We start from the raw sequence: 57,092 nt of genomic DNA on the forward strand, positions 1-57,092 counted from the left end.
TGTCGGCGCCCACGGGCTCGCCGTCCTCGTACTGCGTGAACGGCGGCAGTTCGGGAACGGACACGGTGAGCGTCCCGTCCGTGATGGTCTCGAACTCTGCTGCCGGCGTGCAGTCGGCTGCGACCTCGGTGTCCCCTCCGGAACCCTCACAGCCGCTGAGCACGAGCGCTGCGACGCCGACGGCGCCGGCGCAGGACATGAGCTTCTTCATCGTTCTCTCCTCGTCATTGAGAATCGTGATGTGTACTGCGTCACGTGTTATCGATAACCTTAGACTGAAATTCGGCTGACCCACAATACGACGCACGCAGGAATCCGGGTCCGGCGCGGGGCGGAACGGGACGAGGAGAACATGGTGACGAGCAGAGCAGTCCGACTTCAGGTGCCGAAGACGCTGCGGCAATCGACGTTCGACCTGGTGAAGCGCTCCATGCTGGACGGCGAGTACCTCTCCGGACAGATCCTGTCCGCGAACTCACTCGCGGCGGAGCTCGGGATCTCGAACTCCCCCGTGCGCGAGGCGCTCATGGACCTCACGTCCCTAGGGCTCGTCGAAGTCGTGCGGAACCGCGGCTTCCGCGTGCGGCAGATGACCGACCAGGATCGACACGAGGTGCTCGAGATGCGCCGGATCGTCGAGGTCTCGACGATGGAGCGACTCGCCGAACGCGGCGTGTCCGAGGACGAGCTCGCGATCGCAGACGGACTGGCCCACGACTTCGTCTCGCTCCTGCACCAGGAGCGCGTGCGCGATCATCTGGACGCCGATCATCGCTTCCACATGTATCTGATCGGCCTGCTGGGGAACTCCCGCATCTCGCAGACCGTGGGGAACCTCCGCGATCAGACGCGGATCTGCGGAGCATTCGTCGACATCCCGCTCGGCACGCTGCAGACGTGCGCCGATGAGCATCTCGACCTCATCGACGCCCTGCGATCGCGGGATCGTCTGCTCGTCAGATCCCTCATGGAGCGGCAGCTCGAGTTCGCGGCGGCTCGCGGCGCGCTGACGCGCGGCGGCGGTGACGCCGCGATGCCGACCGCGGGGCCGCGTCGGGCGGACGCCGCGACGCTTCCGCGATGACCACCGCTCCGCCTCAGTCGATCGTGCGCTTCCTGCTCCGCAGGTCGTCGGGGAAGCGATCGCGGGCGTAGGTGATCGAGTCGTACCCGTGCGGCTTGGGCTGTCCGTCCTCGCCGAGGCCGACGAACACGATCCTGTCGATCGAGAGGATCGTGTCACCGGTGATGATGTTCCGCACTTCGCAGCGCATCGTGAGCGAGGTGCGTCCGAAGTGCACGGCCTGCAGCCCGATCTCGAGGATGTCTCCCAGCGTCGCAGAGGACACGAACTCGATCTCGGAGATGTACTTGGTGACGATCCGCTGATTGCCCAGCTGGATCATCGCGTAGACGACTGCTTCATCGTCGATCCACCGCAGGAGGCTGCCCCCGAACAGCGTGCCGTTCGCATTGAGGTCCTCCGGTCGCACCCACTTGCGGGTGTGGAAGTTCATCGCGTCGAAGAGGTCTTCTCCGTGCGGACCCTGGTGAGGCTGTGCGTCGGCCATCGTGGACCGACCTCCTTTCAGCATGCGCGGACGGGGACTAGGCGAGGTCGCGGCGCAGATCCTCGGCGATCGTGAGAGCTGTGGCGGTCTGCGCGGCCGTCGCTCCGTACTCGGGCAGGCAGTCGGTGAGCAGGACCACCACCTGATCGGCGAGGACGCGGTCTTCCAGCACCGGCACCCGGCGTCCGCCCGCGCGCAGGTCCGACAGGTGGGCGAGTGCCTCACGGATGCGCGTGCGACGGCCCCCGTCCAGCTGCGGCGTCGACAGGCCCATCACGCGAAGACGAAGGCGGCGGACCTCCTCCAGGAGTGCCGCCGCCGTCATGTCCGTCGTCATCGTCTGCCTGTGGAACCTGTCAGTTCGACCGGAAGTAGGACAGCAGTCGCAGGATCTCGATGTACAGCCAGACGAGGGTCACCATGAGCGAGAACGCGCAGACCCACGAGTACTTCTCCGGGATCTTGTGCCGCACGCCCTCTTCGATCATGTGGAAGTCCGCGACCAGTGTGAGCGCGGCGAGGATGACCGCCACACCGGAGATGACGACGCCCAACGGCATTGACATGCCCAGGATCGTGATCTCCATCGTGCGGGCGTTCATCTCGCCGCCTGAAGCCATCGCGAAGCCGAAGTTCACCAGGGAGAACACTGCATAGCCGCCCACTGCGAGCATGAGGAACTTCATGAAGCCGGGGCTCATGCGGACGATCTTGAACTTGAACAGTGCGAACATCACGAGGAAGACGCTGAGTGTGCCCAGCACCGCCTGCATGACGATCCCGTCGTAGGCGTTCTCGAACATGCTCGAGATGCCGCCGAGGAAGACGCCCTCGATCGCCGCGTAGGTCAGGATGAGGCCCTTGCTGGGCTCCTTCTTGAATGCGACGATCAGGCCGATCACCAGCGCCACGATCGCGGCCGGCATCGCCAGCATCGGGACGATCCATCCGACGACCGCACCCGCAAGCAGGACGGCGAAGCAGATGCCGGTCTTCATGAGGACGTCGTCGTAGGTCATCGCCCGTTCGGCCACAGGCCGGGACTGGTGCGCCGGAGCGTCGTACATCTGCTGCAGCTGCTGGTCGGAGGGGGCCGGGATGCGGTTCTGCTCCTGCCCCGCCCGAATTCCGTCGTTGAGGCCGCGGCGCACGAGCGGATTGCTCATCGGGATCCTTCCCATCGAAGATCTGGTCTCGTCAGACCCATTCTAAGGACGAACCCTGTACCACTTCACAGAATTCCCACCCCTCGGACTGATCGTGACGGCGATGTGATCGCACGGGTCAGCAGGTGACGCTCGTATCCGGCCCGAAGGGGGTCCTGAGCGCCCACCACCCGACGAAGAGAACCCTCCAGCCCCGCCACAGGGTGATTCTCGGAGGAGTCAGGGCCCCGCGTTGACGGCCTGGAAGGCCTGCACGCCCGGTGAGGAACAGCACGCATACGTCTGACGACGCACGACGCCCTGCAGCGCACGCGCGAACGTGCCCTGCAGGGCGTCGGATCAGTCCGCGTGGAGCGGACAGGTCAGCTCAGTGAGCGGACAGGTCAGCTCACGAGTCGATCTCGCCTCGGATGAAGGCTTCTATCGCAGCATGCGCCGCGTCGTCGTCCTGCTGCTGCGGGGGCGACTTCATGAAGTACGAGGACGCGCTGATGAGCGCTCCGCCGACGCCGCGGTCCAGACCGATCTTCGCGGCTCGCACGGCATCGATGATGACACCGGCGCTGTTGGGCGAGTCCCACACTTCGAGCTTGTACTCGATCGAGACGGGGGCATCACCGAAGTTGCGTCCCTCGAGCCGCACGAATGCCCACTTGCGGTCGTCCAGCCACTCGACGTAGTCGGAGGGACCGATGTGGACGTCGCGCTCCGCAAGGTCGACGCTGGTGTTCGAGGTGACGGCCTGGGTCTTCGAGATCTTCTTCGATTCGAGCCGCGTGCGCTCGAGCATGTTCTTGAAGTCCATGTTCCCGCCGACGTTCAGCTGGTACGTGCGGTCCAGGACGACGCCCCGGTCCTCGAACAGCTTCGCCATGACCCGGTGGGTGATGGTCGCGCCGATCTGACTCTTGATGTCGTCGCCGACGATCGGGACCCCCGCCGCCTTGAACTTGTCGTCCCACGACTTGGTGCCTGCGATGAACACCGGCAGCGCGTTCACGAAGGCGACCTTCGCTTCGAGCGCGGCCTGCGCGTAGAACTCCGTCGCCTCCTGCGAGCCGACGGGCAGGTAGCAGACGAGGACGTCGGCACGGGCGTCCCGCAGGGACTGCGCCACATCGACGGGCTCATCATCGGCCTCGATGATGGTGTCGCGGTAGTACTGCCCCATCCCGTCGAGCGTCGGACCGCGCTGCACGGCCACACCCGTCGGAGGGACGTCCGCAAGCTTGATCGTGTTGTTCTCGCTCACGTGGATCGCCTCTGCGATGTCCTGGCCGACCTTCTTGCCGTCGACGTCGAACGCCGCGACGAACTCGAGGTCGCTCACGTGGTAATCGCCGAACTGCACATGCATCAGCCCGGGGACCTTCTGGCCGGGAACCGCATCGCGATAGTATTCCACGCCCTGGATCAGGGAACTCGCGCAGTTGCCCAGGCCGGCAATGGCGACCCGAATCGGATTCTCAGCCACAGTCTCGTACTCTCCTCAACGTCTTCAGAATGCCCGAGGGGTGCGAGCACACGCGATCGATCGCGGTGCAGAGCGGATGTCCGTCCGGGCGCCAGCCCATCTTAGTCCTCTGTTCACCTGCTGAGCGAACCAGGATCCGCTCGACTGTTCCTCAGCTCACGACGAGCGGCTCCAGCACGACATCAGGGTGAGCGCGTTCGACGCCCTGCAGCCGCCATCGGTCGGAGAACAGCGCGAGCAGCTCGCCGTCCGAGCGGGACAGCACCTCGACGTTCCGCTCGCGCGACAGGGTCGGCACCGAGGCGGGCTCGGTGCGCCGCGCGATCGAGAAGTTCAGCCGCTCCAGTTCGCAGGGCGCGTTGAACTCGTTCACCATGCGGTCCTCGGCGACTTCGAACTGCATCGGGCCGACTGCGCCCAGCACCGGCGCCTGGTCGCCGCGCAGGTCGCTGCGCAGCACCTGGATGACGCCCTCGTGGTCGAGCTGCTGGATGCCCTTGCGGAACTGCTTGTACTTCGAGGAGTCCTTCGCGCGGATCACCATGAAGTGCTCCGGCGAGAACGTCGGGATGCCCGGGAACACGACCTTGCGGTCCAGGTACAGCGAGTCGCCCACCCCCAGCGCGGAGGCGTTCACGAGACCGACGACGTCACCGGGGAACGCCTCGTCGACCGCCTCCCGGTCCCGTCCGAAGACCTGCTGCGCGTACTTCGTGGCGAAGGGCTTGCCGGTGTTGGCGTGGGTGACGACCATGCCGCGCTCGAAGACGCCCGAGCACACCCGCACGTACGCCAACCGGTCGCGGTGGTTGCTGTCCATGCCCGCCTGCACCTTGAAGACGAATCCGGCGAACGGCGCGTCCACGACGCGCGGCTCATCGTTCACGTCGGGCCGGGGTTCGGCCGCCGGAGCGATGGCGACCAGAGTGTCCAGAAGCTTGTGCACGCCGAAGTTCAGGACGGCGGAGGCGAACAGCACGGGGGTGGTCCGCCCGGCGAGGTACGCCTGCTGATCGTGGTCCTGCTGCTCGAGCTCGAGCAGCTCCGCCTCATCGACCGCAGTCGTCCACGTCTCCCCTTCGAGCCGCTCTGCCGCGTCCGGCGCGAACGTCTCCTCGGCGGCGATGCTGGCACCGCCGCTGTCACGCGTGTATTTGGTGTACTCGCCGGTGAGCCGGTCGAGCACTCCACGGAAGTCGCCGGACTGCCCGACCGGCCACGTGAGCGGCGTCGGCAGCATCCCGGTGCGCTCGTGGATCTCGTCCATGAGCGCGAGCGGCTCGTGGCCCGCACGGTCCCACTTGTTGATGACGGTGACGATGGGGATGCCGCGGTGCTTGCACACCTCGAACAGCTTCATCGTCTGGACCTCGAGCCCCTTGGCCGCGTCCACGAGCATGACCGCGCTGTCGACGGCGGACAGCACGCGGTAGGTGTCCTCGGAGAAGTCCGCGTGACCGGGGGTGTCGAGCAGGTTGAAGACGACGTCGTCGTACTCGAACTGGAGGGCCGCCGACGTGATGGAGATGCCGCGCTCCTGCTCCATCGACATCCAGTCGGACACAGTGGAGCGGCGGCCCGCCTTGCCGTGGGTCGCACCGGCAGTGCCGATGGCGCGGGCGTGGAGGGCGAGCGCCTCCGTGAGCGTTGATTTGCCCGAGTCGGGGTGCGAGATGACGGCGAAGGTGCGTCGCCGCTTCGCCTGCCCGCGCACGTCAGCGGGTGTGTGGGATGAGGATGAGGGGCCGGAGTTCACCGCACCAGTGTAGGCAGGTGGTGTCCAGCCGGAACATCTAGGCTGGTCACCGTGAGCACAGAGCCCGGACCTCCTCAGCCCCCTGACGACCACGCAGACGACGAACTCACGGTCGTCGCGCGGGATCCCCACCGGCGGGCCCGCCTGCTCAGATACCTCCCGCTGGTGCTCGCCGCCATCCTGAGCGTCCCGCTCCTCTGGCTGTCCATCGCGTTCTCGCTCGAAGTCTCCATGATCGCGGTCTACATCCTGCAGCTGGGCGCCGGCGGCTGGGCCGTCTTCGGAGTGGCGCTCATGAGCCTGGGCGGCTTCATCTGCCTCGTGGGAGCGCTCGTCTGCCTGTTCGTCGGATGGCGTCGCGACGCCTGGCGCTGGCGGTGGATCTGGGCCGGAGCGACAGTGCTGACGGCGGGCTTCATGCCGCTGCTGGGCGTCGTCACCGGAACCTTCTGGGAGTGAGGCCCGCCCTCACATCCCGGTGAGCGGCTCACATCCCGGTGAGCGCCTTGGCGATCCTCTGCTCCGACACCTTGCCCATGGCTCCCAGCGCCGGGGCGAAGAGGCTGAGTCTCAGCTCCTCCTGCTGGAACAGGATCGCGTGCCATCCCTCGCCCGGTCCGCCGGCGGGCCTGCCCGGTCCGCTCGCCGCCGCGCCTGCGTCCACGACGGCACCCAGTCGTGCGGCACGCCCCAGACCGGCGACAACCGGCCACACCACCTGCAGCTTCTTCGACACCCCCGCCTCGGACCCGAGCACCCGGTCCATCAGCTGACGGTCTCGCGGCGGCTGGTCGACCATCGCGTCGACGCGCACGTTCGCCGCCTCGACCCACCGCGGCAGTCGCAGCAGCGCGGCCTCACTGAGCCCGGCGATCGCGGAAGCCGTCCCCATCGCGTCGCGCCAGTCCTTCACGTCCGCCAGATTCGCGAGGATCACCAGGGACGACGCCTTCGACACCTTCTTGTCCAGGGTCGTCATCCCCGTGAGCGCTGCGATGAGCGCGGGCACCAGCTGCTCCAGCCGCGTCGTGAGCCCGCCCTGTGCAGAGCGGACGAGCGCCTCGGGGTCGGGCACGGTCTCCGATCCGCCCGCCGAGGCGGACGCCCGCGCCGGACCGTTCGCACCGACCGGATGGGCATACGTGCCGTCGGCTCCGATGCCGGTCGCCGCGACCTCTCCGCGCACGGCGACGCGCAGGACCGCTTCCAGCAGCGCATCCGATGACGTCTGATGCCCCGCGAGCACCAGCTTCTCCTGTGTGCTCAGGTGCTCCTTCGCATACGCCAGCACCGCCGAGGCTCCGTCCCGGACCCGATCCACCAGCTGTTCCCGCGTGGGCACCGGCTCCCGGGCCGCCCGCATCGAGCGTGCGGCTCCGCGCGACGACGCCGAGGCCCCCGCATCCGGGGTCCCCTGCCCGGCGGATCCGGCTGCGACCTCGGCCGGACCTCGACCGCTCCGGCCGCCCGACCGACCGCCTGCTGCGGCGGACTCCCGGGCGAGGGCCTTCCCCGCCTTCGCAGCCTCGCGCTTCCGCTGATCGGCCTGGAGCGCGGCCAGGTCGAAGCCTTCGGCGAGCACGCGGCGGCCGCGCTGCAGGCGGAAGCGGAGGCGGAGGTGTGCCGGCACGCGCGACCAGTCGAATTCGGCCGGGACCACGGTGATGGGGTTGCGGTCCTCGAGTCGACCTCCGCCGCCGCGGGCGGTGAGCTCTGCTGCGAGGACCTCGGGCAGGCTTCCCGATCCCTCCTCACCGGCGGCGCGCACATGCGCGAGGATCTCGCGGGCGACATCCGGGGCGGGGACGAAGTAGGTCCGCTTCGCCTTGGGCAGGGACCGGATGAGCGCGGCGACGAAGTCGATCCGCAGCCCCGGCACGTGCCACGAGAACGCATGGGGGTCGGCACGGTCGAGGTCGTTGAGCTGGATCTCCGCCGTCACTCCGTCGCCTTCGGTGCCCGGTTCGAAGGAGTACCTCAGCTCGGCGCGGGCGTCCTCCTCCGTGTCGTCGCGGGCGGGCAGCACCCAGTGCGTCGGATAGTCGCGGGCGAGGTCCGCGGTGCGATCCGCGGCGTCCTCCGCCAGGAGCGTCTCGAGCGGCACGTCGAGGTGGGTGGGATCCTCACGCCGCTTCCTGCGCCACCACCCGGTGAAGTCGGAGGCGGTGTGGACGTCGTCCGGCACGCGGGCGTCGTAGAAGGCGTAGAGGTCGTCGTCGCCCGCCAGCACGCGACGGTCGCGGGTGCGGGAAGCGAGCTCGTCGGCTTCTGCGAGCGTGCGCGCGTTCGTCGTCAGGAACTCGTGCGACTCCCTCCAGTCGCCCTCCACCAGCGCGTGCCGGATGAACAGTTCGCGCGCGACGACCGGGTCGATCCGCGCGTAGGAGACCGGGCGCGAGGCGTAGAGGGTCACCCCATAGAGCGTCGCCTTCTCATCCGCGACCGCGTGACCGCTCTTCGCGGACCAGCGCGGCTCCGCATGGGTCCGCTTCACGAGGTCGCCGGCCACGTCGAGGATCCAGTCCGGGTCCGCCCACGCGACGGTGCGCGCCCACAGGCGGGACGTCTCGACGAGCTCCGCGCTCATGACGAAGTCCGGGCCCTTCTTGAAGAGTCCGGAGCCCGGGAAGATCTGGAAGCGGGAACCGCGGGCACCCTGGTACTCACGCCCGTCCGGCAGCTTCTGCCCGATCATCGACAGCAGGCCGGTGAGCAGGGAGGTGTGGATCGCGACGGCCTGCGCGTCGAACGGACCGGATCCGGCAGCGGCGCCGCGGGATCCTCCGCGCGTGCGCTGTCCGGTCGCAGCAGTGCCCTGCTCCTCGTCGCCGTCCGCGTCCGTCTTCCAGGTCACCTCACCCCACTGGAGGCCGGCCGAGCCGGCGATCGACTGCAGCTGCCCGACGAGGTCCTGCCATTCGCGGATGCGGACGTAGTTGAGGAACTCCCCGCGGATCGTTCGACGGAACTTCGAGCTCGACAGCGTCTGCGACTGCTCGCGGACGTAGTTCCACAGCGCGAGGAAGGACAGGAAGTCGCTGCGCGTGTGGGTGAAGCGCGCATGCAGCGCATCCGCCTCGCCCCGCTGCTCGGCGGGACGCTCACGCGGGTCCTGCGTGGACAGCGCTGCGACGATGACGGCGACTTCTGCTCCGCACCCGTTCTGCGCACCGGCGATCAGCATGCGCGCCAGGCGCGGATCGATGGGGAGCGCGGCGATCTTCCGCCCCGTCTCCGTCACGGTCAGTGCGCCGTCCTGCGCGACCCTCAGCCCGCCCAGCTCCGCCAGCAGCGCGCGTCCGTCGCGGACCGCGCGCGGGTCCGGCGGCGTGAGGAACGGGAAGTCCGTCACGTCCTTCTCCGTGCGCACGAATCCGAGCGTGACCATCTGCAGGATGACGCTCGCCAGGTTCGTCCGCAGGATCTCGGGGTCGGTGAATTCCGGGCGCGCTTCGAAGTCCGCCTCGGAGAACAGGCGGATGCAGATCCCGTCGCTGGTGCGGCCCGAACGTCCCTTGCGCTGGTTCGCGCTCGCCTGGCTGATGTTCTCGATCGGCAGGCGCTGGACCTTCGTCCGGTTCGAGTAGCGCGAGATGCGGGCCACTCCGGTGTCGATGACGTATCTGATCCCCGGCACCGTCAGCGATGTCTCCGCCACGTTCGTCGCCAGCACTACGCGCGGTCTGCCATGGGGCCGGAAGACGCGCTGCTGCTCCTGCGAGGACAGTCGGGCGTACAGGGGCACGATCTCCCAGTCGGCGCCGCGGCTGCGCGGCCCCTTCCGCGTCGCTCGCTGCACATGATCGGTCAGCGCATCCGCCGCGTCGCGGATCTCCCGCTCGCCGGACAGGAAGACGAGGATGTCACCGGGGGCCTCCGCGGTGAGTTCGTCGAACGCGTCGATGATGCCCTCGACCTGGTCCTTCGGCGTCCTCGCGGCGGCACCCCCTCGCGTGAGGGATCGCTCCTCGTCGTCGTCTGCGTCGAAATCGGTGTCTGTATCTGTGGCGGGGTCCAACGGACGATAGCGGACCTCGACCGGGTACGTCCGGCCGGACACGGAGATGATCGGGGCGCCGTCGAAGTGCTCGCTGAACGCCTCCGGGTTGATCGTCGCGGAGGTGATGATCACCTTGAGGTCCGGCCGCTCCTTCAGCAGGCGGGTGAGCAGGCCGATGATGAAGTCGATGTTGAGGCTGCGTTCGTGCGCTTCGTCGATGATGAGGACCTCGTAGTCCCGCAGCAGTCGATCATGGCGCAGCTCGGACAGCAGGATGCCGTCGGTCATCACCTTCACCCGGGTGTGATCCGCCACCTGCGACGTGAAGCGCACCTGGTAGCCGACCGTGTCGCCCAGGTCCTCCCCCATCTCGTCCGCCAACCGGGCCGCCACGGAGCGCGCTGCGATGCGACGGGGCTGGGTGTGGCCGATCATGCCCGTCACGCCCAGGCCCAGCTCCAGGCAGATCTTCGGGATCTGCGTGGTCTTGCCCGACCCCGTCTCACCCGCGATGACGACGACCTGATGATCGCGGATCGCCTCTGCGATCTCCTCGCGATGCTCGACGACGGGGAGCTCTGCCGGGTACTCGAGCAGCGGCGCGCGGCGCGCGCGGGCCGCCCGCTGGCGCTCCCGTCGGGCTTCGTGCTGCTCCCGACGGGACCCGCCCTCCGGACGGCGACGGTCACCCGAGCGCTTCCGGCGGGGGCGGCCTCGGCCGCGGGTCCGGCCACCCTCTGCCGACTGGCGCGCCCCGCTGCGGGCGGGCACAGGTGTGTCGCGGCTGGCGTCGGGCTTCTCAGGAATGTCGTCTCTCATGGCGAACACCAGGCTACCGGCGTTCGCCCCGGCGTAAGGTTGCCCGGTGAGAGGGGGCGCGAGTGCTCGGAGTGTTCGAAGGGTTCGGCGTCATCGCCGTCGTCGTCCTCGCCGGCTTCGTGCTGGGACGCACCGGAGTGCTCGGACCCCATGCGCAGCAGGTCATCGCCGGTGTCGTGTTCTACATCGCGACGCCCGCCCTGCTCTTCACGATGATCGCCACGACGGACCTCACGTTCATCTTCTCCACCCAGCTCATCGCCACCGGCGGGTCAGCCGTGCTCTGCGCCGTCGCGCTCTTCGTGCTCACCCGATGGGTCAGGAAGCGATCCACAGGCGAGGCGATGTTCTCCGCATGGGCCGTGAGCTACGTGAACATCGGGAACCTCGGCATCCCCATCGCGATCTACGTCCTGGGCGACATCGCCTACGTCGCGCCGGTGCTGCTCTTCCAGCTGCTCCTGCTGGCCCCCATCGGCATGGCGGTGCTCGACACGATCCGGCAGGGGAAGGTCGACCACTGGTGGTCGCCGATCTGGACGATCGCCAAGAACCCGATCGTCCTCGGCGCCGTCGCGGGCATCACCGTGTCCGGCACCGGCGTCGACGTGCCCGCCGTGCTCTTCGACCCGCTCAGCATGGTCGGCGACATGTCCGTGCCCGGTGCGCTCCTGGCGTTCGGCCTGAGCTTCAAGGACGGGTGGCAGCTGCCTCTCAAGGGCACGCGCTCGCAGCTGACGGTCATCACGTCGACCAAGCTCGTCGTCCAGCCGGTGCTCGCGTGGGTGATCGGCGGACCGATCCTGGGGTGGACCGGCGTGGATCTCATGGCGATCGTCGTGACGTCCGCACTGCCCACGGCGCAGAACGTCTACATCTATTCGATGCGGTACCGGCAGTCGGAGACGCTCGTGCGCGACAGCGTGTTCATCACGACCGTGCTGTCCGTGCCCGCGATCCTCGTCTGCTCGGCACTGCTGGGGTAGGGGACGCGGGATCGAGTAGGCGCTGGACTACCCGTCGCCGCGCCAGTAGACGAGAGCCTCCTCGACGTCGGCCCAGTACGGGTGGTCTGTGTTGAGGCGCTCCAGCGCTGCGACCACGGGACTCGTGCCGCGGTCCGCCCCGTCCGCCTCGCAGACCAGGAGCACCGGAGCCGCACCGGCTCCTGCGAACACCGCCCGGACCTCAGAGGAATCCATCGACTCGATGATGAGGTCGACGAGGATGCGCCGCACCTCGGTCCACGAGGTCGCCTCGACGTGGGTGGAGTCGGAGATCCACGCTTCCAGGTCGCCCAGCAGGTCTGCGGTCTGCGGTGAGTTCCGCGCCCCGGGCGTGCTCCATTCCTCCGGCGACCAGCGCAGTCGACGCGCGCGGGCGTCCTCACCGGACTCGCCCTCATGGGGCGCGGCATCCTCTGGGTCGGTCTCCTCCGAAAGGACGCCGGGGACATTCACCGCCGTCCGCCAGGCGAGCCCTCCGACGTGCACGACCGCGGCGGCGTAGACGTCGCCTCCCCCGCCGGCGGCGGACAGCTTCCGCTGGAACTCCGCGGCGAGCACGGATCGCACGCGGGGGCTGAAGGTCCTCACGAGGTCATCCATCCACCCACGATAGTCGTCTTCCGGACCGATCCGAAAGGGCTGCGGGCCGATCCCCGCTGTGCGACATCCGTAGTACTGGAGGCCGGGAATCGCATGCTCCAGGCGTGTCGTCCGCGCCTGGCGCGTTCTCCCCGTCCACAATGAACATGTGACTCCAGACGATCCGAACGAGCCGAAGGACCTCCTCTCCAGACGGCTGAGCTCTCAGCCGGACGGGGACGACCCGACGGCGGCTCACTACGCCGACGGCGCCGGCGAGGAAGCGGGCGCGCACGAAGCCGCCCGATCAGGCACCTTCGACGCCGCTGCGTTCGACCCGGACGCCACTGCCGCCTTCGATCCGATCCGCGACGGCGACCCCTCCCTGGATGATCAGGCGACTGCGGAGTACGCCCCCCTCTCGCAAGCCGGCGCAGATGCAGAAGGAGGCCGCGGACGAGACGTCACGGTGGCCTCGGCGACGAGTGCGAGCGCTGCGGGCGGCGCTGCAGCGGGGACCAGCGGTGCCGGGACAGACGGATCGACCGGGCAGCCGGGCATGATCTCGGATGAGGAGTGGTCGCTCATCAACGGCGGGAGCGCTGCGGCGGCACCCGCGAACGACCAGCCGACGAAGAAGCTCACCCGCAAGGAGCGCAGAGCCGCCAAGCGGGCATCGAAGCTCGACGACGACCGGCGGGAGACACGCGACGCAGAAGCATCGATGGCCTCCCGCACCCTGGAGATGCCGGAGCGCAGGCGCAGCCCGCTCGACGTGATCGGCGCGGTGTGGATCACGCTCGGGTTCCCGTTCGTCGCCCTCGCGCTCGCGGTGCGTGCGGTGGCATCCGGGTGGTTCCTCGCATGGACGTACACCTGGCGTCCCGGCTTCCCCGACGACCAGTACGGCTTCACAGACGCGGATCGCCTGCACTACGGCTCCTACACCGTCGACTACCTCTTCAACCTCGCCACGGAGCGCTACCTCTCCGACGTCGTGCTGCCAGACGGCACTCCCCTCTTCACATCCGGGGAGATCTCGCACATGGCCGATGTGAAGACCCTGATCGGCATCCTCACGCTCACCGCAGTCGTCGCGGCGATCGGCATGATCGTGTTCGGCGTCTACAAGTGCCGTCGCGGGGGAAGCGGAGTCCGCGGCAGCCTGCGGGCGGGGCCGATCCTCACCCTCGTCCTCTTCGCGGCCCTCGCCGTGCTCGCGATCGTGGGCTGGGACCAGTTCTTCACCGGATTCCACGACATCTTCTTCGCCGAGGGGACCTGGACGTTCTACATGGACGATTCCCTCATCCGCCTCTTCCCACCGCAGTTCTGGGTCGACGCGGGCATCGCCCTCGCGCTCATCGTGCTGGTGCTGTGCGTCTTCGCGTTCTGCCTGAGCTTCGCGGGGCGTTCGACGAAGCGGCGGATGCGCCGGACCGAGCGCTGAACCAGCCCACTGCAGGCAGGCCGCAGGGCTGATCTGTGCCCCCACGAATGTGATCGGCCGGGTGGGCTTTCCCCTCCCACCCGGCCGATGACGGCTCGCCCACCACCGTGGTGGTGTCGTCTGCCTCGAGGAACCTCAGGACGACGCGCCCCCGTCGACGGTGAGCAGCGCTCCGGTCGTGTACGAGGCGAGCGAGGACGCCAGGTACAGCACCGCACCCACGACCTCCTCGGGTTCACCGCCGCGCTTGGCGGCGAACGTCTGCGCCCGCTCGGTGAAGGCTTCTTCATCCCAATGGTGGGACACGTCGGTCAGGAAGGTCCCCGGCACCACACAGTTGACGCGGACGCTGGGGCCGTACGCATGCGCCAGCGCGGTGGTCGTCGCATTGAGCCCGGCCTTCGCCGCCGAGTACGGCACAGTCGCCGGTCTCGGATGCAGCGACGCGATGGAGGAGATGTTCACGATCGCTCCCCCGCCGGCCTCGGCCATCTTCTCGCCCAGCAGCGCCGCCAGCCGGAACGGGCCCTTGAGGTTCAGCCCGATGACCTTGTCATAGAGTTCTTCGCTGATCCCGCTGATCGAGTCGTACAGCGGCGAGGAGCCGGCATTGTTGACGAGCACATCCACCCCGCCCATGTCGTCCCACACCGTCTGTGCGAAGCGCGTGCACTGCTCCCAGTCGGCCACGTGCAGGGCGTACGGTCGCACCGTGCCGCCGGTCTCGGCGGTGATGACAGCGGCGGCGTCCTCGCAGGCGGCGAGTCTGCGTGAGGCTATGGCCACGTCCGCGCCCAGAGAGGAGAAGGCGCGGGCCATCTGGAAGCCGAGTCCGCGGGACCCTCCGGTGATGACGATCTTCCTGTCGGTGAAGTCGAAGGTCCAGGTGCTCATGACTCGATGATCTCCATCGCCTGGTCGAAGAGGGACACGGTCCGCTCGTGCAGGCGGATGCCCACGGACTCCGGCACCAGACCGGCCGAGGCGCGCGCCTGCGAACCCTCGAGGATCGAGCCGAAGCGGAAGCAGGCCAGCACATGGTAGAAGTCGACATCGTCGACGTCCCACCGGCTGGCTCCGCCGTAGGCCGCCACGAGCTCCGCCTTGGTGGGTGCGCCCGGCAGCTCGAGACCGTGCGTCGACGCCAGCAGGTGCCCGAGGTCGAGGAGCGGGTCGCCGAGCGTGCACAGCTCCCAGTCGACGAGTGCGGCGACCTCAGCCGAATCGTTCTGGAACAGCACATTGCCCGCATGGCAGTCGCCGTGGATGATCCCCGCGTGCTGCTCGGCGGGCATCCGCTCGTTCAGCCAGGCCGGGATCGCGTCGACGCCGCGGTGGTCAAGACCTTCCCAGCGCTCGAACTCGCGGTAGCTCTCGAGCTGACCCACCCACCTGCCGGGCTGGCGCGCCAACCAGCCGTCCGGCCGGCCGAAGCCCTCCAGCCCCACCGCCTCGTGATCGACATTGCCGAGCTCGGCGACTGCCCGAGCATGGGCCAGCCCCATCTGGTGCTGCCACTCGCGGCTCTGGAGCACGTGCTCGGGGATCTCGCTGACACCGTTGAAGCCGGCGACCGAGCGCATGATGAAGAAGGCATTGCCCAGCACGTCGAGATCTTCGCAGACCGCGATGAACTCCGGATGCGGCACCTGGCTCCCACCCAGCGCCTCGAGCACGCGGGCCTCCCGCAGCATGATCGTGTCGGAGCTCTTCCGCTTGTTGACCGGCGGCCCGCGGTAGATGAGCCGCTCATCGTTCCAGGTGAAGCCCAACAGCACATTCTGCGTGCCGCCGGTCAGGAACTCGGGATCGCGCAGCGTCCCAGGACCGAGCTCCTGCTGCATCCACGCCTCGAGCGCAGTCAGTTCTATTCCGGCCTGTTCCGCGTGCTCGGCCGCGGCCGCGGCGCCGTTGGCCGCGGCTGCTCCGCGGCTCCGATCGGAGCTCATCAGGAAGCCTCCTCGAGCAGGTGGGCGACGTTGCGCTTCGCATCCTCGGTGCGGGTGGGCACGTGGTCGGTGGCGACCTCCAGCGGGATGATCTCCTCACGGACGAAGGCCCGCATCCATTCGAGCTTCTGCGCGGATTCCGGCTCGGCTGAAAAGTCCCAGCTCATATCGGTTCTCCTCCTTGAGAATGGCGCGCTCATCTGTCCGGTCGGACCGGGACGCACGTCTTCGATCAAATCCCACTGAGCAGTCGATCGCAAGTGGAGGCGCGACAGGCGACGACCTGGCTCAGTCGCCGACTGCGTCTCGTCCGCGCTTCACCAGATTCTCATCGGCCGGATACACGACGGACGTGTCCTTTCCGTCGTAGTCGAACTGGTTGAGGAAGAAGCGCATGGCGTTGAGACGCGCACGCTTCTTGTCATTCGACTTGATGGTGATCCACGGTGCGAAGTCCGTGTCCGTGCGGAGGAAGGTGGCCTCTTTGGCCGCGGTGTAGTCTTCCCACTTGTCGAGTGAGTCCAGATCGATGGGCGACAGCTTCCATTGGCGCACGGGGTCGATCTGGCGGATCGCGAAGCGTGTGCGCTGCTCCGCCTGCGTCACGGAGAACCAGAACTTGGTCACATGGATCCCGGAGTCGATGAGCATCTTCTCGAACAGGGGCGCCTGCTGCATGAAGGTCTCATACTCCTCATCGGTGCAGAAGCCCATGACGCGCTCGACGTTCGCCCGGTTGTACCAGGAGCGGTCGAACATGACGAACTCCCCCGCAGTCGGCAGATGCTGGATGTAGCGCTGGAAGTACCACTGCCCCTGCTCGACGTTCGACGGCTTGTTCAGGGCGACGACACGGGCCGCACGCGGATTGAGGTGCTCGGTGAACCGCTTGATGGTGCCGCCCTTGCCCGCGGCATCGCGCCCCTCGAACACGATCACGTGGCTGAGCTCGTTGTCCTGGCTCCAGTACTGGAACTTCAGGAGCTCGATCTGGAGGTGGTACTTGTCCAGCTCGTACTCCTCCCGGTCCAGGCGCTCGTCGTAGGGGTAGCCCTCGCGCCACGTCTCCACAGCGCGCCCTCCCGGATCGATGAGGTCCGGGTCGGGGGTGTGACCGTGCAGGACCCTGTACCCCTCCAGGTGGAGGCGGTCGATGTACTCGCGGAGGTTCTCGCGCTGGCGGGGGTGCATGGTGCGGACATCCTTTCATCACGGAAGCCGGACGGCTCACTGCACGACGCTACACAGACGGCGTGAACGGTCGGTGAACCCACCCCGTGCCGCCTCAGGCCGAGCCGCCTGCTGCCCACAGCCTGCCTGCCTGCCTGCCTGCCTGCCTGCCTGCCTGCCTGCCCACAGCCTACGACCGCTCCACGTCCGCCCTCGGCACGAGGAATGACGCGGCTGCCGGGGCGGCCGCCACGCACAGCATCGCAATCGGATACCCGTTGGCCGCGATGAGGAGGCCGAGTGCGGGACCGACACCGGCCCCCAACGCGTGCTGACCGGTGTTCTGGATCCCCATCGCCTTGCCCGACCAGCGGTACCCCGCCCCCTCCGCGATCGAGGTCAGTGCCAGTCCGTTGTCGGCCACCGACGCCGCGGAGGCCAGGAGGAACACGATCGCGGCGACGACCGGGAGGAGGCCCAGTGACACGGCCGCGACGAGGGCGGACAGGACGCACGCGGACCACGCGACGATGCGCAGCACGACGACCCGGGACGGCGCGAGGTCACTGACCCGACCCATCGCGAACCGGGCGCCGGCTCCTGCCAGCTGCGCCGCACCCACGACGAGTCCCGCCGTCGCGGCCGCCATCCCCTGCGAGTCCATGAGCCACACGAGCCCGAACGTCGCGAAAGCGAACTGCGGGATGACGAGGAGGGCAGAGGCGGCGTGGATCCGCAGCAGGAAGGAGTCCGCACGATAGGGGTTCACGTCTGCGGCGGGGCGTGAGGAGAACGCCGGCTCGGGCGACCCCGTCGGCTCGCAGTCTGCGGCCTCGCTGACCGCTTCCCCGCATGCGCCGCCCTCCGCAGCGCCGGGTTCCGGCAGCTCCGTTCGAGCCGGTCGAGGCGGATCCACTATGCCCAGCCGGCATGCGATCCCGATGACGAGGCACAGACCGCTGGTGAGGAGGAAGAAGCCGAGGACTCCCATCGCGTCAGCGAGCGGGGGCACGAGGACGGCGGCAACGGCGGTGCCGAGCGGCTGCGCCATCTGCCGGGCCCCCATCGCGGTGCCGCGCTGGCTGCGCGGGAACCAGCCCGCGACCACACGGCCCGTCGCCGAATTCACGCTTGCCCCGGCAGCACCGGCGAGCGCGAGCACGCCGATCAGCGGCAGGGGCCGGTGGAGGGCTCCGGCCTGCGCGAGGACCACTCCCAGCGCAGTCCCGGCCGCGCACGCCAGCAGCCCGGCACTCAGCGCGAGGCGCTCACCCCGACGGTCGGCGACAGCGCCCCAGAGGACCAGCGTGAAGACCATGCCGAGGCTCGTGGACGCTGCCGCAGTGCCAGCGGTCGCGAGGGAGAACGCTTCCTTCTCACGCAGCAGCGGAATGAGGAAGGCCGGTCCGGCCACGACGATCGTCACGATCGCCTGCGCAAGGCTCCCCAGCACCAGTGCACGCCATGCCAGCACCCGACTCCGCGCGTCCGGGAAGCCCTCCGCGGGCGGTGTGCTGACCATATCCGCAGGCTACGCCGATGAGGGGCGGCGGCGGACCCAGGTCCATCGAGCGGACGACCGCTTCGGCGCGGACCGGCCGCAGGCCCGCTGTGGACTCACCGCAGGCCAGCGCCCCGCGCATGGTCCCGCAGCGCCCGCCCTGCATCGAGCCCCACGACGGCAGACACCGCCGGATCCTCCTGTGTCCCGTCCGGGGCACGGAACTCGACGAGCAGCGGCTCCTCACTCACGACTCGCTCCGTGGTCCCCGGGACCGGATGTCCGAACCCTGCCACCTGGCTGCCGTGGATCCGCGCCGACCAGGGGCTGCGGGGTCGGTAGGGCCCTGGGTCCTCCCCTCGTCGCACAGCGTGCAGCAGAGCCTTCGCAGCATGGGCGCCCTGAGCCTCGGCGTCGTCCCAGTGATCGATCCGATACGGAGCGGCCGGCTCATCGCCCACTCCGTGCTGGGCCACCGCACCTGCGGCGACCAGCGGCGCACTCGCGCCGTGCACGCGCAGCCGATCGTCGACCCGCACACCGCCGGATGCACCCGCGGCATCCGTGAACACGGGGATGCCGCCGGGGACACGGGGACGCGCACCATGCGCGACGATCACAAGGTCCGCCTCCACCGCCGTCCCGTCGTCGAGCACCGCGATCCCGTCCTCGAGCGCCACGATCCGCGCCGACCACCGCGCGTCCACCGTCTCGTCGTGGAGGCGGGCGATCCGCCGAGCGATCTCCGGACCCCACGCGGCGGCGCCCGGCAGTCCCGACCGGGCCACGAGCGTCACACGGTGGCCCGCCGCGGTCAGGAGGCTCGCAGCCTCCGCGCCGACCAGACCGGACCCCGTGACCAGGACCCTCGCCCCGTCGACCCCGTCGAGGAGCTCGCGGATCCGCAGCGCGTCATCGACGGAGTGGAGGGTCGACAGTCGCCCTGCGGCAGCCCACGCATCGGCCCCCGGCACGTCGAGACGGTCAGGCCGCGAGCCAGTCGCGAGGACGAGGCCCGCAGCCCGGACCGCTTCTCCCGGGACCCGCACGCTCCAGCCGTGCGGGTCCTCGGCGACGGCGATGACGCAGTCCTCGCGCGTGGTCGCTCCGGTGAGCGGCGGGCGCATCGCCATCGCGCGGGCGGGTGAGAGTCGGCCGGTCATGATCGCCTTGTCGACCATCGTCCGGTCGATCGCCTCGACCGCAGGGCCGGCCAGGTGGAGGACCGGGAGGCCCGCGTCCGCAGCGAGCAGGGCCTGGACGGCTGCACGTCCTGCGGCGCCGCCGCCTGCGACGACGAGCGGTCGCGTATCGGTATCCATCACACGTCGACTCTACGACTCGCACACGGAGAGCTCCATCACCGCGGCGGCGGACGGCGTGTGCAACAATACCCCCAGGGGGTATAGTGGGCCACTCGAGGCGCCGCGGCCGCCGCACCGCTCCCCACCGGAGCACTGCACAACCGGCGCACCTCACGGAAGGAATGGGATGAGCACTTCGGACATGACCGCAGCAGACACACACTCAGCGGGCCCAGATGCGTCGACGACCGTCGACCCGACCCCGCAGGAGGACCTCGAGCTCCTCATCGGCGGGATGACCTGCGCCTCCTGCGCCGCCCGCGTGGAGAAGAAGCTCAACCGGGTGGACGGCGTCACCGCATCGGTGAACTACGCGACGGAGAAGGCGAACGTCTCCGCTCCCGCGGGCTTCGACCCGTTCGACCTCATCGAGGTGGTCGAGGCGACGGGATACACGGCGGAGCTCTCCGGCGACGACGCTCTGGCAGAGGCGGACGCCCGTGCGGAGAAGGAACTGCGCGGGCTGCGCGTGCGCCTCATCGCGGCGATCGTCCTCACGGTCCCCGTCGTCCTCATGGCGATGGTGCCGCCGCTGCAGTTCGACTACTGGGGCTGGGTGTCGCTGGCGCTGACCGCACCCGTGTTCCTGTGGTCGGGGTGGCCGTTCCACGTCTCGACGGCTGTGAACCTCCGGCACCGCGCGGTCACGATGGACACCCTCATCACGGTGGGCACGTCCGCAGCGTTCCTGTGGTCACTCGCCGCCCTGGTGTTCGGCACCGCGGGGCATGCGGACATGCGCCACGGGTTCGATGTCACCCTCGACCTGGGCGGGCATGGCGGCGGCCTGGCGGACGTGTACTTCGAAGTGGTCGCAGGCGTCCTCACCTTCGTGCTGCTGGGCCGCTTCCTCGAGAAGCGGTCGAAGCGGTCCGCGGGCGCCGCGCTGCGCGCACTCCTGGAGCTGGGCGCGAAGGACGTCTCCCTCCTCCGCGACGGCGTCGAATCCCGGGTTCCGGTCGAGAGCCTGCGCGTGGGCGATGAGTTCGTCGTGCGTCCCGGCGAGACGATCGCGGCGGACGGCACCGTCCTGGATGGACGCTCCGCCGTCGACGCCTCGATGCTCACCGGCGAGTCCGTCCCCGTCGAGGTCGACGCGGGCGGCACCGTGTCGGGAGGGACCGTGAACGAGTCCGGCAGGCTGCTCGTGCGCACCGACCGCGTGGGTCGGGACACGCAGCTCGCCCGGATGGCGCAGCTCGTCGAGGAGGCGCAGTCCGGCAAGGCGGACGTCCAGCGGCTGGCCGACCGCGTGTCGGCCGTCTTCGTCCCGATCGCGATGGCGATCGCCGTCGTCACCTTCGCCGTCTGGCTGCTGCTGGGCTTCGGGTTCACCGCTGCGATGACCTCCGCAGTCGCCGTGCTCATCATCGCCTGCCCGTGCGCGCTCGGGCTCGCGACCCCCACCGCCCTGCTCGTGGGCACCGGCCGCGGGGCCCAGCTGGGCATCCTGATCCGCGGTCCCGAGGTCCTCGAGACCGCACGTGGAATCGACACGATCGTGCTCGACAAGACCGGCACCGTCACGACGGGGACGATGACCGTCGCCGAGGTCGTCCTCGCCGACGCGGTCGATCCCGCTGCATTCCTGCGGTTGGCCGGCGCCCTGGAGTCAGGGTCCGAGCACCCGGTCGCCCGGGCCGTCGTCGACCACGCCCGTGCCACGCTGCCCGAGTCCTCTCCCCTGCCGCCGGTCTCCGCGTTCGAGAACGTCCGCGGTCGCGGCGTCCGCGGGACCGTCGACGGCCACGAGGTCCTCGCCGGCCGCGCGCTCCTGTTCGACGAGGCCGGGTGGACCGTCACCGGCGAGCTGCAGGCCGCGTTCGACGCCGCCGGTCCTCGCGGGCGCACCGCGATGATCGTCGGCTGGGACGGCCGGGCGCGGGGCGTGGTGCTCACCGCCGACACCGTGAAGGAGTCTTCTGCGCAGGCCGTCGCGCGCTTCCACGCACAGGACCTGCGGGTCGTCCTGCTCACCGGAGACAATCAGGACGTCGCCCGGGACGTCGCCTCGCAGACCGGCATCGATGACGTCGTGGCAGACGTGCTGCCGGAGGACAAGGTCGACCACATCAGCCGACTCCAGGTCCGCGGCAGGGTCGTCGCGATGGTGGGCGACGGTGTGAACGATGCGCCGGCCCTCGCCTCGGCCGATCTGGGGCTGGCGATGGGAACGGGGACGGACGCGGCGATCGAAGCCGCTGACGTCACGCTGGTCGCCGGTGATCTCATGGCCGCGGCAGACGCGATCGACCTGTCGCGGCGTACGCTGCGCACGATCCGCGGAAACCTCTTCTGGGCGTTCGCATACAATGCAGCGGCGATCCCGCTCGCGGCGCTGGGACTGCTGAATCCGATGATCGCAGGCGCCGCGATGGCATTCTCGTCGGTGTTCGTCGTGACGAACAGCCTGCGCCTGCGCGGTTTCACACTCGGCGGATCGCGGCGGGCCCGGACGGCCGGCACCCCGTCGGCAGAGCAGACGGTCGACCACCGTCGCACCGACACGACCGATCGGAAGGAACACGCATGAACGAGAGCGCCGACGCCCAGGACACGACCCAGCAGGCGACTCAGAGGACGGCCCCCGAGGAGTCGCACGCTCAGGCGAGCACCGCCTCGGCGTCGGGGCACTCCCACGGCTACTCCGGCGACAAGGCTCGCCTCCTGGCGCGTCTGAGCCGGATCGAGGGGCAGGTGCGCGGCATCGCCCGCATGATCGAGGACGACAAGTACTGCATCGACGTCCTCACGCAGATCAGTGCGACGAGCTCCGGGCTGGAGAACGTGGCGCTCGTGCTGCTCGAGGATCATCTGGCGCACTGCGTCGTCGACGCCGCGCGCTCCGGCTCGCCCGAGGAGGCCGAGCAGAAGGTGACGGAGGCCGCTGACGCGATCAGGAGGCTCGTGAAGTCCTGACCCGACCGGTCGTCCGGGAAGAATCCACGACCCCGACCCTGTCAGTGCGGGCAGACGAACAACCGGTGCTCGTCGACGAGGTCGGCGTCGAGGAGAGCGTGCGCCGGCCGGATGCTGCCGGTGAAGGAGGCAGGCCCCACTGCAGACGGGACGTCGGAGTGGGAGGATCAGGTGAACGCCTGAGGCCCGCACACAAGGAGTCGCCGTGTCCCACCCTGTTCTGCCCGCCAAGGACGAAGGCCTCGCCCTCGTCCTCACGATCCTCGGATTCTTCTTCGTCGCGGGCCTCCAGTACTTCTACATCGGAAAGATCTTCACGGGGATCCTCTTCCTGCTCACGCTGGGCTTCCTCTACGTCGGCACGATCATCTCGCTCTTCACGATCCGCGGCGAGACCCGCCGGGTGAACGCGAGGCGCGCCTACGGCTATTCGTGAAACGTCCAACGCCCCTGGCACCGGACGCGCACGAGGCCGCTCGCCAGACACCGCACCCGGTGGTGAGCGGCCGTGATCGCAGTCGACCGCGTGCACGCCGTTCGACTCTCACGTCGGGCGGTGCTGGCTGAGGAGTACGCAGTATGCTCGAACCGTGAACGCGGAGCCGAGACCCGCAATGCGCGCCGTCGTCCAGCGCGGCTACGGCCCACCGGCCGAGGTGCTGCGGGTCCGCGATGTCTGCCGGCCCGCGCCGGGCGAGGGCGAGGTGCTGGTCCGGGTGCGCGCGGCGTCGGTGCACCCGGACGTGTGGCACGTCGTCGCGGGGCTGCCGCGGGTCCTGCGCCTCATGGGCTCTGGACTCAGGCGCCCCTCGCCGGCTGTCCCGGGCACGGACGTGGCGGGGACGATCGCGGCGGTCGGCGCCGGCGTGCACCAGTTCGCGGCGGGAGACGAGGTCTTCGGCGAAACGACCGCGGGGATGCAGTGGCGCAACGGCGGCGCGTACGCCGAATACGTCGTCGCCCAGGCGGACGGCCTGGCGACCAAGCCTTCTGACACCACCTTCGAACAGGCCGCGACCGTCCCGACGGCGGGACTCATCGCGCTTCTCAACCTCCCCGACCTCGAGACCTGGGAACCGGGCAGACGCGTGCTCGTGATCGGTGCGGCCGGAGGGGTGGGCGCCATCGCCGTGCAGCTCGCCCGCACAGCGGGAGCCCAGGTGACCGGTGTCGACCACTCGAGCAAGCTCGACCTGCTGCGCGGCCTGGGAGCCAGCCGGGTCGTGGACTACACGCAAGACGACGTGACGCAGGGCGGGGAGAGCTACGACCTGGTGTTCGACGTCGCCGGCGTCCGCCCGTACGCCGCCTATCGGCCGATCCTCACCGCCCGCGGCCGGTATGTGGTCATCGGGCACGACCACTTCGGCGCCCGGGGACGGCGACTGCTCGGCAGTGTGCCGCGGATGATCGGGCTGATGGCCCGCTCCTTCGTCGACCCCCGCCTCCCCCGGCCGACTGCGGCGCCGGGCCGCAGGGAGTCGATGGCGCGCCTGCAGGAGCTGCTCGCCGATGGACGACTCACACCGGTCGTGGACCGCACCTTCCAGCTGGAGCAGGCAGGCGAGGCCATCGGGCACCTGGCGTCCGGTGCCGCCCGGGGACGCGTGGTCGTCGTGCCGTAGCCGTCGCTGGTCTGACCGACGACGCTCTGGTGCCCCCACTGGGATTCGAACCCAGACTGAATCGATTTTAAGTCGACTGCCTCTGCCGATTGGGCTATGAGGGCATGGTCTCAGACTAGCGGGTGCCTGTCATCCGTCTGCACGGTGCCCCGCGTGCCCTTCCGTCGCTTCGCGGGCCACGCGATCGCGAGCACGAGGATGACCGCCGCGGCGACTGCGATTCCCACGGTGAAGACCGGCGCATGGTCGTACGCGAGCCCGATCGCCCGGAAGCCCGCGAATCCCACGAGGGAGTACACGGTCGCCCATCCCGCTCCCCCGACCAGCAGCGCCGCGATGTAGCGCGGCCACGGCATCAGAGTCGTGCCGGCCGCGAGGTTCGCAAGCGTCTGGAACCCGATCGTCAGGAAGCTCGCGGCCACGACGGGAGCCCCGAAGCGGTTCACCCGGGCTTCTGCACGCGCATACTTCTCCGACGCGAGCATCGCGCGGACCCGCGGCGACTTCGCCAGTCCCCCGCGACCGAGCCGCCCCAGTGCATACGTCGCGCCCGCCCGGCAGAGGATGATGCCGTACATGATGAGCCAGACCAGGAGGAAGGGCAGGTTCCACGTCGTCGGATCCATGCCACTCCTCTCTGCGGCCGTGCCGCGCGCGACGACTCATCCAGGCAAGCCTATCCTCACAACAGGAGGAGAGGGGCCGATCATCCTGCCGCTCATCCGCACCCCGCTGCACCCCCGTCCGCCTGCGCCCGTGACAACGCGAAGCGGCCCCGGACCGCAGTCCGGAGCCGCTCTCGACCCTCCCGGTTCCACACCCGCCCGGGTGCAGGACCGTTCAGAACCCGCCGTCAGGCATTCGCCTTCTCCTTCTGAGGAGCAGGCTTCGAGTTCGCCGCTTCGACGAATGCACGGCGCGGCACGTCGACGTCCTTGAGAGCAGTGAGGTCGCGGCCCATGACCGTGTTGATGACCCAGTTGCCGAAGACGCGGGCGGAGCGCTCACACGTGGGGATCGCGTAGCCGTGGTACAGGCGGTGCAGTGCCCACGCGATCGGACCGCGCAGCTCCACGCTGCCCATCTGCGCGACTCCCTTGAACAGGCCCATGCCGGCCACGGCGCCCAGGGACTTGTGGAAGTACTGCGTGAAGACCGTCTCTCCGCGCATGGCGGCCAGCAGGTTCTTCGCCAGCACCGGCGCCTGCCGCATGGCGTGCTGCGCGTTGGGCACGCAGAAGCCTCCGGGGCCCTCACCGGACAGGTCCGGGACGGCGGCGTTGTCGCCGGCGGCCCACGCGCCGTCGACGACGCCCTCTTCGTTCTCGACGCGCAGATCCGCACGGACCGTGATCCGACCGCGCTCATCCAGGGGGAGGTCGGAGTCGATGAGGATCGGGTTCGCCTTGACGCCCGCGTTCCACACGACGAGGTCGGCGTCGAACTCTTCACCGTTCGACAGCTTGATGTGCTTGTCGGTGCAGTCCTCCAGGAAGGTCTCGAGGTAGACGTCGACGCCGCGCTCGCGCAGGTGGTCGACGACCCAGCGAGCCTGTGCCTCGCCCACCTCGGGCATCACACGACCGAGTGCCTCGACGAGCACGAAGCGGATGTCCGCCTCTGTGAGCGTGTCGTACTGGGCCACGGCGGCCCGCGCCAGGTCCTCGAGCTCCGCGAGTGATTCGATGCCCGCGAAGCCGCCCCCGACGAACACGAACGTGAGCGCCTTGCGGCGTTCCGCGTCGTCCTCCATGAGCGATGCCTCGGCGAGGCGATTGAGGACGTGGTCGCGCAGCGCGATGGCCTCTTCGATGCGCTTGAGGCCGATGCCCTCTTCTGCGAGGCCCGGGATGGGCAGTGCACGCGGCACCGCGCCGGACGCCAGCACGATCTGGTCGTAGTCGAGCTCGAAGGCCTCGTAGCCCTCCTGCTCGATGACGACGAACTTCTTGTCGTGGTTGATGTTCGCGACGGATCCTGTGATGACCTCAGCCCCCCGCAGGTGGCTGCGCAGCGGAACGACCGCGTGGCGCGGTTCGATGTTCCCGCCGGCGACCTCAGGCAGGAACGGCGCGTAGGTGAGGTACGGGTTCGGGTCGACCACCGTCACCGTGGCTTCACCCCGCCCGAGGTCCTTGAGGAGATTCTGGGCTGTCACGAAGCCCAGGTAGCCACCGCCGACGATGAGGATGCGCGGACGCAGAGCGTTGTTTCTGATGAGAGCCATAGCCTCATCCTAAAGGCTTGTGAAACTTTTCACTAGCCGTCGCCGCGAGTACCCTCGGCCACACCTGCGGGCGCTCCGGCAGGCGGCTCCGCCGCCGCACCGGCCTTCGCCGAGCCACGGACGGGATCCTGTCCCGCACGCCGCGCACGGACTCCCACGACGAGTGCCCCCGTCAGCAGCGCTGCGCCGATGACACCGCCGCCGATCAGTACCGATGGTCCCAGCACCTGTCGCGGCGCGTGTGCTGCGGCGACGGTCCCATCGCTGCGGCCGGCCTCGTGCGTCGCGTCGTCCTGAGCGGCGGCGGATTCCTCACCGGCGCGAGCGCTCTCCGAGTCCGCCTCGCCACGACGGTGCATCTGCACCCACTCCGAGAGCTGCTCCCCAGCGGAGGGCACATCGTCGTCCGGTTCCCACTCGAGGGCGGCGGCGGGGTCGATCCTGCCGTATCCCACGATCGGGTCAGGCTCCTCGTAGGTGCCCTGCCCCTCGTAGCCCTCGACCGCTCCGGCGGTCTCATTGAGAGCGGCGACGACCTCGTCGGCGGACCAGTCCGGGTGCGCTGACCTCAGCAGCGCCGCGATCCCGGACACCACGGGGGCCGCGAACGAGCAACCGTCAGCCGTGCCGTATCCGCCGTCCCAGAACGGGACGGGAATGTCCTCAGCCGGCCCCATGAGGTCCACCGCGGTGCCCGGTGCGGTCGACGTGTCCCGAATGGCGCCGGACTGGGTCAGTCCTCCGACGCCCACGACTCCGGGGACCGTCGCGGGCGACCACGCCTGGGTCGCCCCCTGCGACCGGTTGCCCACGCACGCGATGACGACCGCGTCGTGCTCATAGGCGTAGGCGAAGGCCTCGTCCCACGTCTGCGGCCACGACGGATCGTCCCAGCCCAGGGACATGTTGATGACGGAGGCGTCGCTGTCCACGGCCCAGCGCAGCGCCCTCTCCGCCTGCACGCGCGTGGACTGGGCGGCCGACGGGGCGCCCCCGCCCAACCACACCGACGCCGAGGCGATCTTCGCCTCCGGCGCCACTCCCATCGGACCGCTGCCGGTCCCGCTGCCGGCGACGACGCCGGCCACAGCAGTGCCGTGGTGGATGATGCTCTCCGCACCGACGGGCTCCGTCCCGTCCTTACCCGCACCGGAGAAGTCCCGCGAGGCGGTCACCCGATCGCTGAGGTTCTCGTGGTCGTCGTTCACGCCGGAGTCGATGACGGCCACCGTGACGCCGTCGCCCCGGGTCGTCTCCCAGAGTTCGGGGATGTCGTAGTCGTCCATGAACCACTGGCCCGGTCCGGGCTCCGCCTCATCGTTCGTCAGCGCCTCTGCAGCGCTGGCGGACCCGCCGAAGATCGTGGCGGCGACGAGCCCCAGTGCGGCCAGGATCGCCAGCAGCTGGAGGACGCGGGCTCTCAGACGGCGCCCGCGCTCTCTGCGTCGACGCCGCTCATACGGCGGTTCATGGTTCCCGCTTCGCCGTGACATGGATCACTCCCGCGCGAGGCCCAGTGCGATTCCGTCGAGGATGTCCGATTCGCTCACCCGGATCGCCAGGGAGCCTCCGGAACGGCCGACGGCCTCGTCGACGAGCTCGATGAGTCGGGCGTAGACCTGGCTCCCCGCAGCGATGACGTCTGCGCGACCGGGGTGCATGTACGGCAGTGCACGGCGCTCCTCCGAGGTCATCGCGGTGAGCCGGTCTGCGGTCTGCACGATCTGCGCCCGCGTGAGGGGTGCACCGTGGATCGCGTCGCGGTCGTATCCGGGCAGGTCGAGGACCGCGGCGGCGATCGTCGTGATGGTTCCCGCGACACCGACGAGCGTGCGGGTCGCGGACACGTCGACGTGCTGCGCGGCTTCGGTGAAGGCGTCGTCCACGTCCGCGCGCAGCGCTGCGATCTGTTCGGCGGTGGGCGGATCCGACGCGAGGTGGCGCTCGAACAAGCGCACGCATCCGATGTTCATGCTGTATGCGTCACCCGCGGTCGCGTCTCCGAGCACGAGCTCCGTCGAACCGCCGCCGAGGTCCATGACCAGTCGCGGCGACGCCGCATCCGGCACGCCCGCGGTGGCTCCGAGGAACGAGAGCGCTGCCTCCTCACCGCCCTCGATCACCTCGGGGAGGATGCCCAGGCGCTCGTGCACACCGGCCGCGAACTCGTCGCGGTTGGAGACGTCGCGGCTGGCCGACGTCGCGACGAATCGCAGGCGGTCCGGGGCGTGACGAGACACGATCTCCGCGTACTCGTCGCAGACCGCGAACGTCCGCGCGAGTGCCTCCGGAGCGAACTCGCCGGTGCGGTCGACGTCCTGGCCCAATCGGACCACCCGCATCTCGCGGACGACCTCCGAGAGGCGACCGGCGTCGTCGACGTCGGCGACGAGGAGTCGCAGCGAGTTCGTTCCGCAGTCGAAGGCAGCCGTTCTCGTCATACGTGGAAGCCTACGGCAGACGGCACCGTCTCCATCATCGCCAGCGCCTTGTCCCCCACGGGATTGACCCCGGGTCCGGCCGCCAGGCTGTGGCCGACGAGAGCGTGCAGGCACTTGATGCGGGTCGGCATCCCTCCCGCAGAGAAGTCTGCGACCTCGACCACCTCGTCGAGGCCCGCCTCCCGACCGATCCGCGCCCGGTCGGCCAGATACTGCGTGTGGGCGTGGGCGTACGCCGCCTGGAGCTCCTCGTCCTCCGCGAGTTCAGCGGTGAGCTCAGCCATCACCCCGTTCGCCTCCAACCGCGACGCTTCCGTCACGTAGTCGGGGTGCGTGAGGTAGTAGGTGGTGGGGAAAGGCGTCCCGTCATCCAGCCGGGGTGCGGTCGCGACGACGATCGGCTCGCCGTCGGAGGTCCGGGATGCGACTCCCACGACTCCGCGCGGCAGCCGATTCAGCTGCTCTCGCACCCGCTCTCTGTCCGCGTCCGTGTACGGGGTGATCACGTGGGGTCCTCCTCGTTCGCATAGCCGACCGCACGCAGCGAATCGACGAGCTCGATGTACCAGGGCTGGGCACGGACGGCCTTCGACGCGCCGGCTTCGGATTCGCCCGCCTCGTCGCCGTGGTCGTCCGGGCTGTCCACGACGATGAATGCTTCTTCGCCCTCGTGGACATACTGCAGGTTCTCTCGGGCCAGACGCTCCAGATGCTCCGGGTCGTCCAGCCTCTCCCGCTCCTCCTGGAGCTGATCGACCTCGCCCTTCGTCGCGTCGATGTCGGCTTCGAGCGCGGCGATCTGCTGCATCTGGGTGAGGCCGCTGCTGATCGGCTGGATGAGCCCGAAGAGGACGATGAGGAGTGCGCCGACGGTCACGGAGGCGCGGAACGACATCCGCCTGCCCGCTGCCGTGTCGTCGATGAGCTCCGGGGAGACGCCCCCGTGGGATCGGGACTGCTTCGAGGCACGCTGAGGACGCCTGCCACCGGGGGTGCCGGGACGACCGCTTCCGCGACCGCTCGTGCTGCGTCTGCTCATCGTCTCCACCTCGATCCGCGCGGATGGGGAAGGGGCGCGGCCACCTTCAAGTGTGCCGCGCCCCTTCCCCGTCCGGGGGGATTGTGATCCGCCCCGGCGTGTCAGCCGTTGAACCGCGGGAACGCCGCACGACCGGCGTACCGAGCGGCATCGCCCAACTGCTCCTCGATCCGCAGGAGCTGGTTGTACTTCGCGACGCGCTCCGAGCGCGCCGGCGCGCCGGCCTTGATCTGCCCGGCATTCACCGCGACGACGAGGTCGGCGATCGTCGTGTCCTCGGTCTCGCCCGAACGGTGGGAGATCATCGAGGTGTAGTGGTGGAAGTGGGCCAGCGAGATCGCATCGAGCGTCTCCGTGAGGGTCCCGATCTGATTGACCTTGACCAGCAGTGAGTTCGCGGCACCGGATTCGATGCCGCGCTGCAGGCGCTGCGGGTTGGTGACGAAGAGGTCGTCGCCGACGATCTGGACGGCACCGCCGATCCGAGCGGTGAGCTCCGTCCAGCCGTCCCAGTCGTTCTCGTCGAGCGGATCCTCGATGGAGACGAGCGGGTAGTCCGCGACGAGCTTCTCGTAGTAGGCGGTCATATCCGATGCGGACCTGACGGACCCCTCGAAGGTGTAGCCGTCCTCGCCGTGGAATTCCGATGAGGCGACATCGAGGGCGAGCGCGACCTCCGTCCCGGGCCTGCGCCCTGCAGCCTCGATCGCCTCGAGGATGAGGTCGAGCGCCGCGACGTTGGAGTCGAGGCTCGGAGCGAATCCGCCCTCGTCGCCCAGACCGGTCGACAGGCCACGGTCCTTGAGGACCTTCTTGAGCGCGTGATAGACCTCTGCACCCCACTGGAGGGCCTGGCGGAAGCTCGATGCGCCGATCGGCGCGATCATGAACTCCTGGATGTCGACGTTGGAGTCCGCGTGCGAACCTCCGTTCAGGATGTTCATCATCGGCACGGGCAGGACGTGCCCGTTGGGGCCGCCGAGGTAGCGGTAGAGCGGCAGCTCCGCGCTCTCCGCCGCTGCACGTGCCACGGCGAGCGAGACCCCGAGCATCGCGTTCGCGCCCAGGCGGGACTTGGTGTCCGTGCCGTCGAGGTCGATCAGCGCCTGATCGACGAGTCGCTGATCATCGGCTTCGATGCCGGTCACCGCGTCGTGGATGTCATCGAGGACTGCCTCGACGGCGTTCTGCACGCCCTTGCCCAGGTAGCGCTCCGGGTCACCGTCGCGCAGTTCGACTGCTTCGAACTCACCCGTCGAGGCGCCGGACGGCACACCGGCGCGACCCACTGCGCCGTCTTCGAGGAGCACTTCGACTTCGATGGTCGGATTGCCACGGGAGTCGAGGATCTCCCGTGCGGTTACGGCCAGAATCTCTGCCACGGATTCTCCTTGATCGTGCGCATGTGCGCGTGTGCGGGGACGACGGAGCCAGCCTAATGCACTCTGTCCGGCAGAACGCGCTCACTGCTCGCGTGCGTCGCCCTCCACGCTGCGGATGCTCTGGGACGTCTGCGCGAGCCGCAGCATGTCGACGACGAGCTGCGAGACCTCGTACGTGCCCACGGCGACTCCCAGCGCGACCTCGTCCCGGCTTCCCTCCTCGACGTCGAGGTCGAGGACGCCGATCGATCCGACCGCCTCCGCGATGCGCGAGAGGGAGTCGCGCCCCAGCTCGACCCCCAGACCTCTCATTCTGCGCAGCCTCTGCTCGACCGCCGTGCGCGCGAGGGACCCGCTGTCCGGCCACTCCTGCTCGGACACGAGCCGGGCCACCTCCGCCGAGGCCCCCTCCCGGGCTGCGTCCGCGCGCGCGTCAGCGTGCGGGGGAAGGCCGACAGCGTCGCCACGATCGGCGGTGCCGGCGCCCGGACCCTCTGCGGCGATCGTCTGCGCCGTCTCCATCACGCTCAGGATCCCCGCACCGGGATCGTCGATGACGGCTATGAGGTCTCCGATCCGAGCGAGCGGTGTGCCGATGATGCCGCGGATGCCCAGGATGAGCTCGAGCCGCCTCACGTGGCCCTCGTCGTAGGCGGCCGTCGTCTGATTCACTTTGCGTCCCGCCGGCAGCAGCCCCGCACGGATGTAGAACTTCACGCTCGCGGTGGTCGTCCCGACCCGTCGCGCCAACTCCCCCAGCTTCACCGCTCCCCCTTCCTCAGTCCCTCACGGTCCGCGACCGGCGAGCCCGATGGATAGTGAGAGGGCCTGCCACTCACCACGTTGGCCGCCTTGGACAGTTTCACTATCCTATCGGGTATGGGCACGCTCCTCGCCACCGTCATCGTCATCGTCCACGCCTCGACCGGCTTCCTCGCCATCGTGCTGGGCCCCGTCAACATGCTCCGCCGCCGTCGCGATGCGTTCCATCGGGTCGTCGGCCGCACGTGGGTCGGACTCATCTGGACGACATGCCTGTCGGGGCTCTTCATCGTCGAGAACGGCATCACGGTGTTCCATGCGCTCGCAGTCTTCACGATCGGCACTGTCACCCTGGCCCTCTGGCGCATCCGGCGCGGCGACCCGGTCGGACACGCGGCGCACATGATCGGCAGCTACCTGGGTCTTCTCATCGCCTTCGGCTTCGCCGCGCTGCTCCCCGCACGCCTCATCCAGCGAACCGCCGCCTCCGATCCCGTCGGACTGGCGATCTATGCACTCGTCCTCATCGCAGCGCTCGGCGCCTGGATGGCCCTCCTGCACTGGCTCACCACACGTTCGGCGAAGCACTCAGCAGCACCGAATCGATCGGAGGGACCGGAGTCGCCGGAGGCACCGAACTCCCCGCGACTCACGACGTCGGGGTCCTGGCCTCCGTGAGCGAGGCGCGCAGCCGATCCGTGACCCCGTCGCGCAGTCCGTGGTCGACGAGGTAGCCCTCGACGCCCCCGTGCTCGCGGTCCAGCCGGTCCAGGACGTCCGCCAGCCATTCCGGCTTCGCCTCCGTCGCCATGGCCGACACGGACGAGATGCCCGCGGACGAGAAGTGGCTGCGCAGCGCAGCGCGGAAATCGTCCCCCAGGTACTCCTCCGTCAACGCGTAGTCGTCGACGACCGCGTCCCGCTCGACTCCCAGGATCGACAGCAGGAACGCGGCGACCAGTCCCGTCCGGTCCTTGCCAGCCGAGCAGTGGAAGACTGTCGCGTCCTGCTCGATGTCCGCGATATGGGTGATGACATCGACGAACCGCGGTCCGGCGGTCTCGATCATCGCGGCGTAGAGCGCGGGCAGCGAGGGCGCATCGAGGACGATCCGGTCCGGGATGTCCTTGTCGAGCGGGAAGTAGCGGTTGCCCAGCAGCGGCATGTGGGAATAGCGGGCGCCCAGGCCGTCGACCGCGTCGGGGATGTTCGCGACCTCCTTCTCCTCACGCAGATCGACGACGGAGACGATGCGCATCTCCTGGAGCATCGCCACGCCGTCCGGCCCCAGCCGTCCCAGACCATCGGCCCGATAGAGGCGTCCGAATGCGACAGCGCCGCCGTCGTCCGTGCGATGGCCGCCGAGGTCGCGGAAGTTGAACGTGCCGGGAACCTCGATCCGCGGCGCGCGGTGGAATTCCTGTGTCATGCGTGCTCCTCGTCTCCGTGGTGCGGCCGGGTGCGACGATGCAGGAGTCTTCGAACGCGTCGCCGCCCGGACCGGTCAGTTCTGCCTGTTCTTCGCCCCTATTGTCCCTCGGATATCCGCCAGGATGCTCAGCGCCTCGTCCGCCGCCTCTGCGTGCGCCGCAGCCGACGGCTCGCGGGCAGCGCCCTCCTCCGCCCGTTCCGCTGTCTTCACATCCTGGTATCGGCGCTGCACGTCCGCGATCGGCACCGGAGACGACGAATCGAAGACGTGCGGATGCCTGCGGACGTATTTGTCGACCAGGCGCTGCTGGAGCGAGCTCCAGGTGGCACCGGGCTCTGCGCCCCTGCGCTCATCGAGCAGTGCCGCGTGGAACACCACCTGGTAGAGGACGTCAGCGAGTTCGGCTTCGACCGCGTCGGCTGTGCCGGTTCCGGCCGCATCCGCTGACCCGCCGTCGGAGCCGACGTGCTCGTCCTCGACGATGGCCGCCAGGAGCTCTGCCGACTCCTCCAGCAGATAGGGCGCGAGCGTCCGATGGGTGTGGTCCATCGCCCAGGGACAGCGGGCCCGGATGTAGGCCATCATCCGATCCGGGGTGAGGGACGCGAGATCGGGTCGGCTCCAGGGTTCCCGGACGTCGCGCGGGTCCGAGCCCTCGCGTCCCGCTCCGCTCGTGTCCCCCGCACCGCTCATGACGACGTGCTCGCGGCGACCTCGACCTGTTCGGGCGCTTCGTCCTCGACCGGCACGATCGCCTCGAGGAACTGATGCGCCCACGTGAGGATCTCCGAATCGACGACTTCCCGGCTGTCGAACCCGGTGCCGCCCACGGGCTTGGGGACGAGCACCGACCGGACGGCCGGTTTGATGAGCGACTTCGGATACATGCGCTTCAGTCGGGCGATCTGCGAGTCCGGCAGGTCCTCGATGGGGCCGAAGCGGATGAAGTTGCCCTGGCTCACGATGTCGGACACCCCGGACTGCCGCGCGCGGATGCGCAGACGAGCCACGTCCGCCAGCACGCCCACCGGGTCCGGCGGGGTGCCGTAGCGGTCGGTGAGCTCTTCCAGCACGGCCCGGATCTGGGACTCGCCCCCCGCTCCGGCGAGCTTCCTGTACGCCTCGAGCCGCAGTCGTTCGTGGTCGACGTAGTCGGTGGGGATGTGCGCGTCGACCGGCAGCTCGATGCGCATCTCCGGCTCCTCCTCCTGCGCCTCACCGCGGAAGTTCGCGACGGCCTCGCCCACCAGGCGGATGTAGAGGTCGAAGCCCACTCCTTCGATGTGGCCGGACTGCTGTCCGCCCAGCAGGTTGCCCGCGCCGCGGATCTCGAGGTCCTTCATGGCGACCTGCATGCCGGCACCCAGTTCGGAGTGCTCGGCCAGTGTCTTGAGCCGGTCGTGGGCCGTCTCCGTGAGCGTGCCGTCGGGCGGGTAGAGGAAATACGCGTACGCGCGTTCACGACCGCGCCCCACCCGGCCCCGCAGCTGGTGGAGCTGCGAGAGTCCGTAGCGGTCCGCCCGGTCGATGATGAGCGTGTTCGCATTCGCGATGTCGATGCCGGTCTCGACGATCGTGGTGCAGACCAGCACATCGAACTTCCGCTCCCAGAAGTCGACGATCATCTGCTCCAGCTGCTTCTCGCCCATCTTGCCGTGCGCGATCCCGATCCGAGCTTCGGGTACGAGCTCCGCAAGCTGTCCCGCCACCCGGTCGATGTCCTGCACCCGGTTGTGGATGAAGAAGACCTGGCCTTCGCGCATGAGCTCACGCCGGATCGCCGCGGCGACCTGCCGGTCCTCATGGCGTCCGACGTACGTGAGCACGGGATGGCGCTCTTCCGGCGGGGTCGCCAGAGTGGACATCTCTCGGATCCCGGTCACCGCCATCTCGAGGGTGCGCGGGATGGGAGTCGCGGACATCGCGAGGACATCGACGTCAGCGCGCATCGCTTTGAGGGTCTCCTTGTGCTCGACCCCGAAGCGCTGCTCCTCATCGATGATGACGAGCCCCAGGTCCTTGAAGGATGTCTCCCCGGACAGCAGCCGATGAGTGCCGATCACGAGGTCGATCGTCCCGTCCTTCATCCCGGCGATGACGCGATCCGATTCCTTCTTCGACTGGAAGCGCGACAGTGCGCCCACACTCACGGGGAAGCCTGCATAGCGTTCGGCGAACGTCTCCAGGTGCTGCTGGACGAGCAGCGTCGTGGGCACGAGAACCGCGACCTGCTTGCCCTCCTGAATCGCCTTGAACGCCGCCCGGACTGCGACCTCCGTCTTGCCATAGCCCACGTCGCCGCAGATCAGCCGGTCCATGGGGACCGTCTTCATCATGTCGTCCTTGACTTCGTCGATCGTCGTCAGCTGATCGGGCGTCTCGACGTAGTGGAAGGCGTCTTCGAGCTCCCGCTGCCACGGGGTGTCGGGACCGAACGAGTGGCCCTGCGTGGCCTGCCGAGCGGAATAGAGGCGGACGAGCTCCCCGGCGATCTCCTTGACCGCCTTCCGCGCTCGCGTCTTCGTCTTCGCCCAGTCGGACCCGCCCATCTTGTTGAGGCTCGGGCTCTCACCGCCCACGTACCGAGTGACCTGGTCGAGTGCGTCCGAGGGCACGTACAGCCGGTCTCCGGGGTGGCCTCGCTTGGACGGCGCGTACTCGACGACCAGGTATTCGCGCGTGTGCGCGTCCTTCCCCTTCCCCGCCGTGCGCTGCACCATCTCGACGAATCGGCCGACCCCGTGCTGCTCATGCACCACGTGATCGCCGGGCGACAGATTGAGGGGATCGACCTGATTGCGCCTGCGCCGCGCGGGCAGCTTCCGCATGTCCCGCGTCGAGGTGGCGGCCGCACGGCCGAGCACATCCGCCTCCGTGAGCACTGCCAGCCTGAGCTCGTCGACGACGAACCCGCCGTATCCCGCGCCGATCGCGACCTCGACGCGGCCCGCAGCGGTGAAGTCGGGAGCATCGACGAAGGCAGCGGGGACCTCGGCGTCGGCGAACACCTCGACGAGCCGCTTGCCAGGCCCTCCGCCCTCTGTGAGGACGACGACCGACCAGTCGCCCCGGACCAGCGAGCGCACGTCGTTGAGGATCGCTTCGACATCGCCCTGGTATCCGCGCGGCTCACGAGCGGGCACCGTGTAGACCTCGTCACCCGCAGCGGTGAGCTCTTCGTCGACTGCGAATCCGCTCAGCTCCCACCACGGAAGGCTCAGGATGCCGGCGGCCTCCCGCGTCTGCTCGAGAGTGCGGAAGTTCGCAGCGGACAGGTCGATGGGAGCCTGCGCACCGTCGGAGGCCGATTCCCAGGCGGCGGCGAGGAACTCGTCAGACGTGCGGACGAGGTCCTCCGCACGGCGCGCGACCTTCTCCGGCTCCACGACGAGGACCCGGGTGTCCTGCGGGACGACCGCGACGAGGGGCTCCATCCCGTCGGCGAGGACCGGCGCGAGCGATTCCATCCCCTCGACGGCGACGCCTGCGGCGATGCGGCCCAGCATGTCGCCGGCGGCGGGGGTGGTCTCTGCCAGTGCCGCGGCACGTTCGCGGACCTCCGCCGTGAGGAGGACCTCACGGCACGGCGGCGCATAGAGGCGGGGGGCGGGTCCGTCCGTGTCGGCAGGCTGGGAGCGCTGGTCCGCGACTGCGAAGGGCCGGATCTCCTCGATCTCGTCATCGAAGAAGTCCAGCCGCAGGGCGGATTCCGCAGTGGGCGGGAAGACGTCGATGATGCCGCCGCGCACCGCGAACTCACCGCGGCGGGAGACCATGTCGACGCGGGAGTACGCCAGCCCGGACAGCGCTTCGGACAGTTCGGTGAGATCGGCCCTGTCACCGACGCCCAGATCGATCGGCTCGAGGTGGGCGAGTCCCTTGACGAGCGGCTGCAGCGCAGCGCGCACCGGCGCGATCACCACCCGCAGCCGATCAGTTCCGTCCGCGTCGGGGTGAGCGAGCCGGCGCAGCACCGTGACGCGTTCGCCCACGGTGTCGGAGCGGGGCGAGAGCCGCTCATGCGGCAGCGTCTCCCACGAGGGGAAGACCGCGACGGACTCCTGCGGCAGGTGGTCGGCGAGCGCGCGGGCGAGGTCCTCCGCCTCACGGGTCGTCGCGGTGACGACCAGGGCGGTCCCCGTCTTCGCGGTGCGGGCGATGAGGGCGGGCAGGAGCCCGCGCACCAGGGACACGGTGCCCCCCGGAGACGCGGGGTCTGCCACTGCCCTCCGGACGTCGTCGAAGGCGGGCAGCGTGAGGGCGTCGCTCAATCCAGTCAGCACGCGTCCAGTGTAGGCGTCGGTGGGGACACAGCCGATCGCGCGGTCGCCTGCGCCACCGTCCGCGTGGATCCGGTCTCCAGCTTCATGCCCGATACTGGGCGCATGGCGCACACACTCGACGGTACCCGTGAGCGCGCTCCGTTCGCCGCGCGCTTCGTCTCCCCGCTCATCCTCATCGCACTCATGTGGACGATCGAATTCGCGGACATGCTGCTGCCCGGACGGTTCGAGGTGCTCGGCATCCGCGCGTGGGACCTCACGCACCTGCCGGGCGTCGTCCTCGCTCCGATCCTCCACTCGACGTGGGCGCACCTCATCTCGAACACCGTTCCGTTCCTGCTGCTCGGCTGTCTGGTCGCGGCGGAGGGCGCGCGGCGGTTCTGGGCGGTGACCGCCATCGCGACCGTCATCGGCGGGATCGGCCCGTGGCTGCTCGCCTGGCCGGGCACGGTCACGGTCGGAGCCTCCGGCCTGGTGTTCGGCTACTTCGCCTACCTCATGGTGCGCGTCTTCACCGCGGGGACCATGTCGCACCGGATCATCTACGCGGTGATCGCCGTCGTCGTGTTCGTCCTCTACGGCGGGTCGATGCTGGTGGGGATCCTCCCGGTGCACGTCGGGATCTCCTGGCAGGGCCACCTCTTCGGTGCGCTCGGCGGAGCGCTCGCAGCACTGCTCCTGCGTCCGCGCAGGGCGCCGCAGAGCCGGCGCGCGCCGCGGTAGGAGACGCCGCACCGCAGGTCCGATGCGCCGTCGTGGGTCAGCGAGGGGCGTGGAACCGCTGCTGAGCGGACTCGAGCCCTTCGAGCGCGACGGCCTCCACCGCATCCGCGAGGTCGGAGACGAAGATCGGCAGAGTGGCTCGCTCCTCCGCGGTGAACCGTCCCAGCACGTGGTCGGACGTTTCCATGCGTCCGCGCGGACGGCCGACACCCGCACGGACTCGGAGGTAGTCCTTCGTCCCCAGGTGGCTCGTGAGGGACCGCAGCCCGTTGTGTCCGCCCTCCCCACCGCCCTTCTTGAGCCGAACGGAGTCGTAGTCCAGGTCTACGTCGTCGTGGATCGCGATGATGCGATCGGGAGCGACCGAATGGAACCGCGCGAGCTGTCCCACTGGCTGCCCCGACTCATTCATGTACGTCGACGGGCGCACGAGGACCGCGCGCGGGCCCGGAAGCCCTCCGGCCCCGGGGAGCCGCCCCGTCGCGGCGAGCGCTCGGGTCTTCGACCGCGTGAGTGTCGCACCCATGCGTCGCAGCAGTTCGTCGACGACCAGGTAGCCGATGTTGTGGCGCGTCGCCTCGTACCGGCTGCCCGGATTGCCGAGGCCCACGAGGATCCAGGTGTCCGCTGCCATGGCACCGCGACCGTCCTTCCTTGGTGTCCCGCTCGACGCGGGGATGTGCTGTCAGGCCGGTGGAGCCTGCGAGTCGATGGGCGGGGAACGCACTGCGGGGCAGGACCGATTCGGTCCTGCCCCGCAGTGCGCATGCGCGCGTGCACGGGAGCAGCTCCCTGCGGGGGCTCCTCCCGTTCGGGTCACTCGTCCGCGGACTTCTCCTCAGCGGACGCTCCGGCATCGTCCGAAGGCTCTGCGTCGGTGGATCCGGCCGCGTCTTCGTCGACCGCGTCCGTCTCGAGCTCCGCCTCGAGCTCCGCATCCGACAGCTGAGCGGACACGTTCACCACGAGCAGCTCCGGGTCGGAGACCAGCGTCGAGCCGGACGGCATCGCGACGTCCGCGGCGTAGATGTGGTCGCCCACCTCGCGGCCCTCGATGTCGACCTCGATCGTCTCCGGCAGCTTCGTGGCGTCGGCCTCGATGACCAGCGACTGGTTGTCGACCGACACCATCGTGCCGGGAGCCGCTTCGCCCTCGAGCACGACCGGGACGTCGACCTCGACCTTCTCGCCCTTCTTGACGAGGATCAGGTCCAGGTGCTCGTTCTCACGGGTGAGGGGGTTGACCTGCACGTCCTTCACGAGCGCCAGCTCGCTCTTGCCCGTGTTCGGGTTCTCGAGCTTCAGCAGCGCATTCGGAGTACGCAGCGCCAGCATCGTGGGGTGCGCGTCGAGCAGCAGGTGGATGGGATCGATCCCGTGGCCGTAGAACACTGCGGGGACCTTGCCCGCACGGCGGTAACGGCGGGCCGCGCCCTTGCCGAACTCTTCGCGACGGACGACGTCGAGCTTCACATCTGCCATGGTCAATCTCCTCTTCAAGCGGTGGCGCCTCGCACGGACGCAGCCCACCCACCCGGAACGAGGAGCACTGCGGCCAGAAGGCACTGCAGCCTGTTCGGATCATGAGCACCGCGTCGATCACGGAGGCCGTCGGGGCCTCCCTCGCCGAGGTAACCAGGCAATCATACGCACTCGCCGCCTGCGGTCAAAGCGGGTCCCCCCGACGAGGCAGCTGGACCAGCGGAGCGCCCGCTCGCCCTCCCCGGGCGAACGGCCGCTCCACCGTCACGCGGACGGACAGACCCGGACGGTCCGGCTCAGGTGCCGTCGCCCTCGAAGAGGCTGGTCACGGAGCCGTCCTCGAACACCTCGTGCACCGCACGCGCGAGCAGCGGTGCGATGGACAGGACTGTGAGCTTGTCGAACATCATCTCCTCGCTCAGCGGAAGCGTGTTCGTGACGATGACCTCTTCCGCCACGGAATTGGTGAGGCGCTCCACGGCAGGACCGGAGAAGACCGCATGGGTGGAGACGATGATGACGCCCTTCGCCCCCGCCGCCATGCAGGCGTCCGCCGCCTGGACGATCGTGCCGCCGGTATCGATCATGTCGTCGACGAGCACGCAGTGACGCCCTTCGACCTCGCCCACCACCCGGTTGGCCTTCGTCTCATTGGGCCGCGTGATGTCGCGCGTCTTGTGGATGAAGGCCAGCGGGACGCCGCCCAGGCTGGACGACCAGTTCTCCGCGACCTTGATCCGGCCCGCGTCGGGCGATACGACCGCGAGGTCCTCGGGGTAGTTCTCCTTCACGTAGTCCGACAGGATCGGCAGCGCGACGAGATGATCGACCGGACCGTCGAAGAAGCCCTGGATCTGGGCCGTGTGGAGGTCGACCGTGATGAGGCGGTCGGCGCCGGCGGTCTTGAAGAGGTCTGCCATGAGGCGAGCGGAGATGGGCTCACGGCCGCGGTGCTTCTTGTCCTGGCGCGCATACGGGAAGAAGGGCGCGATGACGGTGATCCTCTTGGCCGACGCGCGCTTGAGCGCGTCCACCATGATGAGCTGCTCCATGACCCATTCGTTGATGGGGGTCGTGTGCGACTGCATGATGAAGACGTCTGTGCCGCGGACGGATTCTCCGAACCGGACATAGATCTCGCCATTGGCGAAGTTGTAGACGTCTGTGGGGAGCAGTTCGGTGCCGAGGCACTGTGCGACCTGTTCGGCCAGCTCAGTGTTCGCGCGCCCACTGACCAGGACGAGTTTCTTCTCGCCCGCGGTGGTGATCGACCTCACGTTCAGGACTCCTTATTTCGATCCGCATCGTCTGCGCTTGTCCCCCGGTCCGGCGCCGCGCTGTCCGCGGCCGTCGATTCCGGCGCAGTGTCGTGTGCCAGCTGTGCCGCCTGCGCGGCCGCACTCCCTGGTCTGTTCTTCTCGACCCACCCCTCGATGTTGCGCTGGCGGCCTTCCTTGATCGCCAGCGCCCCGGCCGGCACGTCGTCCCGGAGGACCGCACCCGCACCCGAGTAAGCGCCGTCGCCCACGGTCACGGGGGCGATGTACATCGTGTCGGAGCCCATGCGCACGTGCGAGCCGATCGTCGTGCGCTGCTTCTTCTCGCCGTCGTAGTTGACGAAGACGGACGAGGCACCGATGTTCGAGTGCTCCCCGACCGTGGCGTCGCCGACGTAGGTCAGGTGAGGAACCTTCGACCCCTCGCCGATCTGCGCGTTCTTCGTCTCCACGAACGTGCCGATCTTGCCGTGGGAGCCCAGTTCCGTTCCGGGCCGCAGGTACGCGAAGGGCCCCACCGAGGCCCCGGCGCCGATCACTGCGAGCGAGCCGTGGGTGCGGATGATCGTCGCGCCTTCACCCACTTCCGTGTCCGCAAGCGTGGTGTCCGGTCCGATAACGGCTCCGACGGCGATGTCGCAGGCCCCGTGGAGCTGCACTCCCGGCTGGATCGTGACGTCCGGTGCGAGCACCACGTCGGAGTCGATCCACGTGGTCTCCGGATCGACGACCGTCACGCCGGCCCGCATGTGCGACTCGACGATCCGACGGTTGAGCTCGCGGCCCAGCTGCGCGAGCTGCACGCGGTCGTTGGCGCCCTCCACCTGCCACACGTCGTCCGTCGTCAGCGCGGCGACACGCGAGCCTGAGCTGCGGGCGATGCCGATGACGTCGGTGAGGTACTTCTCCCCCTGGGCGTTGTCCGTGTCGACGCGGGCGAGCGCTTCACGCAGCACGGACGCCTCGAACGCGTAGATCCCGGAGTTGATCTCCCCGATCGCGCGGACTGCCTCGTCCGCGTCCTTCTGCTCGACGATCCGCTCGAGGTCGCCGGCCGCGTCGCGCACGATTCGGCCGTAGCCGGCGGGGTTCACGACATTGGCGGACAGCACGGTCACGGCGTTGGACTGCGCTTCATGGTGCTCGACGAGCGCGAAGAGGGTGGAGGTGGTGAGCAGTGGGACGTCGCCGTAGGTCACGACGACCGTGCCGTCCATGTCCTCGGGAAGCTGGGTGAGCGCGCATTCCGCCGCGCGGCCCGTGCCGGGCACATCGTCCTGGTCGGCCACGAGCACGGAGCGGTCGAGGACCCCTGCGATGGACTCGACGTGCGAGGCCACCTGCTCACGCGCGTGCCGCAGGACGACGACGAGGTGTTCGGGGCCGGTGCCGGCGGCTGCTGTGATCGCATGGTGGAGGAGAGAGCGCCCCGCGATCGGGTGCATCACCTTGGGGGTGGCCGACTTCATCCGAGTTCCCGCGCCTGCGGCGAGGACGATCACTGCTGCCGGGCTGTGCTGCGGCATGGGTGGGGCTCCTTGATTCGCGGATGGCTTCAACCCGCTCCGCCCCTAGGATTCGAACCTAGACCACACGGCTCCAAAGGCCGGCGTGCTGCCATTACACCAGGGCGGACCGCGCTCCCGGGGCGGGTGGGCGCTGGCTGCAATCCTGCCACTAGACTCAAGGGTATGGAAATCCTTCGTCTCATCCTAGTCGTCCTGCACCTCCTCGGAATGGCCATCATCATCGGCGGCTACTTCGCGCACATCAAGGCTCCCAAGGTCTCCCCCGGGATGCTGCACGGCGCATATCTGCAGCTCGTCACCGGCATCGCCCTCACCGGTCTTGCAGAGGCGATGGTGGACGAGGGTGAGGCCGTCAACCACATGAAGATCGGCATCAAGGTGGTGCTCGCACTCGCCGTGGCAGTCCTCGCCTTCCTCGGCAAGCGCAGGGAGAAGGCGAACCCGGACCAGGGCACGTCTGCGGGCATGGCCCACGCGACCGCGATCGCAGCGCTCCTCGCCGTGATCGTCGCCGTCTTCGTCCCCGGGACCGTTCTCGCCTGAGTGAGATCCGGCACCTGATCGGGCCCCTCACCCGGTCCGCGCGGGTCCTGCCCCGTGCTCGCTCGCGCCCTCCGGCCCGGCTCCCCAGAGCCGGGCCGCGTCCGTCCCGGCTGATAGGTTCGCACCGCTATGAGCTCACCCTTCGATTTCCTCTCCACGCTCGGCCCGCACGGCTCGGATCCTGCCGACGATGCTCCCACCGCTGACGACCGACCGGCTGAGCCGACCGGCCCCGTGCCTGCGAGTCCGTCCGGAGCCTCGGCCTCGGGGGTCCGGGACGACGCGGCGGCCGGCGCGGATTCGCTCCTGGACGGGCTCAACCCGGCCCAGCGGGAGGCAGTCCTGCACCATGGCGGACCGCTGCTCATCGTCGCCGGTGCGGGATCCGGGAAGACCAGTGTCCTCACCCGCCGCATCGCCCACGCGCTGCGGACGGGACGAGCACGACCCGGCGAAGTCCTCGCGATCACCTTCACGAACAGGGCGGCGAAGGAGATGCAGGAGCGCATCGCTGCGCTCGTGGGACCCGCGGCGCGCACGATGTGGGTGTCGACGTTCCACTCCGCGTGCGTGCGCATCCTCCGTCGCGAAGCCAAGACCCTGGGACTGACGTCGAGCTTCACGATCTACGACGCTCAGGATTCCCTGCGCCTCCTCACCCAGGTCGCGAGAGAGGCGGACCTCGACCCGAAGAAGTTCCCCGCCCGCGCGCTGCGTTCACGGATCTCCGGTCTCAAGAACGACCTCATGACTCCGGACGACTTCGCCGCGACAGTGTCGGAGAGGCGCCCGCACGATGAAGCGGTCCTCACCGTCTATCGGCGCTACCAGGAACGACTGAGGCGGGCGAACGCCCTCGATTTCGACGACCTCATCATGGAGACGGTCCACCTCCTGGGCGCCTTCGAGGCGGTCGCGGACAATTACCGCGCGCGGTTCCGCCACATCCTGGTCGACGAGTACCAGGACACGAACCCCGCGCAGTACCGCCTCATCCGGCTCCTCGCCGGCGCGGATCGGCCGGACGGACCCACAGGGGAACTCACCGTCGTGGGCGACGCGGACCAGTCGATCTACGCCTTCCGCGGAGCGACCGTGCGGAACATCGTGGAGTTCGAGGAGGACTTCCCACAGGCGCGCGTCGTGCTGCTGGAGCAGAACTACCGGTCGACCCAAACGATCCTGTCCGCGGCGAACTCCGTCATCGCGAACAACCCCGATCGCAAGGACAAGCGACTGTGGACAGACGGCGGCGACGGGGAGACCGTGACCGGCTGGGTCGCAGAGACGGAGCAGGCGGAGGCCCGGTTCATCGTCGAACGCATCGATGAACTCCGTGACGACCACGACCTGACCTACGGCGACTTCGCCGTCTTCTACCGCACCAATGCCCAGTCCCGCGCGATCGAGGACGCGCTGGTCCGTGCGGGGATGCCCTACAAGGTGGTCGGCGGCACACGCTTCTACGAGCGCAAGGAGATCAAGGACGCGCTCGCCTATCTGCGCGTCCTGGCGAATCCTGCAGACGATGTGAACCTGCGGCGGGTCCTCAACGAGCCCAAGCGCGGGATCGGCGACCGGACGGAAGCACTCATCGCCGCCCACGCGGAGCGCGAGCGCACCACATTCCGCGCCGCGCTGGACGATGCGGACAACGCGGTCGGCATCACGACCCGCTCACGGGGTCCGATCCGCACGTTCCTCACGCTTCTCAGCGACCTGGCAGGCGTCGCCGACGGCGGCGGCATCGCCGCCTCGCTCGAAGCCGTGCTGGAGCAGACCGGATACCTCGCCTCACTCAACGAGTCCACCGACCCGCAGGACGAGTCCCGCGTGGACAACCTCGCTGAGCTCGTCGCGGTGGCGGAGCAGTATGACGCGCAGAACGAGGAGGGCACGCTCGATGACTTCCTCGAGTCCGTCGCGCTGTCGTCGGATGCGGATTCGATTCCCGACGAAGAAGCGGGGGAGGTCACTCTCATGACGCTCCACACCGCGAAGGGCCTCGAATTCCCCGTCGTGTTCCTCACGGGCCTCGAGGACGGCACGTTCCCGCACCAGAGGTCATTCACCTCCGACCAGGAGATGTCCGAGGAGCGCCGCCTCGCGTATGTGGGGCTCACCCGCGCCCAGCGGAAGCTCCTCATCAGTCGCGCGGAGACCCGCAGCCTGTGGGGACAGCCGCAGTACAACCCGCCCAGCAGGTTCCTCTCCGAGATCCCGGAATCGCTCATCGAATGGGAGTCGACCGGGTCCGGTGGGCTGGGTGCAGGCGGCTTCGCCACGAGTGGATTCGGCGCGGGAGACGGCGCTGCTGGGCCCTATGGCGCTGCATACGGCGGCGGACGGGGCGGATCGAGCAGCACCTTCGGTGCCGGGCGCCAGGGAGCGGGCGGGGCGCGGTCGTCCTCCGCCAAGCCCGGCAGCGGATTCCCCAACCGGATCCGCCCGCAGCGGGAAATGGTCTCCGTCGACGCCGGCGACCGCGTCTCGCACGACTCGTTCGGATTGGGCACCGTCGTCGAGGTCACGGGCGCGGGCGACAAGACCGTCGCAGTCGTGGACTTCGGGTCGGCGGGCACGAAGCGCCTCCTCATGCGCTACGCGCCCGTAGAGAAGCTCTGAGCAGGCCCCCGGCACTCGGCACACGAAAGCGCCCCGCCCCATCCGATGATGGGGCGGGGCGCCGCTTCGTGGAGCGACGGCAGAATCAGTCCTTCTGGTCCTCGCCCTTGTCACCGAAGCCGAGTGCGTCCGACGCCGCGTCGTGGCCCTGATCGACCTGGTCCGAGAACTTGTCGCCGGTGGCGTCGTTCGCCGCGTCAGCGGCCTTGTCCAGGCCCTGCTCGCCGAACTCCTGCACCTGCTCGTTGTTGCTCGCGGCGTCCTTGGCCTTGTCTGCGAAATCTCCGAGTCCCATGACCTGTACCTCCTTGAAATCGTCGTCCGCCTCCGATGTGCGGCTGCAGACCCGACACTTCCATCACTGATGAGTCACATGCAATCGACCTGTGGCTGGACTCAGGACGTCTACAGGCGACCATCAGGCCCCGTTAACCCGGAATCGACGCTGTGAGGAGTGCGAGCGCGATGGACACGCTGAAGAATACGGTCGCGTCGAACCCGCGACCGCGGTTGCGCACCGTCGCCCACCAGGGGTCGGGCAGCAGCCGGAGCACACCCGCCGCTGCACACACCGCAGCAAGCATCCCTCCCGACAGCCGGAAGCTCAGCGGAGCGCCGACCACGGCCAGGACGAGAGCCACGACCGTCGCCAGCAGCACCCAGTCGCGCAGCGTCGGATTCGAATAGCGCCGCTTCCAGTAGATCCACCGCTTGGAGAACCAGCCCCGACCCTTGCCCCGACGACCGGCATGACCGGGTGAGCGGCCAGTGCGTGCAGGGGATTCGCTCCTGGCACGTCCGTCGTCAGAGCCTCCGTGCTCGTTCAAGCCTCCGTGCTCAGTGGAGCCTCCGTGCTCAGTGAAGGAAATGGCGCGATCCTGTGAAGTACATGGTGACGCCCGCGGCCTCAGCCGCCGCCACCACCTCCTCGTCGCGGATCGATCCGCCCGGCTGGACGATCGCCTTCACCCCGGCGTCGAAGAGCGCCTGTGGTCCGTCCGCGAACGGGAAGAAGGCGTCCGATGCGCACACGGATCCGACTGCGCGCTCCTCCCCCGCCCGCTCGATCGCGAGGCGTGCAGAGTCCACACGGTTCACCTGCCCCATGCCCACACCGACGGCGGCGCCGTCCTTGGCCAGCAGGATCGCGTTCGACTTCACCGACCGGCAGGCACGCCACGCGAACACGAGGTCGCGCATCGACGCCTCGTCTGCAGCGTCACCCGCTGCCAGGGTCCAGCCCGCGGGCTCGTCGCCGTCCGCCTGCAGCAGATCGCGCTCCTGCACGAGCAGGCCACCGCCGATCTGCTTCGTCTCGATCCGCTGCTCCGTGTGGTCGCCCAGCTCGAGCAGGCGGAGGTTCTTCTTCGTCCGCAGCAGCTCGAGGGCATCAGCGGCGAAGGACGGCGCGGCGAGCACCTCGGTGAAGATCGGCTTCACCGACTCCGCCATCGCGAGCGTCACTTCGCGGTTCGCCGCGATGACGCCCCCGTACGCGGACACCGGGTCCGTCGCGTGTGCACGCCTGTGCGCGTCCGCGATGTCATCGCCCACCGCGAGCCCGCACGGGTTCGCGTGCTTGATGATCGCGACCGCCGGATCCGTGAAGTCGTACGCGGCACGGATCGCCGCGTCGATGTCCTGGTAGTTGTTGAAGGACATCTCCTTGCCACCCAGCTGCTCCGCCCCCGCGGCACCGCCGGCACCGGGCACTGCGTAGACCGCCGCACGCTGGTGAGGGTTCTCGCCGTAGCGCAGGTCCGCCGTCTTATGGACTGCGGAACCGACGAAGACCGGCAGCCCGGTGTCCTCCTCGGCGACCTGCTCTGCCATCCAGGACGCCACGGCGACGTCGTAGGCCGCAGTGTGGGCGAACGCGTCGGCCGCCAGTCGCGTGCGGCGCGCCCGGCTGAAGCCCTCGCCGCCGGCCGCCTCGACGACCTCGGCGTAGACGGAGGGGTCTGTGACGACTGCAGCACTCGGGTGGTTCTTCGCCGCCGCCCGGACCATAGACGGACCACCGATGTCGATCTGCTCGACGCAGTCGTCGAACGACGCACCGGATGCGACGGTGTCCGTGAACGGGTACAGGTTGACGACGACCAGGTCGAACGGCTCGATGTCCAGTTCGGCGATCTGCTCGAGGTGCTCGGGCTTCCGGGTGTCTGCGAGGATCCCGGCATGGACGCGCGGGTGCAGGGTCTTCACCCGCCCCTCGAGTGTCTCCGGGAATCCGGTGAGCTCCTCCACGGGGGTGACGGGAACCCCCGCCTGAGCGATGCGTCCTGCCGTCGAGCCGGTCGATACGAGGGTGACGCCGGCGGCGTGGAGCCCCTGCGCGAGGTCCTCCAGTCCGGTCTTGTCGTAGACGCTGATGAGCGCGCGGCGAATGGGTCGGGCTGTCTGCACGTCTCTGGTGCCTCCTGCTCGTGTGGATGGGTTCTGTGGAGCGGTCACGGTGCTGGTGTCCACCCGGTCACGCGTCGGCCCTCGACCGTGAGAGTCCCCTCGGCGAGGAACGCCAGCAGTTCGACGAGCCGGGTCCGCTCGAGAGCACGGATGCGCTCGTGGAGCGATTCCTCGTCGTCCGCGTCCTGCACCGCCACGGGGAACTGCGCGATGATCGGACCTGTATCGACGCCCGCGTCGACGAGGTGGAACGTCGTCCCCGCGACCTTGACGCCGTGGGCCATCGCGTCGCGGACGCCATGGGCACCGGGGAACGAAGGCAGCAGCGCCGGGTGCGTATTGATGATGCGGCCGGCGAAGCGCTCGACGAAAGCATGTCCCAGGATCCGCATGAAACCGGCGGAGATGATCCAGTCGGGGTCGTAGGACGCCGCGGTGTCGGCCAGCACCCGGTTCCAGTCGTCACGCCCGGCATGGTCTGCCGGGGAGACGACGCATGCCTCGACGCCGGCCGACCGCGCGCGGTCGAGGACCCCGGCGGACGGCACATCGGAGCAGACGGCGACGATCTGCACCCCTGCTCCCCCGTCCGCGAAGGCGTCGAGGAGAGCTTGGGTGAGAGTTCCTGAACCGGAGGCGAGAATCACGCAGCGCACGCGGCAAGTCTAGAGGAACCCGGTGGAAGGGGACCGCTCGGGCCGTGCCGCCTCCGTGCGGCCCGTATGCGACACTGTGGGGTGTGAGCAACCCGAGCCCCGTCGACGACAAGACCCGCATCGATCCGCCGCGCGATACTGACGCGACCGGCAAGGGGACGGGCGCGCCCGACGGCGGCTCCGACAAGGATCCGGAGAAGCCCAGCGGCCCGCAGCGCACCGTCGTGAAGTACGGTCTCGCGCTCACCGTGCTGCTCGCCGGTGCGATCCTCTGCTCGATGCTCTCGCTCCCCCTCGTCATCGTGTCGGGCGTTCTCGCACTCGGCGCGATGGTGTGCGCGGTCATCTGCCTCGTCGCAGGCATCCGCGCAGGGCAGGTGGCTCAGGCGATCGTCACCGGGATCATCGGATTCATCGTCGCGGGCTACGTCCTCGTCTCCGCGATCTCCACGGTCTTCATCTGGGACATCCGCGCCGATTTCGAGGCGTGCATGGCCGATTCGATCACCGAGCAGGCGACAGCCGTCTGCCAGAACGACTACAACGAGCAGGTCGGCGACTGGTTCGAACGGCTCACTGGTCAGCCGCTTCCCGGTTCGCAAGCAGACTGAGGCCCCACCCACCGGCAGCACCCGCACCCGCGGCTCCGCCGATGGTGGCGATCGCAGTCGCGAGGGGGACTCCGAACGTCTCCAGCCCCGCGGGCCCGATCGGTCCGGAGGCGAACAGCACGGCCGCAGCTGTGCAGACGAAGCCCAGTCCGACGGTGATGACGACCACGCGCCAGTCCGCCTCTTCCGCCCAGGTGCGTCGTCCCACGGTCGCGACCCCTGCGGCGAGCGGGAGGATGACCAGGACGGACCAGCCCCATGCCGCAGTGTCCGTCGGGACCGCAGCGAGCACCGGCACGGCGGGGACCACAGCGGCCTGCGAGCTGAACGGCGTCGCCAGCGCAGCGGCAGACAGGTGGAGCCCTGCGCCCGACAGCCAGCTCACCGTGATGAGCAGCAGTGTGGGCAGGAAGAGCAGCTGGACGAATGCCAGCCCCCCGGCTGCGAAGGCTGGCCGGGAATACCCGGCCACTGCCGTGGACATGGCGGACCACCCTGTGGCGAGTGCGATGATGAGCACCAGGACGGCCATGGTCGCGAACGCGAGCCCCACACGGCGCAGCACGCGCAGCGCGGATTCGAGAGCGTCCGCCCATTCACCGCCCGCCTTCGTCGCGACGAGGTCGAACAGGGCCTGGGCCCAGCGGCCGGCAGGCGCTCCGCGTCGCTCCGGACCCAGGCACGCGATGAGCACCGGCACCGACACGACCACGAGGAACCGTGCGAATCCCAGCGGCGTCAGCGTGCCCGCCCCCACCAGCAGCCCGGCCAGCAGGAGCACCAGGACGATCGCACCCAGACAGGTGACTATGCCCACGGTCGCCGCATAGCGGGTGGCAGGGAGGACCCCGGCACGGACCAGCTGCTCGTTGGCGGCCAGCGCGCGACGGGTCCGCCTCAGCGCGGAGGTCATGACCCCCATGAGTCCGACGGTGAGCAGTGTCGGTGGGAGGCCGAGGCCGATCGTCAGCTCCCAGCCGGAGGCAGCGCCCAGCACGGTGCCTGCCCATCCGACGACGGAGGACAGCGGCTGCAGCTGGGCGATCGCGACGAACCACGCGGCGAGGGCGACGAGCAGCACGGTGAGGACGAGGACGAGGACGGCCCGGAGCGCCTCGAGGGCGCCGATCACGACCGGGTGTCGGCTGGCGAGCGGGGGAAGTGCGGGGGCCGATGACATCGCCGCCCATTGTGCCCCGAGCGCCGCTCGACAGACGCATTCGACACACCGCCGGGTCATGTCCGGGTGGTACCTTTGAGCGATTGGAGAGCAACGCGTCTCCGTACCATTGTCGTCGATGTCGTGAAGGTGAGTCCCTGGCGATGAGCTCTGGAGATCCGGACCCGCAGATCCCACCCATGCCCGATCGGACCCCGGAGCAGGCGCAGCAGGAGCACCGGTCCGCGCAGTCAGCATGGGCGCCGCCGCAGGACGGAGGCACCGGCCCCGGCTCTGTGCCCGGGGCCGCTCACAGCCCCGCATCGCACGACAGCCCCGAACCGCACGATCCCGCGCACACCGCGGCGCCTCCCGCCGACGGTTCGGGCCCCACGTTCGACGGCGGTGCCGCTGCACAGGCCCCCGGGTCCCAGCCCACCGCACCGCACTCCCCTGCGCCTCAGCCGCCCTATGCGCCCCAGACCAGCGGTGCGCATGGTGCAGGCCCGGCCGGCGAGGTCCCGCAGCCGGCTCCTGCTCCCGGCTATGCGCCCGGCCAGGTGCCGACGACCCGCCGGCAGGAGAGGAAGAAGAGCACGTCGAAGATGCCCCTCATCCTCTCGCTGTCCGCTGTGGGCCTCGTCCTCGTCCTCGTGGTCGTCGGTGCACTGATCGTCATGAACGTCAACCGCAGCCAGTACGGCCCGGAGACGGTCGCTCAGGAATACCTGGACGCGGTCGCAGCGGGCGACCTCGCAGCAGCGCAGGAGATCACGCCTGCGACGGTGCCGAACGGAGCGAACGAAGCCCTCGTCGACCCGGACATCTTCGCCGCCTCGTCCTCAGCCATCGAAGACATCCAGGTGTCCGAGGCGGACATCAACGGGGACACCGCCACGATGACGGCCGCCTACACGATCGACGGGCAGGACTACGAGCTGCCGCTCACTGCCGACAAGTCCGGCCGCCAGGGCGTCTTCTTCGACCAGTGGACTCTGCAGCCGCCAGTCCTGCAGACGCTCTCCGTCGACCTCACCCAGACCGCGGACGCAACGGTGAATGGCGAATCGGTCGATCTTGCGACCGGAGCCACGGAGTACGCGGTCATGCCGGGGGCCTATGAACTCGTCGTCCCGGAGACCACGTACACGGAGGAGGGCTCGTCCGGCATCACGGTGGGCTTCGCCCCGGACGCGGAGCCGCAGCCGGCGACGCTCAACGTGACCATCGATGTGACGGACGCCTACAAGGAAGATGTCACCGAAGCGGTCAACACGATGCTCGACGAGTGCCTGGAGTCCGGCGATCTCGAGACGGAGTGCGGCTTCTTCGACCGCGACTCGTTCGCGAATGCGGATGAGAAGGAGACGTACGACACGCTCCAGACGGACGGCGTCGAGTACGAGATGACGGAGAGGCCCGAGATCGTCGTCACCGACTACGGGGTCCCCGGCACGGGTTCGTTCTACACAGACGATGAGACGCCCGGCGAGGTCGAAGCGGAGGTCGAGGACGAGAACGGCGCCGAATACACGCTGACCTCGGAGCTTCGCCCGTCCGGCACCGTCACCGTCGACGGAGACTCGATCTCCATCTCGTTCCTCTACAACGGCTGACAGCCCGCCGGGGACCGCATCCGGTCCCCCACCGCCGGACGAGCCCCGTGGTCCTCAGGACCACGGGGCTCGTCCGTGTCATTCCGGCGTGTCATTCCGGGGGCGGTCCGCGTCGTTCCTGTGGTGGGCGCCGCGACGAGCGAGCGCCAGCGTGACCGGCGCCCGCGGCAGTCTCAGGCTCCCACGATGCGCACGGGGGCGGGCACCGCGGCGATCTCCTCGATGCGCTCCGACAGGGCCAGCACCCCGGCGTCGTCGAAGCGGCGCCCCGCCACCTGGACGGCGACCGTCCGCCCGTCGGGGGTGAACCCCGCATGCACGCTCGACGCGGGCTGTTCCGACATGTTGTACGGGACCGTGAAACCGATGTGCTGCATCGGCAGCGACGGATCCGTGTAGGGCATCGGCTGTTCGGCGGGGAACGCTGCCATGGGCGCCACCGGTGAGAGCACGAAGTCGTAGTCCACAGTCGCCGCGACCGTCGTGGCCCGCATCCGCTGGATCGAGTGGTAGCAGCGCATGAGTTCGACTGCGGGGACGTCGGCGCCCGCCATGCACCACCGCGCTACGTGCGGCAGGATCCGTCGCTGATCCTCGAGGTCGAGAGCAGAGAAGTCGGCCCACGACCGCACCCGCCAGAACCGATCGACATCGGCGAGCAGACCCTCATCCATGAAGGGGGCGATCTCCACCACCTCGGCTCCGGCGTCGGACAGCGCGTCGGCAGTCGCGCGGACCACGCTCGCCACGTGGGGGTCGGTGCCCTCCCCGCATCCCGCATCCGTGTGCACGCCGATCCGCAGGCCGCGCACGTCGGCGCCCCCGTCGCTCAGCGGTCGTGTGTAGTCACCGGTGTAAGCCGGCAGCGCGGAGAAGTCCCGGGGATCGGAGCGTCCGATCACCTGCATCGCGGCCAGCACGTCCTCCGTGCGGCGGGCGAGCGGCCCGGCGCACCGGCCCAGATACGGCGCATCGAGTGGGACCCTGCCGAAGCTCGGCTTGAGAGTCGCGAGCCCCAGCCAGGTGCCCGGGAGTCGGATCGAACCTCCGATGTCGGATCCGATGTGCACGGGACCGTAGCCTGCGGCGGCCGCAGCACCTGCACCGCTGGACGAGCCTCCGGTGGTGAGCGAGGGGTCCAGCGGCGAGCGCGTGATCCCGTGCCGTGATGACACACCGGACGACAGCATTCCCCAGTCGGGCATCACGGTTGCGCCGACGAGGACCGCGCCGCCTTCGCGCAGACGCGCGGTGATCGGGGCGTCCGCAGTCGCGGTCGGCGGGTCTCCGGCCGCGTGTCCCCCGGGCATCGGGACGCCTTCGACGGCGATGTTCTCCTTGACGGTGACCGGCACGCCGTCCAGCGGCCCGAGAGCCTCACCCGCCTGCCAGCGCTCAGCAGATGCCCGGGCTGCGGCCTGGGCCCTCCCCTGCCGGTCGAGATCCGACCACCAGAGTGCGTTCAGCGTGGGTTCGCAGGCCTCGACGCGCGCCCGCACCGCGTCGAGCACCTCGACCGGGGTGAGATCGCCGGCGCGGAAGCGCTCCGTCATCGCCGCGACGGACAGATCGGCAGGGGTGTCGTGCGGAGCAGTGGGGTTCACCACGGGTCCTCTCGTTCGGGCTCGGCGCGTCTCAGGCGCTGAGCGCTGCGTGGATGGTGGGCGACGCAGCGACGAGCGCCCTCGTGTACTCGTGCGCGGGCTGGTCGTACACCTGGTCGGTGCGTCCCTGTTCGACGATCTCGCCGGACCTCATGACTGCGACGTCCGAGCACAGGTGTCGGACGACCCCCAGGTCGTGTGACACGAAGACGAGCGTCAGGCTGTAGTCGTCGACGAGGTCGGCGAGCAGGTTGAGCACCTGTGCTCGCACAGAGACGTCGAGTGCGGACACCGGTTCGTCCGCGACGAGGATCCGGGGGCGCGTGACGAGAGCACGGGCGATCGAGATCCGCTGGCGCTGGCCGCCGGAGAACTGGTGGGGGAACCGCGTGAGCGCGTCGGGACCGAGGCCCACGGCCTCCACCATCTCCTCAGCCCTGTCGAGCCGCTCGGCCCGGTCCACCTGCATCGAGCGCAGCGGCTCGCCGATGATCTCCGCGACGCTCATCCGCGGGTCGAGCGAGGCGTACGGGTCCTGGAACACGATCTGCAGATCGCGGCGCATCGCGGTGAGACCCGACTGGTCGCCCGGGTCGACGACGACGTCCCCCACCCGGACGGTGCCGGCTGTGGGCGTCTCGAGTCCCGAGAGGATCGACAGGAGCGTCGACTTCCCGGACCCGGATTCTCCGACGATGCCCATCCGCCCGCCCGCGCGCACGGACAGATCGATGCCCTTGAGCGCTTCGACCCGGTGGCTGCGGAAGAGACCGGCCCGGCGGGTGAAGTTCTTGACGACCCCGCTCATCTCGATGAGGTCGACCTCGCCCGAGGCCGTGGCCGACTCCGAAGCGACCGACCCCGAGGGGGCCGGCTCCGAAGCGACCGGCTCCGGAGTGGCCGGCTCCGAGGCGACCGGCACCTCGGCAGCGGTCGCGTGCCGATCGGTTCCGGGATACTGGCCCGCCGTCGCGATCGTGTAGAGGCGGCCGCGCGCATCCGTGGCCGTCAGATCACTCGCCGCCAGCAGGCCGCGGGTGTACTCGTGCTGGGGTGCGGTGAAGATCTCGTCGACCGTTCCGGTCTCCACGACGCGCCCCGCATTCATGACCATGACCCGTTCGCAGACCCGGGCGACGACCGCCAGGTCGTGGGTGATGAAGAGGAGTCCGGCACCGCGTGCTGTGACCTGTTCGTCGATGAGGTCGAGCACCGCGGACTGGACCGTCACGTCCAGCGCCGTCGTCGGCTCGTCGCAGATGAGGAGGTCAGGCGAGTTCGCCAGGGCGATGGCCAGCATGATGCGCTGCCTCTGGCCGCCGGACAGCTGATGCGGGAAGGCTCTCGCTGCCGCCGCGGGGTCCGGCAGATGCACCTGGTCGAGCAGCTCGATAGCGCGCTTCGTGGCAGCGTCCCCCGCAGCCGTCCTGTGCAGACGCATGACCTCTGCGACCTGATCGCCCACCCGCATGAGCGGGTTGAGTGCGCTCATCGGCTCCTGGAAGACCATGCTCATGCGACTGCCGCGCAGACCTGCGACCGCCTTCTCGGAACGGGACAGGAGATTGCCCGACTCCCCCGCGAGTGCGACCTCGCCCTGCGCGGTGAGTTCTGACGGGAGCAGACCCATGATCGCGGACGAGGTGAGGGACTTCCCCGAACCGGACTCGCCGATGAGGCCCACCCGTTCGCCCGGGGCGATCGCGAAGTCCAGCGGGTGGACGAGCGTGCGCGACGCGGTGGAGATCGTGAGGTCACGCACGGTGAGCAGCGGGTCGGTCATCAGCTTCGTCCTCTCAGCGTCGGGTCCAGCCGGTCGCGCAGACCATCACCCAGCAGATTGAAGCCCAGGACCGCGATGGCGATGAAGAGGCCGGGCCAGATCGCCAGCTCCGGTCGCGACCCGAGGAACTGCTGGGATTCCTGGAGCATGCGCCCCCAGGAGGGGGTCGGAGGCTGTGTGCCGAGTCCCAGGAACGACAGGCCGGCTTCGGCCAGGACGGACAGCGCGAAGGTGACGGACGCCTGCACGATGATGAGGCCCGCGATGTTCGGAACGACGTGCTGGATCGCGATCTGCAGCGGCGTGCGGTTCGCTGTGCGCGCTGCCGCGATGTACTCCCGGCCCATGATCTGGAGGGTGCCCGAGCGGGCCACTCGCGCGAACGCGGGGATCGCGGCGATGCCCAGTGCGGCCATCGCGGGGCCGGTGCCCGGCCCGAAGACGGCGGAGAACACGATCGCCAGCAGCAGCGCCGGGAAGGCGAGCAGGAGGTCATTGCCGCGCATGATGAGTCCGGACAGCCAGCGCGCCCGCGTCATGCCCGCGAGCACTCCGAGCGGCACTCCGATGAGCATCGCGATGCCCACGGCGACGATGCCGACGAGCAGGGTCACACGCGCACCCAGCATGATCCAGGTGAGCGTGTCCCTGCCGTAGCGGTCGGTCCCGAAGGGGTGGGCCGCGGACATCCCCTCGAGGCGTCCGGCCGCATCCGGCTGGGTCGGCGGATGAGGGGTCCAGACGAAGGACACGAGCGCCAGGACGACGACGATGCCGACGAGCACGAGCCCGACGACGAACGTGAGCTCTGTGGCGCGGCCGCTGCGTGTCCGCGGGACGTCTGCGGCCGGTGCGCCGGTGGATGCCGTGGAGTCGGGAGGGGCGGGGGTCGTCATGCGGCATTCCTCACACGCGGATCGAGGAGGGTGTACAGGAGGTCGATGATGAGGTTGAGCGCCAGGACGAGGAAGACGAGCACCATGACGATCGCCTGGACTGCGAGCAGATCGCGGTTCTCGACCGCGCGCACCAGCTCCGATCCCATCCCGGGCAGCACGAACACCTGCTCGATGACGACGGCACCGATCAGCAGAGTGGCGAGCTGGACTCCGGCCACGGTCACGACCGGGATGGCCGCATTGCGCAGGCCGTGGACGGC

52 protein-coding genes and 2 tRNA genes (2 of these 54 cut by a window edge) are annotated in these 57,092 nt (G+C 69.2%); 14 read left to right on the forward strand and 40 right to left on the reverse strand.

What is annotated here, in order from left to right; genetic code table 11:
- Positions 1-211, reverse strand: the 5' end (the start) of a protein-coding gene (locus BJEO58_RS10160; RefSeq protein ID WP_101589358.1) for a substrate-binding periplasmic protein. 632 nt of this gene lie to the left of the window's left edge; only the first 211 of its 843 coding nucleotides appear in the window; the start codon lies at positions 209-211; the stop codon falls past the left edge of the window.
- Between the two features lie 141 nt (positions 212-352).
- Between BJEO58_RS10160 and BJEO58_RS10165 the strand changes: the two genes are divergently transcribed.
- Positions 353-1,084, forward strand: coding sequence for a GntR family transcriptional regulator (locus BJEO58_RS10165; RefSeq protein WP_101589359.1), 732 nt, complete (start codon positions 353-355; stop codon positions 1,082-1,084).
- 13 nt (positions 1,085-1,097) lie between these two features.
- Here BJEO58_RS10165 and BJEO58_RS10170 read toward each other — a convergent pair whose 3' ends face one another.
- The 5 genes from BJEO58_RS10170 to BJEO58_RS10190 all read right to left on the reverse strand — a co-directional run bounded on the left by BJEO58_RS10170 (position 1,098) and on the right by BJEO58_RS10190 (position 5,967).
- Positions 1,098-1,571: an acyl-CoA thioesterase gene (locus BJEO58_RS10170; RefSeq protein ID WP_101589360.1), complete on the reverse strand. Its 474-nt coding sequence runs from the start codon at positions 1,569-1,571 to the stop codon at positions 1,098-1,100.
- 37 nt (positions 1,572-1,608) lie between these two features.
- Positions 1,609-1,908, reverse strand: coding sequence for a hypothetical protein (locus BJEO58_RS10175; RefSeq protein WP_101589361.1), 300 nt, complete (start codon positions 1,906-1,908; stop codon positions 1,609-1,611).
- A 19-nt stretch (positions 1,909-1,927) separates the two neighbouring features.
- Positions 1,928-2,737 carry a Bax inhibitor-1/YccA family protein gene (locus tag BJEO58_RS10180; RefSeq protein ID WP_101589362.1) on the reverse strand — a complete coding sequence of 270 codons (810 nt, stop codon included), beginning with the start codon at positions 2,735-2,737 and terminating at the stop codon, positions 1,928-1,930.
- 388 nt (positions 2,738-3,125) lie between these two features.
- The gene (locus BJEO58_RS10185) at positions 3,126-4,211 is read right to left on the reverse strand and encodes an inositol-3-phosphate synthase (protein WP_101589363.1); all 1,086 of its coding nucleotides are present in this window, start codon (positions 4,209-4,211) and stop codon (positions 3,126-3,128) included.
- Between the two features lie 151 nt (positions 4,212-4,362).
- Positions 4,363-5,967: a peptide chain release factor 3 gene (locus BJEO58_RS10190; protein ID WP_101589364.1), complete on the reverse strand. Its 1,605-nt coding sequence runs from the start codon at positions 5,965-5,967 to the stop codon at positions 4,363-4,365.
- Positions 5,968-6,018: 51 nt separating this feature from the next.
- On the opposite strand from BJEO58_RS10190, the gene BJEO58_RS10195 reads away from it, so the two are divergent.
- Positions 6,019-6,426: a hypothetical protein gene (locus BJEO58_RS10195; protein ID WP_101589365.1), complete on the forward strand. Its 408-nt coding sequence runs from the start codon at positions 6,019-6,021 to the stop codon at positions 6,424-6,426.
- Positions 6,427-6,454: 28 nt separating this feature from the next.
- On the opposite strand, the gene hrpA is transcribed toward BJEO58_RS10195, so the two are convergent.
- On the reverse strand, positions 6,455-10,786 hold the full coding sequence (gene hrpA, locus BJEO58_RS10200; RefSeq protein WP_101589366.1) for an ATP-dependent RNA helicase HrpA: 4,332 nt from the start codon (positions 10,784-10,786) through the stop codon (positions 6,455-6,457).
- 62 nt (positions 10,787-10,848) lie between these two features.
- On the opposite strand from hrpA, the gene BJEO58_RS10205 reads away from it, so the two are divergent.
- Complete coding sequence (locus BJEO58_RS10205) at positions 10,849-11,772, forward strand: AEC family transporter (protein WP_101589367.1); 924 nt, start codon at positions 10,849-10,851, stop codon at positions 11,770-11,772.
- A 27-nt stretch (positions 11,773-11,799) separates the two neighbouring features.
- On the opposite strand, the gene BJEO58_RS10210 is transcribed toward BJEO58_RS10205, so the two are convergent.
- Entirely contained in the window at positions 11,800-12,393 is a 594-nt protein-coding gene (locus BJEO58_RS10210) for a DUF4303 domain-containing protein (RefSeq protein WP_101589368.1), read from the reverse strand.
- A gap of 148 nt (positions 12,394-12,541) precedes the next feature.
- Here BJEO58_RS10210 and BJEO58_RS10215 point away from each other — a divergent pair, with 148 nt between their 5' ends.
- Entirely contained in the window at positions 12,542-13,822 is a 1,281-nt protein-coding gene (locus tag BJEO58_RS10215; RefSeq protein WP_101589369.1) for a TIGR01906 family membrane protein, read from the forward strand.
- Positions 13,823-13,957: 135 nt separating this feature from the next.
- Here BJEO58_RS10215 and BJEO58_RS10220 read toward each other — a convergent pair whose 3' ends face one another.
- The 6 genes from BJEO58_RS10220 to BJEO58_RS10240 form a co-directional block, all read right to left on the reverse strand.
- Entirely contained in the window at positions 13,958-14,716 is a 759-nt protein-coding gene (locus tag BJEO58_RS10220; protein WP_101589370.1) for an SDR family NAD(P)-dependent oxidoreductase, read from the reverse strand.
- The gene (locus BJEO58_RS10225; protein ID WP_101589371.1) at positions 14,713-15,771 is read right to left on the reverse strand and encodes a phosphotransferase family protein; all 1,059 of its coding nucleotides are present in this window, start codon (positions 15,769-15,771) and stop codon (positions 14,713-14,715) included. Before BJEO58_RS10225 ends, BJEO58_RS10220 begins: the two co-directional genes overlap by 4 nt.
- Complete coding sequence (locus BJEO58_RS14980) at positions 15,771-15,938, reverse strand: hypothetical protein (RefSeq protein WP_180951913.1); 168 nt, start codon at positions 15,936-15,938, stop codon at positions 15,771-15,773. Before BJEO58_RS14980 ends, BJEO58_RS10225 begins: the two co-directional genes overlap by 1 nt.
- A 121-nt stretch (positions 15,939-16,059) precedes the next feature.
- Positions 16,060-16,962 carry a polyphosphate kinase 2 gene (gene ppk2, locus BJEO58_RS10230; protein WP_101589372.1) on the reverse strand — a complete coding sequence of 301 codons (903 nt, stop codon included), beginning with the start codon at positions 16,960-16,962 and terminating at the stop codon, positions 16,060-16,062.
- Positions 16,963-17,131: 169 nt separating this feature from the next.
- The gene (locus BJEO58_RS10235; RefSeq protein ID WP_101589373.1) at positions 17,132-18,463 is read right to left on the reverse strand and encodes an MFS transporter; all 1,332 of its coding nucleotides are present in this window, start codon (positions 18,461-18,463) and stop codon (positions 17,132-17,134) included.
- A gap of 95 nt (positions 18,464-18,558) precedes the next feature.
- Positions 18,559-19,764 carry an FAD-dependent oxidoreductase gene (locus BJEO58_RS10240; protein ID WP_101589374.1) on the reverse strand — a complete coding sequence of 402 codons (1,206 nt, stop codon included), beginning with the start codon at positions 19,762-19,764 and terminating at the stop codon, positions 18,559-18,561.
- 169 nt (positions 19,765-19,933) lie between these two features.
- Here BJEO58_RS10240 and BJEO58_RS10245 point away from each other — a divergent pair, with 169 nt between their 5' ends.
- From BJEO58_RS10245 to BJEO58_RS10260, 4 genes are all read left to right on the forward strand, one after another.
- Positions 19,934-22,339, forward strand: coding sequence for a heavy metal translocating P-type ATPase (locus BJEO58_RS10245; protein ID WP_101589375.1), 2,406 nt, complete (start codon positions 19,934-19,936; stop codon positions 22,337-22,339).
- Positions 22,336-22,725, forward strand: a complete 390-nt coding sequence (locus tag BJEO58_RS10250; RefSeq protein ID WP_101589376.1) for a metal-sensitive transcriptional regulator — start codon at positions 22,336-22,338, stop codon at positions 22,723-22,725. Before BJEO58_RS10245 ends, BJEO58_RS10250 begins: the two co-directional genes overlap by 4 nt.
- Before the next feature lie 205 nt (positions 22,726-22,930).
- On the forward strand, positions 22,931-23,161 hold the full coding sequence (locus BJEO58_RS10255) for a TM2 domain-containing protein (protein WP_101589377.1): 231 nt from the start codon (positions 22,931-22,933) through the stop codon (positions 23,159-23,161).
- A gap of 154 nt (positions 23,162-23,315) precedes the next feature.
- Entirely contained in the window at positions 23,316-24,350 is a 1,035-nt protein-coding gene (locus BJEO58_RS10260) for an NAD(P)-dependent alcohol dehydrogenase (protein WP_219617105.1), read from the forward strand.
- Positions 24,351-24,377: 27 nt separating this feature from the next.
- Here the strand turns inward: BJEO58_RS10260 and BJEO58_RS10265 are convergent.
- From BJEO58_RS10265 to BJEO58_RS10305, 9 genes are all read right to left on the reverse strand, one after another.
- Positions 24,378-24,454: transfer RNA gene (locus BJEO58_RS10265), tRNA-Leu, on the reverse strand.
- 6 nt (positions 24,455-24,460) lie between these two features.
- Complete coding sequence (locus tag BJEO58_RS10270) at positions 24,461-24,976, reverse strand: DedA family protein (RefSeq protein ID WP_101589379.1); 516 nt, start codon at positions 24,974-24,976, stop codon at positions 24,461-24,463.
- Positions 24,977-25,203: 227 nt separating this feature from the next.
- Complete coding sequence (locus BJEO58_RS10275; RefSeq protein WP_101589380.1) at positions 25,204-26,577, reverse strand: NAD(P)/FAD-dependent oxidoreductase; 1,374 nt, start codon at positions 26,575-26,577, stop codon at positions 25,204-25,206.
- A 32-nt stretch (positions 26,578-26,609) separates the two neighbouring features.
- Positions 26,610-28,070: a S8 family serine peptidase gene (locus BJEO58_RS10280; protein ID WP_246076160.1), complete on the reverse strand. Its 1,461-nt coding sequence runs from the start codon at positions 28,068-28,070 to the stop codon at positions 26,610-26,612.
- A gap of 3 nt (positions 28,071-28,073) precedes the next feature.
- Complete coding sequence (locus tag BJEO58_RS10285; protein ID WP_101589381.1) at positions 28,074-29,018, reverse strand: Ppx/GppA phosphatase family protein; 945 nt, start codon at positions 29,016-29,018, stop codon at positions 28,074-28,076.
- Positions 29,015-29,524, reverse strand: a complete 510-nt coding sequence (locus BJEO58_RS10290; RefSeq protein ID WP_101589382.1) for a DUF501 domain-containing protein — start codon at positions 29,522-29,524, stop codon at positions 29,015-29,017. The genes BJEO58_RS10285 and BJEO58_RS10290 overlap by 4 nt, the downstream gene beginning before the upstream one ends.
- Positions 29,521-30,057, reverse strand: a complete 537-nt coding sequence (locus BJEO58_RS10295) for an FtsB family cell division protein (protein ID WP_144573915.1) — start codon at positions 30,055-30,057, stop codon at positions 29,521-29,523. Before BJEO58_RS10295 ends, BJEO58_RS10290 begins: the two co-directional genes overlap by 4 nt.
- Before the next feature lie 101 nt (positions 30,058-30,158).
- Positions 30,159-31,439, reverse strand: a complete 1,281-nt coding sequence (eno, locus tag BJEO58_RS10300) for a phosphopyruvate hydratase (RefSeq protein WP_101589384.1) — start codon at positions 31,437-31,439, stop codon at positions 30,159-30,161.
- Positions 31,440-31,520: 81 nt separating this feature from the next.
- Positions 31,521-32,204, reverse strand: a complete 684-nt coding sequence (locus tag BJEO58_RS10305; protein ID WP_101589385.1) for a MerR family transcriptional regulator — start codon at positions 32,202-32,204, stop codon at positions 31,521-31,523.
- Positions 32,205-32,318: 114 nt separating this feature from the next.
- On the opposite strand from BJEO58_RS10305, the gene BJEO58_RS10310 reads away from it, so the two are divergent.
- Entirely contained in the window at positions 32,319-32,879 is a 561-nt protein-coding gene (locus BJEO58_RS10310) for a DUF2306 domain-containing protein (RefSeq protein ID WP_101589386.1), read from the forward strand.
- Here BJEO58_RS10310 and BJEO58_RS10315 read toward each other — a convergent pair.
- The 3 genes from BJEO58_RS10315 to mfd form a co-directional block, all read right to left on the reverse strand.
- Complete coding sequence (locus tag BJEO58_RS10315) at positions 32,851-33,630, reverse strand: tyrosine-protein phosphatase (protein ID WP_101589387.1); 780 nt, start codon at positions 33,628-33,630, stop codon at positions 32,851-32,853. The two genes, BJEO58_RS10310 and BJEO58_RS10315, sit on opposite strands and share 29 nt — an antisense overlap.
- Before the next feature lie 75 nt (positions 33,631-33,705).
- Positions 33,706-34,326 carry a MazG nucleotide pyrophosphohydrolase domain-containing protein gene (locus BJEO58_RS10320; protein ID WP_101589388.1) on the reverse strand — a complete coding sequence of 207 codons (621 nt, stop codon included), beginning with the start codon at positions 34,324-34,326 and terminating at the stop codon, positions 33,706-33,708.
- Positions 34,323-37,916, reverse strand: coding sequence for a transcription-repair coupling factor (gene mfd / locus BJEO58_RS10325; protein ID WP_246076159.1), 3,594 nt, complete (start codon positions 37,914-37,916; stop codon positions 34,323-34,325). Before mfd ends, BJEO58_RS10320 begins: the two co-directional genes overlap by 4 nt.
- Before the next feature lie 102 nt (positions 37,917-38,018).
- Here mfd and BJEO58_RS10330 point away from each other — a divergent pair, with 102 nt between their 5' ends.
- On the forward strand, positions 38,019-38,639 hold the full coding sequence (locus BJEO58_RS10330) for a rhomboid family intramembrane serine protease (protein ID WP_219617106.1): 621 nt from the start codon (positions 38,019-38,021) through the stop codon (positions 38,637-38,639).
- A 37-nt stretch (positions 38,640-38,676) separates the two neighbouring features.
- On the opposite strand, the gene pth is transcribed toward BJEO58_RS10330, so the two are convergent.
- From pth to BJEO58_RS10355, 5 genes are all read right to left on the reverse strand, one after another.
- Positions 38,677-39,273, reverse strand: a complete 597-nt coding sequence (pth, locus tag BJEO58_RS10335) for an aminoacyl-tRNA hydrolase (protein ID WP_101589390.1) — start codon at positions 39,271-39,273, stop codon at positions 38,677-38,679.
- 182 nt (positions 39,274-39,455) lie between these two features.
- Positions 39,456-40,121 carry a 50S ribosomal protein L25/general stress protein Ctc gene (locus tag BJEO58_RS10340; RefSeq protein WP_101589391.1) on the reverse strand — a complete coding sequence of 222 codons (666 nt, stop codon included), beginning with the start codon at positions 40,119-40,121 and terminating at the stop codon, positions 39,456-39,458.
- Between the two features lie 296 nt (positions 40,122-40,417).
- A complete protein-coding gene (locus BJEO58_RS10345) occupies positions 40,418-41,398 on the reverse strand; it encodes a ribose-phosphate diphosphokinase (protein WP_101589392.1) in 981 nt (326 codons plus the stop codon).
- Positions 41,399-41,400: 2 nt separating this feature from the next.
- Positions 41,401-42,924, reverse strand: a complete 1,524-nt coding sequence (glmU, locus tag BJEO58_RS10350; RefSeq protein WP_101589393.1) for a bifunctional UDP-N-acetylglucosamine diphosphorylase/glucosamine-1-phosphate N-acetyltransferase GlmU — start codon at positions 42,922-42,924, stop codon at positions 41,401-41,403.
- A 37-nt stretch (positions 42,925-42,961) separates the two neighbouring features.
- Positions 42,962-43,033, reverse strand: a tRNA-Gln gene (locus BJEO58_RS10355).
- A 56-nt stretch (positions 43,034-43,089) separates the two neighbouring features.
- Here BJEO58_RS10355 and BJEO58_RS10360 point away from each other — a divergent pair.
- Positions 43,090-43,470, forward strand: coding sequence for a hypothetical protein (locus tag BJEO58_RS10360; protein WP_101589394.1), 381 nt, complete (start codon positions 43,090-43,092; stop codon positions 43,468-43,470).
- Between the two features lie 129 nt (positions 43,471-43,599).
- Complete coding sequence (pcrA, locus tag BJEO58_RS10365; RefSeq protein ID WP_101589395.1) at positions 43,600-46,095, forward strand: DNA helicase PcrA; 2,496 nt, start codon at positions 43,600-43,602, stop codon at positions 46,093-46,095.
- Positions 46,096-46,180: 85 nt separating this feature from the next.
- Here pcrA and BJEO58_RS10370 read toward each other — a convergent pair whose 3' ends face one another.
- The 4 genes from BJEO58_RS10370 to purN all read right to left on the reverse strand — a co-directional run bounded on the left by BJEO58_RS10370 (position 46,181) and on the right by purN (position 49,160).
- A complete protein-coding gene (locus tag BJEO58_RS10370; protein WP_101589396.1) occupies positions 46,181-46,390 on the reverse strand; it encodes an Rv0909 family putative TA system antitoxin in 210 nt (69 codons plus the stop codon).
- A gap of 133 nt (positions 46,391-46,523) precedes the next feature.
- Positions 46,524-46,922: a hypothetical protein gene (locus BJEO58_RS10375; protein ID WP_101589397.1), complete on the reverse strand. Its 399-nt coding sequence runs from the start codon at positions 46,920-46,922 to the stop codon at positions 46,524-46,526.
- 28 nt (positions 46,923-46,950) lie between these two features.
- Positions 46,951-48,504, reverse strand: a complete 1,554-nt coding sequence (gene purH, locus BJEO58_RS10380; RefSeq protein WP_101589398.1) for a bifunctional phosphoribosylaminoimidazolecarboxamide formyltransferase/IMP cyclohydrolase — start codon at positions 48,502-48,504, stop codon at positions 46,951-46,953.
- A gap of 44 nt (positions 48,505-48,548) precedes the next feature.
- Positions 48,549-49,160, reverse strand: a complete 612-nt coding sequence (gene purN / locus BJEO58_RS10385; RefSeq protein WP_101589399.1) for a phosphoribosylglycinamide formyltransferase — start codon at positions 49,158-49,160, stop codon at positions 48,549-48,551.
- Between the two features lie 83 nt (positions 49,161-49,243).
- Here purN and BJEO58_RS10390 point away from each other — a divergent pair, with 83 nt between their 5' ends.
- Positions 49,244-49,771 carry a UbiA prenyltransferase family protein gene (locus tag BJEO58_RS10390; protein WP_144573914.1) on the forward strand — a complete coding sequence of 176 codons (528 nt, stop codon included), beginning with the start codon at positions 49,244-49,246 and terminating at the stop codon, positions 49,769-49,771.
- Here BJEO58_RS10390 and BJEO58_RS10395 read toward each other — a convergent pair.
- Positions 49,734-50,951: a cell division protein PerM gene (locus BJEO58_RS10395; RefSeq protein ID WP_144573913.1), complete on the reverse strand. Its 1,218-nt coding sequence runs from the start codon at positions 50,949-50,951 to the stop codon at positions 49,734-49,736. The two genes, BJEO58_RS10390 and BJEO58_RS10395, sit on opposite strands and share 38 nt — an antisense overlap.
- Before the next feature lie 143 nt (positions 50,952-51,094).
- Here BJEO58_RS10395 and BJEO58_RS10400 point away from each other — a divergent pair, with 143 nt between their 5' ends.
- The gene (locus tag BJEO58_RS10400; RefSeq protein ID WP_144573912.1) at positions 51,095-52,546 is read left to right on the forward strand and encodes a hypothetical protein; all 1,452 of its coding nucleotides are present in this window, start codon (positions 51,095-51,097) and stop codon (positions 52,544-52,546) included.
- Between the two features lie 173 nt (positions 52,547-52,719).
- On the opposite strand, the gene BJEO58_RS10405 is transcribed toward BJEO58_RS10400, so the two are convergent.
- The 4 genes in view from BJEO58_RS10405 to BJEO58_RS10420 are tightly spaced (at most 31 nt apart) and all read right to left on the reverse strand, a layout consistent with a single transcriptional unit that may run on beyond the window.
- Positions 52,720-54,150: an amidase gene (locus BJEO58_RS10405; protein ID WP_257904208.1), complete on the reverse strand. Its 1,431-nt coding sequence runs from the start codon at positions 54,148-54,150 to the stop codon at positions 52,720-52,722.
- Between the two features lie 31 nt (positions 54,151-54,181).
- Positions 54,182-55,933 (reverse strand): dipeptide ABC transporter ATP-binding protein, encoded by a 1,752-nt coding sequence (locus BJEO58_RS10410; protein ID WP_101589403.1) that lies wholly within the window; start codon positions 55,931-55,933, stop codon positions 54,182-54,184.
- Positions 55,933-56,829 (reverse strand): ABC transporter permease, encoded by an 897-nt coding sequence (locus BJEO58_RS10415; protein ID WP_101589404.1) that lies wholly within the window; start codon positions 56,827-56,829, stop codon positions 55,933-55,935. The genes BJEO58_RS10410 and BJEO58_RS10415 overlap by 1 nt, the downstream gene beginning before the upstream one ends.
- Positions 56,826-57,092: the final stretch of an ABC transporter permease gene (locus BJEO58_RS10420; RefSeq protein ID WP_101589405.1), read on the reverse strand. 678 nt of this gene lie beyond the right edge of the window; 267 of the gene's 945 nt are visible here — the last part of the coding sequence; the start codon falls outside the window, past its right edge; the stop codon is at positions 56,826-56,828. Before BJEO58_RS10420 ends, BJEO58_RS10415 begins: the two co-directional genes overlap by 4 nt.

It is taken from the genome of Brevibacterium jeotgali, from assembly GCF_900169175.1.
GTDB classification, from domain to species: domain Bacteria; phylum Actinomycetota; class Actinomycetes; order Actinomycetales; family Brevibacteriaceae; genus Brevibacterium; species Brevibacterium jeotgali.

Bases quoted from the DNA above. Each gene is read 5' to 3' on its own strand.
- BJEO58_RS10370 (WP_101589396.1), bottom strand. From the start codon at position 46,390: ATGGGACTCGGAGATTTCGCAGACAAGGCCAAGGACGCCGCGAGCAAC.
- BJEO58_RS10315 (WP_101589387.1), bottom strand. From the start codon at position 33,630: ATGACACAGGAATTCCACCGCGCGCCGCGGATCGAGGTTCCCGGCACG.
- glmU (WP_101589393.1), bottom strand. From the start codon at position 42,924: ATGCCGCAGCACAGCCCGGCAGCAGTGATCGTCCTCGCCGCAGGCGCG.
- BJEO58_RS14980 (WP_180951913.1), bottom strand. From the start codon at position 15,938: ATGAGCTGGGACTTTTCAGCCGAGCCGGAATCCGCGCAGAAGCTCGAA.
- pcrA (WP_101589395.1), top strand. From the start codon at position 43,600: ATGAGCTCACCCTTCGATTTCCTCTCCACGCTCGGCCCGCACGGCTCG.
- BJEO58_RS10285 (WP_101589381.1), bottom strand. From the start codon at position 29,018: ATGACGAGAACGGCTGCCTTCGACTGCGGAACGAACTCGCTGCGACTC.
- BJEO58_RS10295 (WP_144573915.1), bottom strand. From the start codon at position 30,057: ATGAGCAGACGCAGCACGAGCGGTCGCGGAAGCGGTCGTCCCGGCACC.
- BJEO58_RS10320 (WP_101589388.1), bottom strand. From the start codon at position 34,326: ATGAGCGGTGCGGGGGACACGAGCGGAGCGGGACGCGAGGGCTCGGAC.
- BJEO58_RS10280 (WP_246076160.1), bottom strand. From the start codon at position 28,070: ATGTCACGGCGAAGCGGGAACCATGAACCGCCGTATGAGCGGCGTCGA.
- BJEO58_RS10225 (WP_101589371.1), bottom strand. From the start codon at position 15,771: ATGAGCTCCGATCGGAGCCGCGGAGCAGCCGCGGCCAACGGCGCCGCG.
- BJEO58_RS10175 (WP_101589361.1), bottom strand. From the start codon at position 1,908: ATGACGACGGACATGACGGCGGCGGCACTCCTGGAGGAGGTCCGCCGC.
- BJEO58_RS10235 (WP_101589373.1), bottom strand. From the start codon at position 18,463: ATGGTCAGCACACCGCCCGCGGAGGGCTTCCCGGACGCGCGGAGTCGG.
- BJEO58_RS10210 (WP_101589368.1), bottom strand. From the start codon at position 12,393: ATGGATGACCTCGTGAGGACCTTCAGCCCCCGCGTGCGATCCGTGCTC.
- pth (WP_101589390.1), bottom strand. From the start codon at position 39,273: ATGGCAGCGGACACCTGGATCCTCGTGGGCCTCGGCAATCCGGGCAGC.
- BJEO58_RS10245 (WP_101589375.1), top strand. From the start codon at position 19,934: ATGAGCACTTCGGACATGACCGCAGCAGACACACACTCAGCGGGCCCA.
- BJEO58_RS10170 (WP_101589360.1), bottom strand. From the start codon at position 1,571: ATGGCCGACGCACAGCCTCACCAGGGTCCGCACGGAGAAGACCTCTTC.
- hrpA (WP_101589366.1), bottom strand. From the start codon at position 10,786: ATGAGAGACGACATTCCTGAGAAGCCCGACGCCAGCCGCGACACACCT.
- BJEO58_RS10360 (WP_101589394.1), top strand. From the start codon at position 43,090: ATGGAAATCCTTCGTCTCATCCTAGTCGTCCTGCACCTCCTCGGAATG.
- BJEO58_RS10410 (WP_101589403.1), bottom strand. From the start codon at position 55,933: ATGACCGACCCGCTGCTCACCGTGCGTGACCTCACGATCTCCACCGCG.
- BJEO58_RS10275 (WP_101589380.1), bottom strand. From the start codon at position 26,577: ATGGCTCTCATCAGAAACAACGCTCTGCGTCCGCGCATCCTCATCGTC.
- BJEO58_RS10250 (WP_101589376.1), top strand. From the start codon at position 22,336: ATGAACGAGAGCGCCGACGCCCAGGACACGACCCAGCAGGCGACTCAG.
- BJEO58_RS10165 (WP_101589359.1), top strand. From the start codon at position 353: ATGGTGACGAGCAGAGCAGTCCGACTTCAGGTGCCGAAGACGCTGCGG.
- BJEO58_RS10310 (WP_101589386.1), top strand. From the start codon at position 32,319: ATGGGCACGCTCCTCGCCACCGTCATCGTCATCGTCCACGCCTCGACC.
- ppk2 (WP_101589372.1), bottom strand. From the start codon at position 16,962: ATGCACCCCCGCCAGCGCGAGAACCTCCGCGAGTACATCGACCGCCTC.
- BJEO58_RS10180 (WP_101589362.1), bottom strand. From the start codon at position 2,737: ATGAGCAATCCGCTCGTGCGCCGCGGCCTCAACGACGGAATTCGGGCG.
- BJEO58_RS10330 (WP_219617106.1), top strand. From the start codon at position 38,019: ATGGCGCACACACTCGACGGTACCCGTGAGCGCGCTCCGTTCGCCGCG.
- BJEO58_RS10400 (WP_144573912.1), top strand. From the start codon at position 51,095: ATGAGCTCTGGAGATCCGGACCCGCAGATCCCACCCATGCCCGATCGG.
- BJEO58_RS10240 (WP_101589374.1), bottom strand. From the start codon at position 19,764: ATGGATACCGATACGCGACCGCTCGTCGTCGCAGGCGGCGGCGCCGCA.
- BJEO58_RS10270 (WP_101589379.1), bottom strand. From the start codon at position 24,976: ATGGATCCGACGACGTGGAACCTGCCCTTCCTCCTGGTCTGGCTCATC.
- BJEO58_RS10340 (WP_101589391.1), bottom strand. From the start codon at position 40,121: ATGGCAGATGTGAAGCTCGACGTCGTCCGTCGCGAAGAGTTCGGCAAG.
- BJEO58_RS10220 (WP_101589370.1), bottom strand. From the start codon at position 14,716: ATGAGCACCTGGACCTTCGACTTCACCGACAGGAAGATCGTCATCACC.
- BJEO58_RS10415 (WP_101589404.1), bottom strand. From the start codon at position 56,829: ATGACGACCCCCGCCCCTCCCGACTCCACGGCATCCACCGGCGCACCG.
- BJEO58_RS10395 (WP_144573913.1), bottom strand. From the start codon at position 50,951: ATGTCATCGGCCCCCGCACTTCCCCCGCTCGCCAGCCGACACCCGGTC.